Source organism: Haematomicrobium sanguinis DSM 21259 (assembly GCF_000688395.1).
Taxonomy (GTDB): domain Bacteria; phylum Actinomycetota; class Actinomycetes; order Actinomycetales; family Micrococcaceae; genus Haematomicrobium; species Haematomicrobium sanguinis.
The window spans coordinates 113,171-156,169 of record NZ_JIAG01000008.1 but is presented as its reverse complement, the minus strand read 5'-3'; the positions used below and the strand labels follow the sequence as shown (position 1 = coordinate 156,169).

Sequence of the window (42,999 nt, the reverse complement as noted above, 5' to 3'; positions counted from 1 at the left end):
ACACCCTATACATTCAGGTGCGGGTCACCACGTACGACAAGCGCCATGGCGGGGTTTCCCCATTCGGACATCCTGGGATCACAGGTCGGTTATCACCTCCCCCAGGCTTATCGCAGATTCCTACGTCCTTCTTCGGCTCCTAGTGCCAAGGCATCCACCGTGCGCCCTTAAAAACTTTCACCAAACGATGATCAACAAAGAACACACAAAGAAACACACAACCCCCAAAAAAAAAGGGATCCATGCTTACCTTTGCAAAATAAAAAATTAAGATGCTCGCGTCCACTATATAGTTCTCAAACAACAACCCCCACACCACACCCACCACACAACAGTGATAAGCGACCAGTGCCAGGGACACCAGAAACAACACCCCAAAAGGGCTCGTTGTTGTTTCATAACCCAACAGTGTGCCACCGCTTCACCTCGCCCCCAACGCATCAGCCGATTCCAACACCCCCGCAAAGAGGATGCGTACTACACGCCAACACACCAGAAACATGTGAGACAAAGAAATTTGTTGATATTCCACCCATGAGCGACCCACCACAACACGAACGGTTGTGAAGCAGGCCCTATAACCATGCACAACCCCACACGATTACCCGTGTAACCCGTGGGCTGTGATGTGCTCCTTAGAAAGGAGGTGATCCAGCCGCACCTTCCGGTACGGCTACCTTGTTACGACTTAGTCCCAATCGCCAGTCCCACCTTCGACGGCTCCCTCCCACAAGGGGTTAGGCCACCGGCTTCGGGTGTTACCAACTTTCGTGACTTGACGGGCGGTGTGTACAAGGCCCGGGAACGTATTCACCGCAGCGTTGCTGATCTGCGATTACTAGCGACTCCGACTTCATGGGGTCGAGTTGCAGACCCCAATCCGAACTGAGACCGACTTTTTGGGATTAGCTCCACCTCACAGTATCGCAACCCTTTGTATCGGCCATTGTAGCATGCTTGAAGCCCAAGACATAAGGGGCATGATGATTTGACGTCATCCCCACCTTCCTCCGAGTTGACCCCGGCAGTCTCCTATGAGTCCCCACCATCACGTGCTGGCAACATAGAACGAGGGTTGCGCTCGTTGCGGGACTTAACCCAACATCTCACGACACGAGCTGACGACAACCATGCACCACCTGTAAACCAGCCCCGAAGGGAAACCGCATCTCTGCGGCGGTCCGGTTCATGTCAAGCCTTGGTAAGGTTCTTCGCGTTGCATCGAATTAATCAGCATGCTCCGCCGCTTGTGCGGGCCCCCGTCAATTCCTTTGAGTTTTAGCCTTGCGGCCGTACTCCCCAGGCGGGGCACTTAATGCGTTAGCTACGGCGCGGAAAACGTGGAATGCTCCCCACACCTAGTGCCCAACGTTTACGGCATGGACTACCAGGGTATCTAATCCTGTTCGCTCCCCATGCTTTCGCTTCTCAGCGTCAGTAAATGCCCAGTAACCTGCCTTCGCCATCGGTGTTCTTCCTGATATCTGCGCATTCCACCGCTACACCAGGAATTCCAGTTACCCCTACATCACTCTAGCCTGCCCGTACCCACTGCAGACCCGGAGTTAAGCCCCGGGCTTTCACAGCAGACGCGACAAACCGCCTACAAGCTCTTTACGCCCAATAATTCCGGATAACGCTCGCACCCTACGTATTACCGCGGCTGCTGGCACGTAGTTAGCCGGTGCTTCTTCTGCCAGTACCCTCACCCGAAGGCTTGTTCCTGACTGAAAGAGGTTTACAACCCGAAGGCCGTCATCCCTCACGCGGCGTCGCTGCATCAGGCTTTCGCCCATTGTGCAATATTCCCCACTGCTGCCTCCCGTAGGAGTCTGGGCCGTGTCTCAGTCCCAGTGTGACCGGTCACCCTCTCAGGCCGGTTACCCGTCGAAGCCTTGGTAAGCCATTACCTCACCAACAAGCTGATAGGCCGCGAGCCCATCCAAAACCAAAAAATCTTTCCACCAAACACCATGCGATGAAAGGTCATATCCAGTATTAGACCCAGTTTCCCAGGCTTATCCCGAAAGTCTTGGGCAGGTTGCTCACGTGTTACTCACCCGTTCGCCACTAATCCACCAGAACAAGTTCCAGCTTCATCGTTCGACTTGCATGTGTTAAGCACGCCGCCAGCGTTCATCCTGAGCCAGGATCAAACTCTCCGTAAAAAAAATACAGAACCATAAGATTCCCAGCTGAACCACAACCACGCGACAGGGAAGCCCGCAGTCATGGCCAACCAATAAACAAAAATATTGGTATCAACAAACAAATGACACACTATTGAGATATCAAACAACAACCACACTCAACTATCTTCGAAGTTTCTTCGCTCTTCGTTCAGTGCTGTTCTAGCTTATTTCATTCAATTTCACCTTGTCAAATCGGCTATTCCTTCAAAAAGTTTCGCCATAATTGGACAATATGTAATTGAATTCACCCACACTAATATAGGCCTCAATTAATTGGATTCCTCCCGCCCCGAGGGCGTAGAGCATCGCAACCAAAATTGGCTTTGACTAGTAGGAGTGGTTTGCTTGGCTCATTGGGAGCAATCTCGGGCTGTAAGCCTCTCGATTTTGCTCACTCCGGCGCAAGCGACTCCATCTACTATACACACAGTTTGGGGCCCGCGCAACTCCAACGTTGCGCGGGCCCCTATCAACTTTGAGAAGCACGGCCACACGGCACTCGGCCGGTACTACTTCCCAATAACGGCGCGGAAGTTACCCTAGTCGTCCGCCACCGTCACGGCCGCCAAGTTGCGCTTGCCGCGCCGTAATAACGCATATTTCCCGTGGAGCAGTTCTGTGGTGTCGATCACCGCATCGGGGTCGGTGACCTTCACGTTGTTCACGTAGGCTCCGCCCTCCCCAATGGTGCGCCGCGCTTCCGAGTTGGACTTGGACAACCCGCTCGCCACAAACAACTCCACCACCCCAAGTCCAGAGGCCGGCGCAGAAACATTTTCCAGCTGCGCCGTGGCCGCCACCAGCGTGGGCTCATCCAAGGCCGTCAAGTCACCATTGCCGTAGAGCGCCTTAGACGCTTCGATCACACCCAACGCCGCCGCGTCCCCGTGCACCAGCGAGGTCACGGCAAAAGCAAGGGCCCGCTGCGCTTCGCGCGCATGCGGACGCTGGGCAACAGCCTCGTCAAAGTCAGCAATCTCGTCCCGGGTAAAGAAGGTGAACACCTTGAGCCGGTCGATCACATCTGCGTCCGCAACGTTGAGCCAGTACTGGTAGAACTCAAACGGCGAGGTCATCGTCGGGTTCAGCCAGATCGCGTTGCCCTCGCTCTTGCCGAGTTTCTTTCCGCTCGAATCCGTAATGAGCGGGGTACCCAGAGCGTGCACCGCCTTCCCCTCAACCTTGCGAATCAACTCGGTGCCGCTGGTCAGATTGCCCCACTGATCCGAACCGCCCAACTGCAGCGTGCAGCCGTACTGGCGGTAGAGCTCCAGGTAATCCAGCCCCTGAAGGATCTGGTAACTGAACTCCGCATAGGAAATACCCTCCTCCGAGTTCAGTCGCGAAGCCACGATCTCCTTCTTAATCATGGTTCCCACCCGGAAGTGCTTACCAATCTCACGCAAGAAGTCGATAGCCGAAAGCGGCGCAGTCCAATCCAGATTGTTGACCATGCGCGCAGCATGATCGCCGTTGAAGTCCAGAATCGGACGGATCTGCTCTTGCAAATCCCCCACCCAAGACGCCACCGTCTCCTTAGAATTGAGCACCCGCTCGCTCGTCATGCGCGGGTCGCCGATCAGACCGGTCGATCCGCCAACCAAAGCTAGCGGGTAGTGTCCGCCCAATTGCAAGCGCCGCACGGTCAAAAGAGCCACCAAATGGCCCAAGTGCAAGCTCGGCGCCGTCGGGTCAAAACCGCAATAGAGTGTCAGTCCCCCGTCGGCAATGGCCTTTTCCAAAGACTCGGCATCGGTGGACACATGAATGAGTCCACGCCACACGAGCTCCTGATAAAGATTCTCGAAAGACGGATCGTTGGATTGGGACGCGAGAATGTTCGCAGTCACGGCTGCGCTTGCTGTATCTGACACCCTTACAAAATACCAGCGGGCAGCTTGCCGCTAGCAATAATGCGCAAACGTTGCGTGGGCCTGGTCATCGCGACATACAGCGAACCCACCTTGCCGGCCCCGGTATCACGCAACTCTTCGGGATCGACGATCACAACGCCGTCGAACTCCAGACCCTTAGCGTCATGCGGCGCCAACACCACAATGTCTTGGCCGAAGCCGCCGGCCCCGTGCCCAACCCGGGAACCGTACTTCTTAGCGAGCGCCGCGTGCAGCGCGACAACCCGCTCCGGCGCGGCAATCACCGCGATCAAGCCGCCGTTGAGCACAGCGATTTCCTCATCCATCGCGTCCAGCAGCGCGGGCACCACCTCTGGGACCTGATCGACAATGACCGGCCAGCGTCCCTCGCGCACCGCCTGCGGGGGCGACACATCCACGCCGGCCGCCTCTGCCACGCGCACCGCCGCATCCATAATCTGCTCCGGCGTTCGGTAATTCACCGTCAACTCGTCCAACGTGAACCTCTCACCCACAAACGGTTCCAGCGCCTCGGCCCAGGACGTGGCGCCGGCCGGCGAGGACGTTTGGGCGATATCGCCCACAACGGTAAAGGACTTCAGCGGGTCGCGGCGCATCAACAGCCGCCACTGCATAGGCGAAAGTTCCTGCGCCTCATCCACCACAATGTGCCCAAACGCCCAGGTGCGGTCGCTCGCGGCGCGATCCGCCGCAGATATCTGCGACTCGGCTTGCTGATTGAACGCCACCAGCGTCTCCACATCGACCAGACCGTCCAGACCCTGCTCAGCCAAGAAACGGTTGCTATTCTCAATCGCGGCCTCGGCATTTTCCTCAGCATGCTTGCGCTCGCGTTCGGCCTCGGACTGATCCTTGCCCATTCCGGCATTGATATCGCCCAGCAATTCGGCGGCTTCGTCCAAAAGCGGCACATCGGACTCGGTCCACGGCGCATCCTCGGGCCGTTGCAAGAGCGCTTGCTCAGCCTCGCTCAGCAAACCCGCTGCGGCGGCGGCCAACCGGTGCGGTTTCTGGAAGAGATCGCGCACCAGTTTCTCGGGCGTGATCGGCATCCACGCCAGATTCAACGCCACCCGCACATCCTTCGAGGTGCGAACATCCTCGGCGACATAGGCGCGCTCGGCACTGTTGCCCGCCCCCGAGGACGCTTCAAGTTCTTCAATGACCTCATCTGTCAATTCCTTGATCAGGATCTTGACAAACGTCAGCCGGGCCTCATTGTGCGGTTTTCCGGTGGCCCGCGCCTTGTCCCGCGCGCGCTTGATCTGGGTCGGCGTCAAGAGCACCTTAGTCCCAGCAACGTTGAGCACCTGCCGCTCTTCCGGGATCCGCTCGCGATCGGCCACCGCGCGGGCAATCACCTCGGCCATGAGCGCTTGACCTTTAATACGCGCGACCTCGGGAGCGTCCTCGGCGGTGGCGTTCACGCCCGGGTACAGCTGCCCGACACTGGCCATCACCACACCGGTTTCGCCTAAGGACGGCAACACCCGTTCGATGTACTCCATGAAGAACGACGACGGTCCCACCAAAAGCACGCCAGCGGACTTTAAGCGGTCCCGGTGAGTATAGAGAAGGTAGGCGGCCCGGTGTAGCGCAACCGCGGTCTTGCCCGTGCCGGGCCCGCCTTGAACAACATGCACACCGGCCAGCGGGGCGCGAATAATCTTGTCCTGCTCGGCTTGAATGGTGCCCACAATGTCGGCCATGCGGCCGGTGCGTTTCGCATTAAGGGCCGCCAACAGCGCGCCTTCACCACGGACCGTCGTTTCGCCCGCTTCGTCCGCAAAGGTGAGGTCAAGGACCTCATCCTCTAAGCCCAAGACTTGGCGACGTTTGAGGATGAGGTGGCGTCGCCGTCGTACGCCTTGCGTATCAAAAGCCGTGGCCTGATAAAAGGTGCCGGCCTCGGGTGCGCGCCAATCCACCATGAGTTGGCGCATGTCCTCATCGGAGAGGCCAATGCGGCCAATGTAGCGACGCTCGCCGTCATCGAGGTCCAGGCGCCCAAAGACGAGCCGGTCATCCACGGCGTTGAGCTGGGCTAGCCGATCCTGGTACATCGCCGCAAAGGCATCGCGCTCGGAACGGTTTTGATAGGTTCCGCCCAGATTCTGTTTATTGACTTCTTTGAGTTGCGCACGCTTCTCCTCGCGCAACTCGTCGAGGCGCTGGTACAGGCCATCCACGTAGGTGCGTTCGCTCTCGAGTTCGCGATCGGCCGCGGAAGCCGGGCTGGAGGTCTGCAAATCCACTCATCTCCTGGTTAAGGAAAGCTGACCGTCCATTCTACAGCGATTGAGGTTAACGCGCGCGAAACTACAGGTTTTTCATGTCCTTGAGCGCCTCGGCCGTATCCGCGCGCGTTTGCTCGCGGGCGCGCAATTTTGCGTCTTCCCAGGCGCGCACCTGCGCTTGGAATTGGGCGGCGCGGGTTCGGGCGGCCAAAAAATGCCGCACCGAGAAGAACGCGATCGGAATGCCGATGAGAAGCGCCCACCATCCTAAAGTGCCCCTGAGCGCCACGAGGTTGTAGAGACCCAGCACAATGAAAAGCGCCCCGACAAGGAAGGAGAGGGCTGTGAAGAAATAGGTGACGACCGGCATTGTCACGAGTGGACCGCTTGGCTTCGGACGTCGCGGCATAGGCTGGCCGGGCCGCGGGCCGGGCTGCGGGCCGTGCTGCTGGTTGCGTTGCAGGCCGGGCTGCAGGTTGCGTTGCCGACCAGACTCGCGTCCCGCCTGCTGGTTGCCGCCGCTCATTTAATTGCTCAGCTCTGCCACCGCATCGGCGATGGGCACGTCGCCGGAAAGCACATCCAGGATCTGTTGGTTGCCCCGCCCCTCGGTGATCATGGCCGCGATAGTGCTCGCGACGTCTTCACGCGGGATGGTGCCGCGCCCAATATTGGGCACGCCGAGCCGGATTTCGCCGGTGCCTTGGTCATTCGTGAGGCCGCCCGGTCGCAGAATGGTCCACTGGAAGTCGCGTCGGAGCAAATCATCCTCGGCGGCGAGTTTGGCCACAAGGTACGCGTAAAAGACGTCATCGACGCCGTCCGGGCGCTTGCCGTCCCGCACGCCGTCCACGCCCATCGCGGAAATTTGAATAAACCGCGGCACGCCGACAAGTTCGGCGGCGTTTGCGAGCAAAACGGATGCCTGGTGGTCCACCGTGTCCTTGCGCTTCTCCCCCGAACCGGGGCCGGCACCGGCGGCGAATACGGCGACGTTCGCGTCCGCCAACACGCGGCCCACTTCGTCTTCACTCGCTTTTTCCAGGTCTAACACCGCCGGGGTCACGCCGATCGCCTCGAGCGCCTGCGCCTGGTCCGCCTTGCGGATAATGCCCACAACTTCGTGCCCCGCCTCGACGAGTTGGCGCCCTAAGAAGAGCGCGATCTGACCGTGTCCGCCCGCAATCACAATTTTCATATGTCCAGCCAAGCACGTATCACCGCGTTCATCAATGACCCCTGGCATTCCCGGTTCGCCGCGCCTCACCGCGATGTCCGATTCCCGCTAGCATCGCGGCTTCGGGGGTGCCACAGTGGAGCTATGGACTTTTGGCAGCGATACCGTGCGATCGACGCTCGCGACGAACGTTTTGACGGCCAATTCGTGACCGCGGTGCACACCACCGGCATTTACTGCCGCCCCTCGTGCCCGGCCCGCACGCCGAAACCGAGCAATGTCACGTTCTACCGCACCAGCGCCGCCGCCCACGAAGCCGGTTACCGGGCGTGCAAACGCTGCTTACCGGAAGCGGTGCCGGGAACACCCGAGTGGGATGTGCGCGGCGATATTGCCGCGCGGGCGATGCGCCTGATCAACACAGGGTTCGTGAACGAATACGGCGTCGACGGCCTCGCATCCGAGCTCGGCTACTCGTCGCGGCAACTTGGGCGTATCTTGCGAGCCGAACTCGGCGCTGGAGCGTTATCCCTGGCCCGGGCTCAGCGCGCGCAAACGGCACGCACACTCATCACGTCCACGGACATGTTGCTCGCCGATGTCGCGTTTGCCGCGGGGTTCAGTTCGGTGCGCCAATTTAACGACACGCTGCAAGAAATCTTCGACCTCAGTCCGAGCGAGATTCGGGCGCGAGCCGCCGAACGCCAACAAACTGAACGCCATAGTCGTGGTGGTTTGGGGCCTGGTCCCGCGAGTTCCATTGGCCCGGACGGCACCATATTAAGTACGACGGCGTGGCACCACCTTGGTCTGCGCCTCACCGTCCGCGCCCCTTACGATCGCGGAATATTTTCCTACCTCGCCGCGCGAAGTATTCCGGGAATCGAATGGAGCTCCCCCGAGATTCCAGATGCGGCATATGCGCGGTCGATGCGATTGCGCCATGGCGCGGCAATCTGGTGCGTTGCGCAACCCGAGGAGCGCGGCACCGCGCTGAATATGCCCCTCGAAGTATGGATCGAGAATCTCGCCGACTTGCCCGAACTCCTGGGAAATGTCCGCCGAATCCTCGATGCCGACGCTGATCCGACGGCCGTGGACGCACACTTGCGAGGGGTTCCCGGACTCGCCGAGCATGTGAACGCACACCCCGGAACCCGCGTTCCCGGTGCGGCGGATGGAACCGAGATTCTGATGCGCGCCATGATCGGTCAGCAGATTACGGTCAAGGCGGCGCTGAACCAACTGGCGGCATTATCGATGCTTGGCGACCGTGTGCCCGCTCTCCCTCACGAAAGCGTCGGGACCATCGATAGGCTGTTTCCCACCGCTCAAGCGATCGCCGAACACGGATTCGACATTCTGCGCGGCCCGTTGCGTCGCCGCGAAGCGATTGTCGGGGCGGCCGCTAAGATCGCCTCGGGCGAGCTGCATCTGAGCGTCGCCGATGATTACCGGTCACTGCGGGAAAAACTCCTGCCCCTGCCGGGCATTGGCGAGTGGACTGTCAAGTACGTCGCGATGCGCCTCACTGGAGATCCCGACATCTGCATGGACACCGACGTTGCCTTGAAAAACGGACTGCGGACGTTCAGCTCCGCTACTCCTACACAGTTCCTCGAAAAGGCGTCTCCTTGGCGAAGTTATGCACAGATTCACCTCTGGCGCCTCGCAGCGCCAGCACCTCGTGCTCCAATGGTCAGCACCACTCGTTCGTCAAGAAATGGAGAAAAGGAATGAACGCAGAGTATTTCACCTTGGGCACCCCCGACGGCCCATTCACGGTCATTGCCACCGAGGATGGCGAGGTTCTCGCCTCGGGTTGGACGGATTCGGTGAAGGAACTCGCATCCGGGATCCACTACACGCTGTCCCCGGTCGTGTTGACCGAAGGCGCACCGCGTGCAGAAATTCGGGATGCAGTCGACGCCTATTACGCCGGGGATTTGGACGCGGTCGCGGACATCCCGGTGCTGCAGAAATCGGGGCCGTTCCGCCAACACGCCTGGGATATTTTGCGCCAGGTTGGCGCCGGGGACACGATCAGTTACACGGAGTTTGCCGAGCGCAGCGGCAACCCGAAGGCGGTTCGGGCAGTTGCCAGTGCCTGCGCGAATAACTCGGCCGCGCTATTTGTGCCATGCCACCGGATTGTGCGCACCGACGGCACGCTTGGTGGATTCCGTTGGGGCTTGCCCATTAAGGAGCGCCTGTTGAAGCGGGAAGCCGAGATTCAAGCTGCCGGATGAAGCGCGCTAACTGGCGCGGGCGCGTAAAGACGATGAGCGGCTTGTCCGGCTGGGTTTCCCTGACGACGGCAAGTTTCTCGCGATAGCGGGGAATGACGTTCCACGCCCAGCGAATAATGTGCTCGTCATCCGTGAAGATACGGTGAAGCGGCGGCTCGACGTTGCCGTTCCACAGTTCTTGTCTTGTGACGCTCCGACGGATGGTGCGTTTAATGACTCGCGGCATGACAACCCATCGCGGGTAGTTCAGCCACAGCACCAGGTCCGCTGAGTCCAGGAGCCGCTCGCGAACCTGGGAGTACTGCCACTCGGTGGTCCATGCGCCGCGCGCCATGAAGGCGTCGACGTCGGATTCGAAACTGGGGCGCGGTTCCCATCCGGGCCCGTGGAAGAGAGCATCGATTTCCGTGTGCGGAATGTCTAAAATCTCGGCGAGGCGTGCCGCGAGAGTTGTCTTCCCGGACCCGGACGGCCCGGCAACAAGAATTCGACGTGCCGCGCCCACACCGTCGAGTCCAATATTGGCATAGGGCTCTTTAGCATTGGGTTGCCGAGCCGCAGAGGGCTTCTCGCCGGGAGGCCAAAGAACCGGCCTAGGCGTCATCGAGCTTCTTTTCGAGGTATGTCTTGAGGACTGCCGCCTCGTTGTCCGGCGTCTTTGCCGCATAGAGCAGGGTCAGATTCTCACCCTTCGAAGCCTGCTCCTTGGCTGTGGCAAGCAACCCCTGAACGATCTCCGTATTCGCGTCCAGCTCGGTTTTGTACTTCTCCGTGAACTCGGCAAATTTAGCCGGATCGTGGTCATACCACTTGCGCAGTTCGGTGCTCGGAGCGATGTCTTTGAGCCACTCGTTGAGATCGGCGCGTTCCTTGGACACCCCGCGCGGCCACAACCGATCGACCAGCACACGGTACCCGTCACTCGGTGCCGGGTCCTTATAGATCCGCTTCGTCTGAATCATGCTTTCACCCTACCCGCCCTGCCCAGCCCGACGCGTTTCGAGACGTACTGATTGCCTTCGATATAGAAACGGCGGGGCCAGTCGGCAGCCTTGGAAATGCCAATCCGGGTCGTCTGCACCACGTTCTCCCCAGCCTCTAATTCACCCATTTCCAGTCGCAGTGGACTCGTCCGCAGATCGTGCCCGCTCATCGCCATATCGATGCCCAAGGCTTGGGCCAGTTTCGCGGGGCCGTTCGTGATGTTCTTTCCGGTCATCCCGCGGCGCGACTCAAGCACCTCGGCCCCGATCACCGGCTCCACCGCACGCAAGAGCACCCCGGCGCCGCGGCCCTCGGTTTCCGCGACCACGTTCGCACAATAATGCATCCCATACGTGAAATAGGTGTACAGCCGTCCGCTCGGGCCAAACATCACCTTGTTGCGTTGCCGCTCTCCGCCAAAGGCGTGGCTTGCCGGGTCGCTTTCGTCATACGCTTCCGTCTCCACAATGCGCACGACCACCTCCCGACCGTCGAGTTCGCGATGGAGGGTGCAGCCCAAAAGCAATGGGGCGACCTCTTGGGCAGGGAGGTCAAGAAAGTCGGGGAACACCACGCCGCACTTAGCCGGCCGGCGTCGTCACGAGTGCATGCGTCCAGCTGCCGTCTGCTTGGCGCACATACTCCATGCGGGTGTGGTTGCGATCGAGCTTCGCCTGCAGGAATTCGAACTCGTCCGGTTCCAAGGCGTAGAGTTGCCAATCCGGATTCGGCTCGCCGGTGTAACTGGGCCGCCCCTCCCAATCGCGTTGTGATTCCTCGGCACTCAACTCCACCACGGTGCCGGTAATGCGCACTTGCCGCCCGGACTCGCGCCAGAAGAACAGCATTGACGCCCGCGCGTTTTCCGAAATTTCGATGCCCTTGCGTGAGGAACGGTGCGTCGAAAATTGGTACCCGCGCTCGTCCACATCTTTCACAATGAGTGTGCGTCCCACCGGAGTGCCGTCGGCCCGTGTTGTCATGAACGTCATCGCGCTCGGTTGGCGCGCGCCGGAGGCAATCGCCTCGTCCAGCCACTGCCGGAATAGTACGCCCGGGTCATCGGGTACCGTGTCCACATCGAGTTGCGGAAGCACATCCGGAAACGTGGGCAGTTGTCGAAGGACGTCCTTGAGGGTGCTCATGACTCCACCCTAACGCGCCGTCGCACCCGTGGCGTCTCCCCCAAGAATCTGTCCAACCACGCGGGCGATATTGGTATCTCGAAACTTAAAGCCGTGCTGTAGCAGCACGTCGGGAGCCGCGCGCTGCGAGGTGAACATCGTCTCCTCGGCGGACACCGGAAACGCCATCTCCCACACCCAGCGCGGCACGTGGAACCAGTGCGGCCGCCCGAGCGCCGAGGCAATCGCCTTGGTCAGTTCCCCCGAGGTCGACTCCACCGGTGCCGCCAGGTTGACCGGGCCGGAAATGTCCTCATTTTCCAGAATGAACCGCATCGCAGCCACTTCATCGCGCAAGCTAATCCACGGCCACACCGTATCCCCAGCGCCGAGCCGTCCGCCAAACCCCAGCCGAGATTGCAGGACTAGCGGGGTCATGACGCCGCCGGAGGCTAACACCAGCCCGGTCCGGCCAAACGCCACCCGGATCACGGCCCGAGCCGGTTCCGCCGCCGCTTCCCAGCGATGCACCACCTCGGCCAGGAACCCCGTTCCTTGCGGCGAGGACTCCGTCTGCACTTCATCCCCTCCGCCGTAGTAGGAGATCCCGGTACCGGTCAGGAAAACCCGTGGCGGGGAGTCCGCCCGGGCGATTGACTCGGCCAGGGTGCGTGTCGCATTGACGCGAGACTCCGCTATTTTCAGTTGGTAACCGCGTGTCCACGGCACCTTGGCGATCGGTGCGCCGCTCAAATTGACGATCGCGTCCGCCCATTCAACGGCGGCCGGATCGATTGCGCCCGTGGACGGATCCCAGCCAAAACGGGATGCCCCCGCGTGGTCTTCGGCTAAGGAGTGCGCCCCTCGAGGTTCGCCTCGCACCAGCGTCGCCACCTGGTGACCGGCGTCGTGAAGCTCTCGTTGCAGAGCAGAACCAATCAATCCGCTGGCCCCGGATATCAGTACCTTCATGCCACACTCACCTTCGACGTCGTTACTCGGTCCCCCATTGTTCTGGTGCCGGTGCGCGCCCGTGGTGCGCATCGCCGTCGTACCTTTCTTAGGTTAGCCCCCGTACATGATGTCTTCTACGGTGCGGGTGATTTCGGCGATCTTCGCGTAGGACTGGCCCTTGGTCATGACGGTGATCACGTAGTCGCCGCCGGGGTGGACCACGATTCCGGAGTCGTTGACGTAATCCCACAGGAAACCGACCTTGTCATAGACGGCGCCGGAGCTGCCGGTGGGGATGCCGTAGCGGAACGGGTGGCGCCCCAGGTTGGTGATGAGGCGGTCCTTGTTGGCGCCGGAGACCAGGGTGTCGTTGTACATGCCCACCATGAATTTGGTGAGGTCGTTGGCGCTGGTGACGGTGGCCGAGCCGTCGGTCGAGAACTTGGTGGCCCTGGAAAAGCCCTTGTCCCAAATGAATTTGTTGACGTTGTCGCGGCCAAATTCCCGCAGCCATTCCTCCGCGCACGGGTTAGTGGAATCCACGGTCATGCGGTCGAAGCAACCGGCGACATCGGTGCCCTGCCCGGGGACCTGATCGCCCCAGGACATTTTGCCCTTGTTGATTTGGTCAAAGAGGTAGAGGGCGACGAAGAGTTTGTAATCGCTGGCCGAGACGCGCGATTCGCTCCCGCGCGTACTCGCGGACCATTTTTCACCCTCGAGCTGTTGTAGCGAGACGGTGACGTTCATGTCCCGGCCGAGCGTGTCAACGTAGGCTTGCAGGCCTTTCTCGCTGTGCGTGAAGGTTTCGTTGTAGATCGCCGGGAGTTCGGTGACGGTCAGTTGCGCGCCGATGGTGAGCTTGGGGGCGTCTTTCAGAACGTTGTCGGAGATCGCTTGGACAAGTTGGTCGGTGGCGAGGATCGCGGCGGGTTCACCCTTCTCGCGTTTGGTTTCCTCGCCGTCCACCACGGTCACCACGTCCGCTTTGCCCTCGCTGGACAGCTCCTTGTTGAGCCCGTCGACGTAGGCGCGGATCGCGTCTTGGTTCGCGGTGAGGGCCGGTTTGTCGCCGCCCGTGTCCACGCTGATCCAGTCGGCAACCTGTTTCGGCTCGACCTTTATGGGCTCTTGTGCGCCTTCGATAACGGTGGGGCGCTTGACGATCGCGGCCGCCTCTTGTTGCACCTGGGAGAGCGCTTGGGCGGTGATTTGCGGTTGCTCTTCCGTTGCGTTGGCGTCGACGGCGGTGGTCCCGCCGAAAGCGATGGGCGTGTCCTCGAGTTGCTGGGCGAGAGCGGATGCGTCCACCTTTTGACCGGATTTTTCCGCGCTGACTGTGACGTCGGTGCCAGTGACCGTGAGTTTCGCGTCGGTGGGTGTGACGCTCAGCTCCTTTGCGGCGGCGGCAGTGCGCTCGGTGAGCCGTGCCGTGTCAAAGGTCGCGGTGAGGGCGGTGACCTGCGGGCGCTGAAATAGGATGGAGAAGGGGATGAACCGTTGCTCTTGCGGGTAGTCGCTGAGAGTTTTAAAGGTGGCGTCGGGGTCTACGGTGGCACCAAAATTCTCCAGCGAATCCGAGGTCGATTTGCCCATGGGCGCCTCGATCGAGATGGTGGCGCTGTCCGCCGCTTGTTGTGTGCGTTGAGTGATCTCGCTGTAGCTTTGCCAGCCCACACTCTCGCCATTAATCTCGGCGAAAGGTAGCGCCTGCTCCTTCGGGTAGAGCAATTGCAACGTGATCACGGTGCCAAGGATGAGCACGAGCGCGCCCACAATGCTCCACACCCATATTTTGGTGCGGCGCTTCTTGGTGCGCGCAGGCTCCTTCGGCTTTTCGCCCGCAAACGGCTCCAACAATGTGGTCATGAATGGCACACTCCTTGACGTTCCTCGACAAGGGTATTGAAGGTTTTCGGCGATCGGTTACCGGCGCGCACGCGTGTAATGGATTTGTGATGTGGGTTAGGCCTGCCAGGTGAGCGCGTTGAGCTGGTCTTTCAGGGCCGCCATTTGACGTTCGACGGCGTGTGGTGCCGTTCCGCCTTGTGCGTTGCGTGAATCGAGGGAACCTTGGGTGGAAAGAACCGTGCGCACCTCGGGGGTGAGGTGCGGGGAAATGTTCTGGTAGTCCTCATCGGTGAGGTCCCACAGTTCGACGTTTTTGCTTTCGGCGAGCTTGACCGCCTCCCCGGCCAGTTCGTGGGCTTGGCGGAATGGGACCTTCTGGCGGACGAGCCACTCGGCAATATCGGTGGCCAGCGCAAACCCTTGCGGGGCGAGTTCTGCCATCCGCACGGTGTTAAAGGTGAGGGTGGCGATCATGCCGTGCACTGCTGGAAGGAGGACTTCCAGCGTGTCAATCGCGTCAAAGATCGGTTCCTTGTCTTCTTGAAGGTCGCGGTTGTAGGCGAGCGGCTGGGCTTTCAGGGTGGCGAGCAGGCCGGTGAGATCCCCGATGAGTCTCCCGGCCTTGCCGCGGGCGAGTTCGGCGACATCGGGGTTCTTTTTTTGCGGCATGATCGAGGAGCCGGTGGAGAACGCGTCATCGAGGGTGACAAAGGAGAACTCTTTGGTGGCCCAGATAATGATTTCCTCGCTGATCCGCGAAATGTCGACGCCGATCATGGCGGCCACCCACGCGAATTCGGCGTACACATCACGCGCGGCGGTGCCGTCGATGGAGTTCCAGGTTGCCGAGTCGAAGCCGAGTTCTTCGGCGACGGCGTTCGGGTCTAGCCCTAAAGAACTGCCCGCGAGGGCACCGGAGCCGTAGGGTGAGACCGCGGCGCGCGTGTCCCAATCCTCCAGTCTTTGCAGGTCCCGGGTGAGCGCCCAAGCGTGAGCGAGCAAATGGTGGGAAAGCAGGACCGGTTGGGCGTGTTGGAGGTGGGTGCGCCCGGGCATGGGGGCACCCAGGTGTTCGTGGGCTTGGGCGACGAGCGCGTCAATGGTCTTGCGCACCTCGCTGGCGATGATTCGTGCGTGTTCGCGCAGGTACATGCGCCCGAGGGTTGCGATCTGGTCGTTGCGGGAGCGCCCGGCGCGCAGTTTCCCGCCGAGCTCGGAGCCGGCGCGTTCAATGAGCCCGCGCTCCAGGGCTCCGTGCACGTCCTCATCGGTTTCGGCGGCGATGAACGCCCCGGATTCCACGTCGGCGGCAAGTTGATCGAGGGCTTCGAGCATGCCTTGGAGTTCGGCGTCATCGAGAAGCCCGGCACGGTGTAGCACCCGGGCGTGCGCGCGGGATCCGGCAATGTCATGCAGGGCGAGCCGCCAATCAAAGTGCGTCGACTTGCTGAGCGCGGCCAGCGCATCGGCGGGGCCGCCGCTAAAACGGCCACCCCAGAGCGAGCCCTCGTTGGTTCCGGTGTTTTTAGTACCCCCGGGCGAGGTGAGTGGGGCGCTGTGGTGCGGGGCGTCGTCGTGCGTCATGGTAAAAAACTCTCTCCCTTAAAAATCGACTGTGCAGAACACGCACGCGACACGCCGTGCAAGTGTGCATTATCTGCACAGTCGATTTCGAGTGTGCGGTTACGTGACCGGGTTGCGCTCGTCGCGTTCGGTCGCGACCTTGGAGGACAGCCCGAAAATGTCGATGAAACCGCGGGCCGAGGACTGGTCGAAGCTGTCGCCGGTGTCATAGGTGGCGAGGTTGAAATCGTACAATCCGGTGTCGGAGCGGCGGCCCTGAACCGTGGCGCGGCCGCCGTGCAGTTCCAGGCGAATATCGCCGTTGACCCACTTTTGCGTGTCGTCGATGAAGGTGTCCAGTGAGCGCTTGAGCGGGGAGAACCACTGGCCGTCGTAGACGAGTTCGGTCCAGCGCTGGCCCACGGTTTTCTTGAACCGGGCGAGTTCGCGCTCCACGGTCACGTTTTCCAGTTCCTTGTGCGCGGCGATGAGGGCCATCGCGCCGGGTGCCTCATAGATTTCGCGGCTCTTAATGCCCACCAGCCGGTCCTCGACAATGTCGATCCGGCCCACGCCCTGCGCGCCGGCGCGGCGGTTGAGCTCTTGAATGGCCTGCAATGGGGTGACCTCTTGGCCATCGAGCGCCACCGGGATGCCCTCTTTAAAGGTAATGGTCACCACGTCCGGCGCAGGCGAGTTTTCTGGAGAGTCGGTGTAATCGTAAACGTCTTTGGTGGGCCCGTTCCAAATGTCCTCCAAGAACCCGGTTTCCACCGCACGCCCCCACACGTTTTGGTCAATCGAGAACGGGTTCTTTTTGGTGGTCTCAATGGGCAGGTTGTTCGCTTCTGCGTAGTCGATCGCCTTGTCCCGGGTGAGCGCTAGGTCACGCACCGGGGCAATGCACTTCAAGTCCGGTCCGAGCGTCTGGATGCCGACTTCAAAGCGCACTTGGTCGTTGCCCTTCCCGGTGCACCCGTGCGCCACGGTGGTGGCACCGAACTCGCGGGCCGCTTTGACCAAGTGTTTGACGATCACCGGGCGTGATACCGCGGACACTAGCGGGTAGGCGTCCATGTATAGTGCATTCGCCTTAAGCGCCGGCATGCAGTATTCGCTAGCGAACTCGTCACGCGCATCCGCCACATACGCCTCGACGGCACCGCAGTCCAGGGCGCGCTGACGCACCGTTTCCAGCGACTCGCCGCCCTGCCCCACGTCCACGGCCACCGCCACAACCTCGGCACCGGTAGCCTCGCCGATCCACCCGATCGCGACCGAGGTGTCCAGCCCGCCCGAATATGCAAGCACAATTCTTTCTGCCATGAGTTTTGTCCTTAATTCTCTGTTGTTGAATGATTATCGGAGGCCCACGCGATAAACCGCGCGGCCACTTTTGCGCCGCCGTCCGCATCGCGGGTGATCACCATAATGGTGTCGTCCCCGGCGATGGTGCCAATAATGTCGGGTAGCCGGGAATGGTCAATGGCGAGCGCCAAATAATTTGCGGCCCCCGGCGGCGTGCGCAACACCACCAGGTTCGCGCTCGCCTCGGCGGACACCAACACCTCGCCGCAGAGGCGGATCAGCCGGGCGTCCAGCAATTCTTGATTGATTCCGTTTTGTGGGGACCGGTCGCCACCCTCGGCCGGAACCGCGTACACGAGCACCCCATTTTCGCCGCGCATCCGCACCGCGCCGACCTCGACAAGGTCCCGGGAGAGCGTCGCCTGCGTGACCTGCACTCCCTTTTCGGCCAGCTGTTCGGCAAGCTCGGCCTGCGAACGCACCTGACCGGTCGTCAAAATGGCGCGGATGAGCTGCTGCCGGGCGGTCTTGCTGGTGGCGGTAATCGCTTCCGAACTCACGCCCCCTCCTGCATGCGCTTGGTCTCGGCGAGAAGCCACACGAGGAGCGCCTTCTGCGCGTGCAACCGGTTCTCGGCCTCGTCCCACACCGCCGATTGCTCACCGTCAATGACGTCCGCCTCGATCTCAAAGCCACGGTAGGCGGGCAGGCAATGAAGCACGACGGCGTCTTCCGCACCGAGTGCCAACACCTCCTTGGTCACGGCAAACGGTTGGAAAATCGCGGTGCGCTCGGCCTTTTCATCCTCCTGGCCCATGGAGACCCACGTGTCGGTGGCAATGACATCGGCGCCGGTCGCCGCGAGTTTCACGTCATTGGTGACCAGGACGCTGCCGCCGGTCTCGTCGGCGCGCTCTTCGGCGTCCCGAATCACCGATTCGTCCGGTTGGTGACCTTCGGGGGCACAGATGCGCACGTGCATTCCCGCGGTGACTCCGCCGAGCAAGTAGGAGTTCGCCATATTGTTGGCGCCGTCGCCAAAGTACGCGAGTGTCAAGCCTTGAGTATCGCCCTTGTATTCGCGGATGGTCTGCAGGTCCGCAAGGATCTGGCAGGGGTGGTAGTCATCCGAGAGCGCATTGATCACCGGTACCGAGGAATTGGCCGCCATCTCTTCCAAACCTGCCTGGGCAAAGGTGCGCCATACGATCGCCGCAACCTGGCGCTCCAGGACCTTCGCGGTGTCTGCAATCGACTCCTTGTGCCCCAGTTGCGACTCCCCTGCCCCAATAATGAGCGGGTTGCCGCCAAGATCGGCGATGCCGGTCGCAAAAGACACCCGGGTGCGGGTCGAGGTCTTGTCAAAGATGACCGCAACGGTCTTGCGACCGCGCCCTTTTCCGGCGAGGGCCTGTGACTTGTAGGGGTCGATCTTGAGTTCATCGGCCAGATCCAGGACTTCGCGTTGCTCGTCCGGGGTGAGGTCCGTGTCGACAAGGAAGTGACGCACGGCAGGGAAACCGTCGGTATCGTGTTCTTCGGGGACGGGAAATTCACTCATGCGTTTTCTCCTTGGCTGGCGGTGGTGCTGACCTCGGCCAGCAGGGAATCAAAGGCGTCGATAAAGGTTTGGGCGTCGCGCGAGGAGAGGTTGAGCGGGGGCGCCACCCGGATGGTGTCCTCGCGCGCGGCATTGATAATGAACCCCTCTTCCAGCGCCGCGGCGGCCAGTTCCTTCGCAACGGGTTTTTCCAGGGTGATACCGATCAACAGGCCAAAGGCACGAACCTCGGCCACCCCCTTGAGCTCTTCGATCGAGCGAGCAATGTGAGCGCCCAAGTCCCGCGCGTGTTCAAGCAGACCTTCGCGTTCAATGATGGTGAGCGTGCCGAGGGCGGCCGCGGCCGCGACCGGGTTCCCGCCAAACGTGGTGCCGTGGCTGCCCGGGGCCAGAATCTGGGAGACTGATTGCCCAATACAGATCATCGCGCCAATCGGGAATCCGCCGCCCAAGCCTTTCGCCAGGGTGATGACATCGGGGAGATCCTCCGGCGCGAACACCGCGGGCGGTTCGGCGCCGTCCATAAACCGCTCCGGGTAAGCCAACCAATTGCCGGTCCTGCCCGCACCGGTTTGCACCTCGTCCACGATCAACAAAGCACCCCGGTCCCGGGTGACGCTCCGTGCCGAACGCAAGAACGCGCCGTCGAGCTTCACTACCCCAGCCTCACCCTGGATGGGCTCGAGGATGAGCGCCGCGCAGCGCTCATCCACCTCGCGTTCCAGGGCCGCAGCATCATTCGGGTCGATGTGCACCACGGGGCCCGGAAGCGGTTCAAAGGGGGCGCGGAAGGCCTCTTTCGCGGTGACCGAGAGTGCGCCGAGCGTGCGGCCGTGGAAGCCGCCGGTGAGCGCGACGATCTTGGTGCGCTTTGGATCCTGTGCGTTGCCGAAGGCGCGCGCGAGTTTGAGCGCCGCCTCATTCGCTTCGGTGCCGGAGTTGGTGAAGAACACCGTGGAGCCCTCCGGCGCGTTGGCGAGAGTCAGGAGCTTTTCGGCGAGCGCAATTTGTCCCGGGCTCGTGAAAAGGTTGGAGATGTGCCCTAAGGTGGCGAGCTGGCTCGTGATGATGGAGGAGAGCGCGGGGTGCGCGTGGCCGAGCGCGTTCACCGCGATTCCGGCGAGCAGGTCGAGGTATTCCTTGCCGTCCGCGTCCCAGACGCGGGAGCCGTAGCCGCGCACCAGAACACGTTGCGGGGTGCCGAAGACGTTGGTGAGTGCGCCCTGGTAGCGGGCGAGGAGTTCTTGGTTGCCGCCGGGGGTAGCGCCCGGGTTGGCGGGGTCGAGGTCGGCGGTGAGGCCGAGGCTGACGATTTCACTCATGGGTGCCTCCGGTGCGGTGAGTGTCGGTGCCGGCCGGGACCACTTGGGTGCCGATGCCGGCGTTGGTGAAGGTTTCCAGGAGGACGGAGTGCGGAAGGCGCCCGTCCACAATCGCGGCGCGCGGAACGCCGTTGTCCACGGCCTCCAGGCACGCCGACATTTTGGGGATCATCCCGGAAACTAGGCCGGGGATCATGGTGCGCAGTTCATCCGCGCCGATGCTGGAAATAAGCGAGTTTTTGTCCGGCCACGCGGCGTAGAGGCCCTCGACGTCGGTGAGCATCAGCAGGCGTTCGGCGCCGAGGGCGATGGCGACGGCGGCCGCAGCGGTGTCCGCGTTGACGTTCAGCACCGATTCCGGGACGCCGATTTCCGGGGCGACGGTGGAAATCACGGGGATGCGGCCGGCGTCCAAGAGGTCGAGGATCGCTCCCGGGTTCACGCCCGTCACTTCCCCAACCTGGCCGACGTCAATCCTTACGCCGTCCACCGTGGCGTGCGTGCGGGTGGCTTGAAGCAGGCCGCCGTCTTCGCCGGAGAGTCCCACCGCGTAGGCGCCGTGCGCGTTGATGAGTCCCACCAATTCCCGGGACACTTGGCCCGTCAGCACCATGCGAACCACATCCATGGTTTCCTGTGTGGTGACGCGCAGGCCCCCGCGGAACTCGCTTTCAATGCCGAGCTTGGTGAGCATCGCGTTGATTTGCGGGCCGCCGCCGTGCACCACGACCGGCTTGATGCCCACATGGTGCAAAAACACGACGTCTTCGGCGAAGGCGCGGCGCAAGTCATCATTGATCATGGCGTTGCCGCCGTATTTGATGACCATGGTCGAGCCGGCAAACTGTTGAATCCACGGAAGCGCTTCAACGAGGGTTTCGGCCTGCAGGTGCGCGCGCTTCAGGGTTTCGGCGGCGAGATTGCGCGGCTCGGCGGTGCCGCTGGTGGCGCTGGCGGGGTTCGCCCCGGTCTGACTTGTGGACATACAGAGAATATACATCCGCACGCATATTTATTCAAACGGGCTTGCGGGCCAGCGCCGCGCTTTCCTCGTCGGTGAATAATCGCGAGCGAATCAAGAACCGTTTCCCCAGCGGCGCCTCGACGCTGAATCCGCTCCCGCGGCCATCCACCACGTCAATGGTCAAATGCGTGTGCTTCCAGTATTCGAACTGCGAGGCAGACATGTAGACCGGAACCTCGTCCCCCAGCCCGGGCACCTCGAGCGATCCCAGCAACACGTCCGAGGCGCCCACCCGGAACATCCCCACCGGATAGCACATGGGCGAGCTTCCGTCGCAGCAGCCGCCGGATTGGTGAAACATGAGCGGGCCGTGCGTGGCGGCCAGGTCCCGCAGCAGCTCGGCCGCTGCGGGACTGACATCCACCCGATGCACCATCGAGGCCACGGCCTAGAAGAACCCCAGCTCTTGGTCCGAGTAGCTCACCAGCATGTTCTTGGTCTGCTGATAATGGTCCAGCATCATCTTGTGGTTTTCGCGGCCGATACCGGACTGTTTGTATCCGCCAAAGGCAGCGTGCGCCGGGTAGGCGTGATACGTGTTGCACCACACCCGTCCCGCTTCAATGGCGCGGCCCGCATGGTAGAGCGTGTTGTTATCGCGCGTCCACACCCCTGCGCCGAGACCGTACAGCGTGTCATTGGCGATGGAGATCGCGTCATCATAGTCCCGGAAGCTGGTCAGCGAGAGCACCGGCCCGAAGATTTCCTCCTGGAACAGCCGCATCGAATTGTTGCCGCGGAATACGGTGGGTTGCACGTAATACCCCTCGGCAAGGTCGCCGTCGAGTTCGGCGCGGCCACCGCCAATGAGCACCTCGGCGCCTTCTTGGCGGCCAATGTCGATATAGGAGAGAATCTTTTCGAGTTGGTCGTTGGAGGCCTGCGCGCCAACCTGGGTGTCGGTATCCAACGGGTTGCCCTGCTTCATGGCCTTGACCCGCTCCAGCGCATCCCCCACAAACTGGTCAAAGATCGACTCTTGCACCAGCGCCCGGCTCGGACACGTGCACACCTCGCCCTGGTTGAGCGCGAAGAGCGCGAAACCTTCCAGTGCTTTGGAGTAGTAGTCATCTTGGGCCAGGGCCACGTCGGCAAAGAAAATGTTGGGACTCTTGCCGCCAAGTTCCAGGGTGACCGGGATCAGGTTCTCGCTCGCATATTGCATGACGAGCCGTCCCGTGGTGGTTTCACCGGTGAATGCGACTTTGCGGATCCGCGGATGCGACGCCAGCGGCGCGCCCGCTTCAATGCCGAAGCCGTTGACAATGTTCACCACGCCCGGCGGAATCAGATCCGCGATAAGTTCCATCAGCACGTGGATCGAGGCCGGTGTCTGCTCGGCGGGTTTCAACACCACGCAGTTTCCGGCCGCGAGCGCCGGGGCGAGCTTCCAGGTGGCCATCAGCAGCGGGAAGTTCCACGGAATGATCTGGGCCACCACGCCCAGCGGTTCGTGGAAATGGTAGGCAACAGTCTCCTCGTCCAGTTGCGAGATGCCGCCCTCTTGCGCCCGGATCGCCGAGGCGAAATACCGGAAGTGGTCTGCCGCAAGTGGCAAGTCTGCGGCAAGCGCCTCTCGAATGGGTTTGCCGTTGTCCCACACCTCGGCGACCGCCAGGTCATCGATATTCGCTTCGATGCGGTCGGCAATTTTTAGCAGGATATTGGCGCGCTCGGTCGGCGACGTCTTAGACCAGGACGCGAAGGCACCCCATGCCGCGTCCACCGCCTTGTCGACGTCCTCGGCATTTCCGCGGGCGATCGTCGTGAAAACCTTCCCGTTGACCGGGCTAATATCCTCGAAGTACTCGCCGGAACTCGGCGGCACCCACTGGCCGCCAATGAAATTGTCGTAGCGATCCTTGAAGTTGAACGGTGCCGTGCTCTGTTCCGGCGCTGCATAAACGGTCATCACATCTCCTTTGAATATGACCCTCGCTGACAAGGCCAGCCTAGGAGCCCAAAGGTTGCAACTTATTGCACGCGCCCGGCTGTGAAGTACGACGGCGTGTTCCCGGCTATTCGAGCTCGGCTTCGGCTTGTTCGGCGCGCACCACGAGCGCGGCTCGGCGCGGGGATCGGGAATCGAGCGCGCCAAGAGCCGCGCGGTACAGGGGTAAATCGTGGCTCGAGCCGTGCGTGAGCGCAAAGCTCGCGAGAATGTCGGAGCCGGCATCTAGCATGGCTTCACGAACCGTATTTTCGATCTCTTGCCGCAGCGCTTCAACTCCTGGAGCCCGGGATCCGGGAAGTAGCGGGCCGCGGTAGAGGTCGAGAACACGCTCGTACTCACCGCGATCGATCGCGGTGAGAAGTTCATGAACGTCCGTGTCCCAGGGGGAAAGGAGTCGATACGGTCGAGATTCAAGGCGAGTATCGCCGTCGTACGCGGTAAGGATGGCGCGCAACCGGGTGACCTCGGCGCGGATGGTGAGCGGGCTTGCGCCCGGCCCGTACACCGCTTCGGCGAGCTCTTCGGCGCTCTGCCCGCTCGCGTGGTGGCTGAGGAGGAAGGCAATGTCGCTGTGCCTGGCCGACAACGTAAGGTTGCCGTGGGCTGCGGTGAGTGTCGCGGTGTCCTGCCCGAGCACGGCGAGCCGAACTCCTGCGGACTGCGGGTGGCTGAGCCGATGCAGCAAGAGGTGCGCCTCGATCGCTTCCACGGTGGCGCCGAGGCGGCCGAGTGCATGCGGGGCGACCGCCGTGGCACCGCCGGTGATGTCGAGGAATCCCAGCATGGCGCCGGTTTGCGGATCGTGGATCGGGGCGGCGGTGCAGCTCCAGGCCTGAACTTGCGGGTTGAAGTGTTCGGCGGCGTGGATTTGGATGCCGTGGTCGAGCGCGAGGGCCGTTCCGGGTGCGCTCGTGCCGACGGCGCGCTCTGACCAGTCGGCGCCTTCCAGGAAGTTCATGTTTTCGGCGCGGGCGCGTAGCGTGCGGTCGCCCTCGAGCCAGAGGATGCGGCCCGCGGCGTCGCCCATGGCGACGAGCAATCCGGCGTCCTCGATGCCGTCGAGGAGGAGTTTTTTCACGACCGGAAGCGCGGTGGCTAGCGGGTGCGCCGAGCGATAGGCGGCCAGCGCCTGGTCGTCGAGGTCAATCGTGGCACGCGCCCGCTCCGGGGTGCCCAGGTAGGTTCGCGAGCGCAACCAGGACTGATCGACGAGCGCACGCGGTTGCCCGATGCGTTCGAGGTCGGCCAAATAGGGGCTTTGCGCCATTGCTCACCGCCGGAAGGGATTGGATGTGATCTAGGTTACCAATCCCGGCTGTGAGCGCGGCCGGAATCGTCTAGGAGGAATATGCCGAATTCTCGTGCACGTAGGCGTGGGTGAGGTCATTCGTGAGGATCGTCGCGAGGTGCTCCCCCGCGTGCAAATCGATGACGACGCTCACATCGCGCGGCCCCAGATCGACCAGTTCGCGATCCTCCCCGATGCCGCCGGCGCGGCACACCATGACGTCATTGATCGTGACGTCGATCAGGTTGGGATCGAACTCGGCGCCGGTGGTTCCTACGGCGGAGAGGACTCGGCCCCAGTTGGGGTCCTTGCCAAAGATCGCGGTCTTGAACAGGTTGGAGCGGGCCACCGCACGGCTGGCCTCTTCGGCTTGCGCTTCGGTGGCGGCGTTCAAGGTAGTGATGGCGATGGTGTGGTCGGCGCCTTCGGCGTCGGCAATAAGCTGCTCGGCGAGGTCTTGGCACAACTCGCGCAACTCCTCGGTAAACGGCTCTGGATTCGCCTCGATACCGGAAGCGCCGCTCGCCATGGCGATGACGGTGTCATTGGTGGACATGCAACCGTCCGAGTCGGCCCGATTGAAGCTCGTACGGCAGGCTTCGCGGAGGGCGCGGTCCAGTTCGGTCGGGGAGAGGGAAGCGTCGGTGGTGATGACCACGAGCATTGTTGCCAGTCCGGGCGCAAGCATCCCGGCGCCCTTGGCCATGCCGCCAATGATGTAACCGTCCGGAGACATGTACTCATTGGTTTTGGGGATCGTGTCCGTGGTCATGATCGCTTCGGCCGCGTCGCCTCCCCCGGTTTCGCTCAGCTCAAGGATTGCGTCTTGGACTCCGGGAATGAGGTGGTTCATCGGCAAGTGCACGCCGATGAGACCGGTGGAGCACACCAGCACGTCGCCCGGGGAGATCCCGAGCGCGGCGGCCGCGGCTTCGGCGGTCGTGTGCGTGTTCTGAAAGCCTTGCGCCCCCGTGCACGCGTTCGCGCCGCCGGAATTGAGCACGACGGCATCGGCGCGACCGTCGGTAATGACTTGACGGGACCACTGCACGGGGGCGGCGGCGACCTTGTTTGAGGTGAACACCGCGGCAGCGGAATATTCCGGGCCGTTGTTGACCACCACTGCGACGTCCCTATCCCCGCTTGACTTGAGCCCCGCGACGACACCGGACGCGGTAAAGCCCTGGGGCGCGGTCACTCCTACGTTCTCGCTCACGGCGCCATTCCTTCCATGTCCAAGCCCGAGGTTTCCGCCAGGCCCAGCGCAATATTCATGGACTGCACGGCTCCCCCGGCCGTCCCTTTGGTGAGATTATCGATGGCCGCAACCACAATGACCCGCCCTGCGTGCTCGTCAAAGGCGAGCTGCACGATCGCGTGATTGGAACCTTGTACTGCCTTGGTGTGCGGCCATTGACCGTCGGCCAAGAGGTGAACGTAAGGCTCGTCGTCGTACATCTTTTCCCAGGCCTCGCGCAACTGCTGCGCGTCAACTCCCGGCTTGACCCGCGCGGTCGCGGTGGTCAGGATGCCGCGGCTCATCGGCGCGAGCGTGGGCGTGAAGGAAATGGTGACGGGCTCGCCCGCGGTGCGGCTGAGGCCCTGCTCGATCTCGGGGGTGTGCCGGTGCGAGCCGCCGACCCCGTACGGGCTCATACCGCCCATGACTTCCGAGCCGAGCAAGTGCGGCTTGAGCGCTTTGCCCGCGCCGGAGGTGCCGGATGCGGCCACGATGACGACGTCCTCGGGTTCTAAAAGTCCGGCCGCGAAGCCCGGCGCGAGGGCGAGTTGCGCGCTGGTCGGGTAGCAACCGGGGACCGCGATGCGATTGGTATTCTTGAGCGCTTCGCGGGCACCGGGCAGCTCGGGGAGCCCATAAGGCCAGGTTCCGGCGTGCTCGCTCTGGTAAAACTTTTCCCACTGCGCGGGCTCTTCAAGGCGGAAATCCGCACCGGCGTCGATGATGAGGGTATCCTCGGGGAGTTGTTCGGCGAGCGCCGCGCTCGCGCCGTGCGGGAGCGCGAGGAAAACCACGTCATGTCCCGCAAGGTTCGCGGCCGTGGTGTCCTCAAGGATGCGATCGCGCAGCGAGTGCAGGTGGGGTTGAATGTCGCCAAGACGGCTGCCCGCGTTGGAGTGCGCGGTGATCGCGCCGATTTCGACGTTCGGGTGGCGGGCGAGAAGCCGCAGCAGTTCCCCGCCGGCATAGCCACTCGCGCCCGCGACGGCTACGGTAAAGGTGTGGTCCCCAGTGCTCATGCCAACCAGCATACAGCAGTTTTATGCAACCCTGCACATATTTATTCATCCCGCTCTCTTTCGACTGTGCAAGACACGCGCGCGACACGCCGCTAAGGCGTGCATTTTCTGCACAATGGATTTCGAGTGCGCACCGCATCCGCTGATTTACCGGTTTGTGACGGAATGGAATATTTATGCGCCGGTGTCGGCATGCTGGGATGCCTTGGTGGTGCGGCGCGCGTGGGCCGCGTGGTTCCCGGACGTGATGCTCGACGGCGATGCCCCCTGGCGAGCGCAAGTCGCCGATTCCTTTGGCCTGCTGGTGCGCGCGCCGTACGGCGCGACGATCCGAGTGCGGTTGAAGGTTGTCGCCGTGACACCAGGGTCCGAATTGGTGCTGGTGAGCCGCGGCGATCTGGCAGGGTATGCGATTGTGCGGTTTGATGCGGGCGAGAGCGGTGGGCAAACACGTAGCACCGTGGAAATCACCTGGCACGTGGCGGCAAACTCGTGGGCCTTACGCTGGGGAAGCGCCCTAGGCTTGCGCCCCGTATTCGCTTGGGCGCACGGCCGCGTCATGGCGCGAGCGCTCGCGGCGGTTCGCAGAGAATTGGAGGCAGGCCGATGAACAGTGGTGATCGTGTCGAGGTGAACGGCAGCGATGGCACGCGCCTCAGTGTTCGACGCTGGGGAGCGGGCCCGGCCGTGCTGTTGTTGCACGGGCTCGCTGGCTCAGGGGAGGAGATGATTCTTCTCGCCGACAAGCTCGCAGCGAAAGGACGCACCGCCCTGGTTCCAGACCTGCGCGGACACGGCCTGAGTGAGCAGGTCCCCGTGGATGTCAGCGTGGACGCACTCGTCGAGGACGTGTGGCGCGTTGCAGATCGCTTAGTGCCCGGTGTGCGCGTGTCGCTCGTCGGGCAGTCTCTGGGCGGATTGATTGCGATGGTTGCCGCGGCTATCGCGCCCTCGCGTGTCGGCACATTGGCGCTCATGGAAACCGTGCCCGCGGGCCAGCCCGATTCCGATTTTGCGCACGAAATTCAATCCTATTTCGCGTCATGGCCGCTTCCGTTTGCCAGTCGCGCCGAAGCATCCGAGTTCCTTGGCGATTCCGCCATCGCCCGGTCCTGGGTCGAGGGGCTGGCGAAGCACTCCGATGGATATCGTCCGCGCTTCGACGCCCTCACGATGGGGCGCCTCGCGCGCGAAATCGTGCCGACCCGCTGGGAAGAATGGTCCAGGGTGCACGCTCCCACGCTGGCGATCTTCGGCGAACGCGGCATGTTTACGCCCTCGCAGATTCAGCGGCTCGCCGACACACGCCCGGAAACCACGTGCATGTCGGTGCGCGACGCCGGGCATGACGTGCACCTCGATCAACCCGAGGCTCTGTTCCACCTGCTCGACGCCTTCCTCCCGCGCCAAGAGGGGGAGGGTTCGCCTGCTTAAGCACGACGGCGGGAGGTTGCCTCATGAAGGCAACCTCCCGCCGTCGTTGATCACCAGGGCGCACCCGAAACCAGCCGTGCCCTTTTTTGAATCGGAGGGGTTGCGCTTGTTCGAATATGTGTTCTAATTTAATGCATGCGATGGGACACTATCGAAACGCAGGATGCACAGGAGGGCAGCCAGGCCGCGCTGTTTCCGGCCTCGGACGCCCTCCTAGCACCGCCCACGCCGGATTTTCATGGCATCACTTTTCACGAAGTCGCCGCGAAATCCGTGCTGAATCGCGTGCCGACGAGCTCGAAGGTGCCGTTCCCGTGGACGATCAATCCCTATCGCGGGTGCTCGCATGCGTGCGTCTACTGCTTTGCCCGCAACACTCACACCTATTTGGATTTTGATGCCGGCAACGACTTCAATACTCAAGTTGTGGTGAAGGTCAATACCGTCGAGGTCCTGCAGCGCGAACTCGCGAAACCGTCCTGGGGCCGTGAGGTGGTAGCGATGGGCACCAACACTGATCCATATCAGCGCGCCGAGGGACGGTACAAGATCATGCCGGGCGTGATTCGCGCGCTGGCGGATTCGGGGACACCGTTCTCGATCCTGACCAAGGGGACACTGCTTGCGCGGGATCTGCCGTTGATTAAGGAAGCAGCGTCGCGCGTGAATGTCAGTATCGGAATGTCGTTGGCGCTCACCGACGGAGAACTGCAGAGCACGTTGGAACCGGGAACGCCCTCCCCCAAGGCGCGGCTCGCGCTCCTGGAGCGGCTCAGCGAAGCGGGAGTCACATGCAATGTCATGGCGATGCCGATTTTGCCGTGGCTGACCGATAGCGAAGAAGCGCTCACCGATTTGTTGACCAGGCTCAAGAACGCCGGTGCCAACAGCGTCACCGTGGGCACCTTGCATCTGCGGCCCGGCGCGCGGGAATGGTTTTTCGAGTGGCTCGGGCGCGAACGCGCGGACCTCGTTCCGCACTACCGGAAGCTATATGGCAAAAGCAGTTACGCGCCCAAGGACTATCGGACCTGGCTTTCGCATCGCGTGCGCACCATCAAGCGGCGCATTGGTTTTGCAGGTTCTCCCTCCCCCACAGGCGCGAATCCGAGCGGGTGGCGGATGCTCGATGGCATGCCCGCCCCAAGTGCTCCCGCCGCGGCGGACGAACGCGAGTCGGCAGCGGCGGCGACCGTGCCGTTGTTTTAGTTCCGTTTCGGGTTCTACTTATTGAGCCCCTGCACCGTACGGACCAACTTGTACACTTCAATGCATGGAAAGCCCGGCGCCCGAACCATCCAAGGACCTTCGCGCTGCCATGCGCGACTCCATCTACGACCAACTCCTCACAATGGTGCTGTCGGGAAAATACCCGCCAGGAAGCCGCCTGAGCGTCGACACCCTTGCTCGCGACCTCAAGGTATCCCCTACCCCGGTCCGTGAAGCGTTGCTTCAATTGCAATCCACCGGCTTGGTGGAACACGTCGCGCTCAAAGGATTCCGGGTCACCCACCCCATTGACCGCGACGAGATTGATGAACTCTTCGCGGCGCGCGCGATTATCGAGACAAACGCCGCGGGACTTGCATTTGACCACCGAGACGAACTCATTCCCAAACTGCGGGCCCAACACGCCAACCACATGAGCGTCGCAGCGGAACTGCTGTCCCACGCCACCGACCAGGCCGTCACCGAAAACCCCGACTTCATCCGATACTTCGATGCCGATTGGGGCTTCCACCGGGTAATTGTCGAAGCGACCGGCAATAGATTCCTCACCGACATGGCCTCGAAAACCAGCACTCACGCCGTACGGCTACGGCAAAGCGTTTCCCATGGCGTTGACGACGTCAATCAAGCCATTGCCGAGCACTCTCGGATCCTGAGCGAATTCACCAGCGGGGATCGCGATTCGACGGTCAAGGCCATGCAAGAACACATCGAAGCGGTTCACAAACGCTCCGTCGCCGACGCCTCGTAAGGCAGGCCACTTCTCCGCCACAACGGCAGCTCGCACATTTTCCTATAGGAAATTTTAGAAAATCCCTTGGCCTCCGCCCGTCATGCGCGTATAGTCGACATAATCCAATAGGATTCTGCGCAGAACGCAGTTAGCTTTCGCCGCCAACGTAGTCGAGGGAGATTCTCATGCGGTTCAAATCAGTCGGAGCAATCGTCGCTTCCGCCGCGCTCGTCGCCACCTTGAGCGCATGCTCACAAAATTCTGGGGGTGGGTCCGCAGGGGGCTACAAACCCAGCGGAAACATCACCATGCTCGTCCCGTTCGGTGCCGGTGGCGGTAGCGATATTTCGGGTCGTGCTATTGCCGACGGCCTAGAATCTGTCACCGGCTTGCGTTTCACCACCACCAATGTGGAGGGCGGCTCTGGCGCCGTTGGTTACGCACAGTTCCAAGCCCAAAAGGGAAACGACACGTACCTTTTGCCAGCGGAAACCGCCATGCTTGCCTTGCCGATTTCGCAACCAGATGTGACGTTCACCTACGAGGACTTCACCCCCATCATGAAATTGGGAGATGACGCGAGCGTCATGGTAGTCAAACAAGATTCGCCGTATAACTCCTGCAAGGAAGTGGTAGACGCTTCAAAGAACAAACGCGTCGTGGCCGGGGTTTCCGGCGCTATCAGCAACGACGCCGTGCTCGCCAGCCTCCTGGAAAAGAACGCCGGAGCCAAGCTCGACCGGGTTCCCTTTGAATCCGGAGGTGAGGTTGTGGCAGCGCTTTTGGGCGGCAAGGTTGACGTGATTTTCAACAGCCCGAGCGAAGTCATGGGCCAGATCGAAGCCAAGCAGGTGAAACCGCTTTGCGTGTTCTCCGAGGAACGATTCACCTATGACGCGCTCAAAGACGTTCCCACCGCACCGGAACAAGGCATCGATGTCACCTACGCTCAGTTCCGTTCGTTCATTGCTCCAGGCGGAATCAGCGAGGAATCCAAGCAGTACTGGATCGATGCCGCCAAAAAGTTTGCCGAGTCGGACGCGTACAAGTCCTACATCGAAGACAACATGATGCAACCCGACGCGGCCTACGGCGACGACTTTTCCGCCTACCTGAAGACGACAAACGATGAACTCAAGAAGGCGCTCGCCAAGTGACGCCTTCTGCTCTGCGCCGAGGGCGGCTGGTCTTTGATCTTGTCGCCCTCGCCATCGGCGCCGCCGCCATCATTTCCGGGTTCGGATACCGAGTTGTCCTCGACAACGGGCAGATCGGCCCTGGGTTCATGCCGCTCTTAGCGGGGGTTCTCATCGTGGTCTTCGCCCTCATCGATGGCGTCCGAGAGTACACCGGCAACCCCCTTGACTCCCCCATCGACAACCAGATCGACGCGGAGCTTGAACAGGTTGCCGCCGAACGCGCGGAAGCCATGGACGCGAGCGGAAACGCAGATGACGGATCCTCAAGAGACGAGGGGGACATAAGCGCTGGCGCAACCGGAGCTGCACGGAAGTTCGTTCTGGTTGTCGCGGTGATGTTCGTGGCTCTCCTGCTCACACCCGTGCTTGGCATGATCCCGGCGTTCTTTCTCATGCTGCTGGCAATCACCCTCGGGGTGGAACGCCTCAAGATTCTCACCGCAGCGCTCGTGAGCATTCTCGCGACCGCGGCGATCTACGGCATATTCGTGATGCTCCTTGGCATCCGCCTTCCCATCGGCATCTTCGGAATTTAGGTCCCACATGTTAGACAATTTGATCCTGGGTTTCCAGACGGCGCTCACGCCGGAAAACCTGCTGTGGTGTCTGATCGGCGTGGTCCTCGGCACCGTCATTGGACTCATGCCGGGCCTTGGCTCGACCACCGGCGTCGCCATCTTGATCCCGCTGACCCTCACCATGGAGCCGGTCACCGCGCTCATCATGCTGGCGGGCATCTATTACGGGGCGCAATACGGAAGCTCTATCACCTCCATTTTGATTGCCACGCCCGGCGACTCGTCAAGTGTGGTCACGGTCATCGACGGCTACCAGTTAGCGCGAAAGGGCAAGGCCGGGGTTGCACTCGCGGTATCCGCCATATCTTCCTTTGGCGCAGCCATCATTTCGCTCATCGGCTTGATGTTGCTGGCACCGCTTTTCGCACAGTTTGCGCTTAATTTCGGTCCCGTGGAAAACCTCGCCGTCATGACCCTGGGCCTGCTCACCGTGGCAAGCTTTGCCGGGGCCCAGCTTTCTAAGGCGCTTGTCATGACGGGAATTGGGCTCCTTGTCTCCACCGTGGGTGTGGCCGCGGTATTTTCGGACGCGCGCTACACCTTCGGTTCGATGAACCTGCTCTCCGGAATCCCGTTCATCGAAGTTATGATCGGCCTCTTCGCCATTAGCGAGGTGCTTTACCAGTTGCGCCGCGGCAACCCGAAACCTATCCGCACCCGTTTCCGCGACATGATCATTTCCCGCTCCGATATGAAGCGCATCCCCGGTCCTACCGCGCGCGGCGGACTCGTCGGTTTCATTCTGGGCGCGCTCCCCGGTGCCGGCGCCACGCTCGCCACGTTTATGGCCTACGGCTTTGAAAAGCGTGTGAGCAAAAACCGCGACCAAATGGGCAAGGGCGCGATCGAAGGCGTCGCCTCGCCCGAGGCTGCCAACAACTCTGCCGCTAACGCGTCGCTGGTGCCCACTCTGGCACTCGGTATCCCCGGTGGCGGCACCACCGCCGTCCTCCTTGGCGCATTTACGATTTATGGCTTGCAACCGGGACCGCTTCTCTTTGATAAGCAACCGGCTCTCGTCTGGGGTCTTTTGGTTTCTTTCTTCATTGGAAACCTGATTCTGCTAGTGCTCAACTTGCCGCTCGCTCCGGTTTTCGCAATGTTGCTGCGGATTCGATACACCATCTTGTATCCGATCATCCTGCTGACCAGCCTGGTCGGCGCGTTCGCAGTGTCCGGCACCATGTTCGGAGTGTGGGTCGCCCTGATAGCCGGAGTTATTGGCTATGTTTTCAAAGTCCTGGATCTTCCGGTGGCACCGCTCGTGCTTGGACTGGTCCTTGGTCCGCTCTTCGAGAAGGCGCTGGTACAGACCTCAGCGCTCGGCGACGGCAACTTCGGTGTCATCTTCTCCAGTCCCATTGCCCTCATCATTTTCGCCATCGCTGCGCTCTTCTTGATTGCGCCGGTGATTTTCAACCGTCGGGCAAAGCGCAAGGCAACCAGAGTTCAGCAACCCCAACAACCATCAGCCGTAAACACGTCCACCGGCAGTGACAACGGCAGCAACAACAGTGAAGGCGACAGACCATGAGCCACTCCCCCGAAACCTGGCCCATCGCCGCAGCGCTCTTGCAATTTCCGGGAACCGCACCCGATGGCACCCCGACTCAGGAGGCAAGCGCACAGACGTGGCGTCATACCTTTCGCCAAGTCGCCGCGGTCGGCTTCACGAACGTAGACCTGACTGATTCGTGGGTCCGGCCGGGCGATCTCACCGGCAACCGCCTGCAAGAACTCAAGGACGCCGCAACCGCGGAGCGTCTCGAAGTCCCGGTCCTTTCGATCGTTCGCAAGAGTGTGATTGACCCGAAGTCCGGCAAAGACAACCTCGCCTACGTGCACCGCAGTATCGACACGGCCGGCACGCTCGGGTTTACCACCTTATCGCTCGGGCTCCACCAGCAACTCACCGCTGAGCAACACAAGCGGCTCTGGTTCTGGACTGCTCCAGGCAATGGGGATCCCGAAGATGACAAGGAAACGTGGGACCTTGCGGTCACCCGTTTCCGCGAGATCGGTGAGCACGCCGCCGAGGAGGGCCTGCAGGTCTCGTTAGAAATGTACGAGGACACCTACCTCGGCACGGCCGCCAGCGCGGTACGCCTCATCGAAGACATTGGCCTTGACAACGTTGGCCTCAACCCTGACATCGGCAACCTGGTGCGCCTGCACCGCAGCATCGAAGACTGGCGCGCCATTCTCGACGCCACCCTCCCCTACACCAACTATTGGCAGGTTAAGAATTACTTCCGCGACGAGAACCCGGACACGGGCACCATCACCTCTATGCCTGCACCGCTCGAACTCGGGTTCATCAATTACCGCGACGCCCTGAACCGCGCACTGGAACTCGGCTTCAACGGCGTCTTGTGTTGCGAACACTATGGCGGCGACGGGCTTGGCGTGAGTGCTCTAAACCAGCGCTACTTGCGCGAACTCCTCGCCCAGTCCCCGGCTATGGCCAAGGAGGAGCGCCCGTGACCTGGCTCAAAGATGACCCGGAAACCTTTATGGATGAGTTTCTCACCGGCTTCGCGGCGGCTCATCGCGGCAGCGTTGCCCCCGTTCCCGGTTCCGGAGTACGACGGCGATACTTGCCTCAATCACCGCAGGTCGCCGTGATCACCGGTGGCGGAAGCGGCCATTACCCCGCTTTCGCGGGCGTGGTGGGTGACGGTCTTGCCCACGCGGCCGTGTGCGGCAACATTTTTGCTTCGCCGTCCGCGGCACAGGTTGAATCGGTGGTGAAGGCAAGCTCAATGGGCCGAGGAGTGCTTCTGAGTTTCGGCAATTACGCCGGGGACGTGCTGCATTTTGGTCTCGCCGAGCGCCAACTCCGCGCTCAAGGGTTCGACGTACGCACCGTTCTTGTCACCGATGACGTCGCTAGCGCGCCGATCGAGCAACGTGAGCTGCGGCGCGGAATCGCCGGTGACCTCGTCGTGTTCAAAATCGCCGGCGCCGCGTCCGCACGCGGGGACTCGCTCGATGAGGTGGAACGTCTGGCGCGGCGTGCAAACGCCAGAACCGTCAGCATGGGTGTCGCTTTTCACGGCTGCACACTTCCGGGCGCAACCGAGCCGCTGTTCGAAGTACCTCCCGGGATGATGAGCGTTGGCATGGGTATTCACGGCGAGCCGGGAATCAGCGAAGCTCCGTTACCTGGCGCCAGTGAACTTGCAGAAACTCTCGTGGACGCCCTGATTGCCGAGAAGCCTCACGACTCGGGCAATAGGGTGGCTGTGCTCGTCAATGGGCTAGGGAGCGTGCCTTATGAGGAAATCTTTGCAGTCTACGGACACGTCGCGAAACTCCTAGAGAAAATGGGGCTGGACATTGTTGGCGGCCAGAGCGGTGAGCTCGTCACAAGTCTGGATATGGCGGGAATGTCGCTGACGATCACCTGGCTTGATGAGGAGTTGGAACCACTGTGGCTCGCACCGGCTGACGCCCCCGCGTTCGTGCGCATGGCGAGTACACGGGGTTCAGGCCCCGAGGCACTGCAAGCCCAAGAGACCCCACTAACAGAGACTGAAAATGGCACCGCCTTTTCCTACCCGAATTCGCATTCCGAACTCGCCAAAGAAACTACCGAAATCCTGAATTCCGCCAGAGTTCTGGCCGAAGAACGCTACCGCGATTGGGGTCAGCTCGATTCTTTTGCTGGCGACGGCGATCACGGCATTGGGATGCGTCGCGGAATTCAGGCGGCGTCGAGCAATCAGGACCCGCAATCCATCGGCGCGGCCGAGATTCTGGCTCACGCTGGCCGGGCCTTTGCCGATGCGGCCGGCGGCACGTCTGGCGCCATTTGGGGCATCATCCTCGGCTCCCTTGCCGACACGCTGGGAAACACCGAAAAGCCAGGGCCGCTCACCATTCGGGACGCGGTCCAGCGCGCCTATGACGATGTGCGGGAACTTGGCGGTGCGCGGCCCGGCGACAAGACGATCGTCGATGCCCTGCATGCGCTCAATGAGGCACTTCGCGAGGGCGTGGATGCTGAGGATCCGGCGTCGGTGCAGGCGTGGCTTGCCAATGCCGTCCAGGTCACCGCCCAGGCCGCACAGGATACGGCCAACCTCCTCCCGCAACGCGGACGCGCCCGTCCGCTGGCCGAGAAAAGCAAGGGACACCCGGACCCGGGTGCAACATCATTCGCGGAAATCACGGGCATAGTTTTGCCCGCATTGGTGCGGCCCGCGCAACAAGCCGGGCACACGCCGTCGTAATTCATCAAATGGAAAGGTGAGAGAACATGGAACCCTGGAAGATAGTTATTGGCGCGGATGATGCCGCGTATGAATATAAGGAGCGAATTCTTGCCGACCTGCGTGCGGACGAGCGTGTGGGCGAGGTGATTGACCTGGGCGTCGGCGCGGATGAGCACACAGCTTATCCGCACATAGGACACGATGCGGCAACGATGGTCGCGAACGGGGAAGCGGATAGGGCGTTGCTTTTGTGCGGAACCGGGATGGGAATGGCCATTGCCGCCAATAAGGTGCCGGGCGTGCGGGCGAGTACGGCGCATGATTCGTTCTCGGTCCAACGACTTGTACTGAGCAATGACGCACAGGTGTTGTGCCTGGGCCAACGCGTGATTGGCGTGGAATTGGCGCGCACGCTGGTGGACGAATGGCTCAACTATCGATTTGACCCTAGTTCGCCATCTGCCGAGAAGGTTGCCGCGATCAGCAGCTATGAGGAGAGCGCATGAACACGAATACGACCCCGCGGCCGCGCATTGCGGTGACGCTCGGAGACCCGGCCGGAATTGGGCCCGAACTCGCAGCGAAGGTACTCGCCGATCCAGCCACGGCGGCGCAGGCGGATATCTATGTGTTGGCGGATCGGAGCGAGGTCGACGCCGCTGCCGCTGCTGCCGGAGTGAGTATTGCCACGGCGAGTGAGCCCGACTCTTCGCACGTAGCGGTGCTGGATGATGCGAGCGCACCGGCAACGCCGATCCAGTTGCGGGAGGTCTCGCAAGCGGCCGGTGAACGGGTGATGCACCAGTTGCGGCGGGCCATGGAGTTGGCAAATGCGGGAGCGATCGACGCGGTGCTGTTTGCACCGTTGAACAAGACGAGCCTGAAGCTTGGCGGCATGGCGTCCGAGGACGAATTGCGCTGGTTCGCCGAGGAACTGAATTACTCGGGAACGACCAGCGAACTCAATATTTTGCCAGGACTAGTGACCGCGCGGGTGACTTCGCACATTCCACTCAGCGAGGTTGCTGCTCGCATTAGCCCGGAGTCGGTGTTGGCGGCGATTCGGCTATTGAACTCGTTTTTGCGCGACTCGGGAGTAGCGGCGCCGCGTTTGGCGGTCTGTGCGCTGAACCCGCATGCCGGTGAGAACGGGAACTTTGGGCGTGAGGAGATCGATCAGATTGCACCGGGGATTGAGTTGGCTGTCGCCGAAGGTATCGATGCGTCCGGTCCCTTTCCCTCAGACACGGTGTTTCTTGCAGCCAAGCGCGGCGACTTTGACGGTGTGGTCACGATGTATCACGACCAAGGTCAGATCGCGATGAAACTCATTGGATTTGACGCGGGCGTCACCATCCAGGGCGGCCTGCCGGTAGTGATTGCGACGCCCGCGCACGGTACCGCTTTCGACATTGTCGGCAAGGGTATTGCCGACACCGGGGCGATCCAACACGCCTTCGCTCTGGCGGTTGCGGTGGGCGCGCGGCGGCGGGCTTCCGTCGAGTCTGTCGCGGATTCGGCAGATGAACGGTAGTGCCACCGTCATAGGGGTGAGCACCAAGGCGTATTTGAGCGCCCCGATTTACCGCGAGTGGTTGAAGTGCGTCGTCTCGGCCGTGCATGATTCTGTTTTTGCTGGCACGGTTTTTGTTGCTCCCGGCCATCCTTTCTTGGTGGAAACCGTAGCCGCATGCGCCCCGGCTGGTATCGCCGTGTGCGCTCAAGACGTCAGCCGCTTCCCCACCGGTGGCTATACCGGGGAAGTCAGCGCCGCGCTACTTGCCGAGCTTGGCGTGTCCATGGTGGAGTTGGGTCACGCCGAACGGCGCCAACTCTTCGGCGAGACCGACGCTGTGGTGGCGGAAAAGGTGGCGCGCACCCTTGAGTCAGGGCTTGTCCCGTTGCTGTGCATCGGGGAGGAGTCCCACATGTCGGCGCGCGCCGCAGCGGCCGAGTGCGTGCGACAGGTGCGGGCGGCAGGGTTGGGCCCCGACACTGTTCAACCGTCTCCGTTGACGCCGTTACCTAGCCTGGTGCTGGCGTACGAGCCCGTCTGGGCCATCGGCGCACAAGAACCCGCACCGGATGAGCACGTGCGTGAGGTCGTGGACGGGATTCGTGCCGAACTCGGCGAGGTCACGGTCATCTATGCCGGAAGCGCGGGCCCGGGCCTGTTTTCGCGGGTCTGCCCGCCGGCGAACGGCCTCTTCTTGGGGCGCTTTGCGCACCGGGTGCGTGATTTTGAAACGGTGTTGCGGGAGGCCGCTGTATAGGGACCTTGTGGGTCTGAAGTGGCGCGAATTGAGACCCATAACAGTTATGGGTCTCGGGCTCTTGCTCTTTAGACCCCGTGCCCGCGCTTGATGAGCTTTGCCAAGGCGTCGGACACCGTGCGAATGAACTCCTCCGGATGGTGTACCACTAGAGCGTAGGTCACCCTCAGAACCGGAATCCCTTCCACCATGGCGACATTGTTTCGGCGGCGGTCCTCGTCATACCCAGCCTTCGTGTCGTGACTCTCGCGACCGTCGAATTCAATGCCGAGGATGCCGTCCACCATGGCGTCAACCCTGCCCAGGCCACGGACACCCACCTGGATCTGCACGTGAAACCCGGCCTCCTCCAGCAAGTACCTTCCCACCGTCTCCAATATGGATTCACTAAAGGGGTTGATACGCTCCACCAGAGCACGCTCTCGGACACGCCCGGACTTTGCCACCGCCGTTCGCAGTTCGGTCAGACTAATCTTTCCTTGAACCACGGCAGACTCTGCGATGACCAGGGCCCGAAGCTCCGGTAGACATCGGATTGCGCTCACCACAATGTCTAAGACCCGGTTGGCAAAGCGACGCTTGTGCGAGACAACCTTCACAACAGGCTCACCCATGTGGATTATCGTCTCCGGGAGGGAAGCAGTCCGCCGATAGCTCGCGTGCAGGGCCGACGGGCCCTTCAATACCCACAAGCCGATGGCCCGCGCGGCGGTTTCGCACGTGGAGTCGTAGCCTTGCGAGCGCAGCTGCGCCCAGTGCGGCACAGCTCGAGGGGTGCAATAGACTCCACGAAATGGCCGGAGCAATACTTTCTGGTCCACCATGGCGCTCAGCACACTTCGTGACACGCCCGCTTCAAGTAGCTCGGTGGTACGTGCGACGCCCCAATGAGCAAACAGAGTGGATTTCACAATTTCGTCCATCAGCTCAGAATGCGCGTTTTATCGAGGTGACGCGAGGACGAAAGCGCTGCCTGTGGATAACTCTGGGGTCTAGGGTAGGGCGGGCTTAGACCCATAACAGTTATGGGTCTACATGCTGGCCGGAACAGACCCCTCACTCGCGATGGGACGCACCCCGCGCTAACCCCCGACACAAAGTGCGCGAGGCGTCCCCCGCGGCTACCATGAGAATCGGAGATCACACGCCGCACTCGAAGAAGGTCGCATCTGCATGCCACAAGCCATTGTCGCCGATGAACCCGGCGGACCGGACGTCCTGAAAATTCAGGAAGTGCCCGCCCCGAACCCCGGCCCACATCAGCTACTGGTCAAGATTGCGGCCACCGGCGTCAACTTCATTGAGATCTATCAACGCTCCGGTGTCTACCCGGTTCCCTTCCCGTTCACGCCAGGAGCCGAAATGGCCGGCACCGTCGAAGCGATCGGCGCCGAGGTCACAGACTTCGCGCCCGGCGACCGGATCGCCACCGCGGGCGGCACCAAGACCTACGCGGACTACGCCCTCGTCGACGCCGACAAGGCGATTACGGTCCCCGAGAGCTTGGATCTGGAAACCGCCGCCGCGCTCCCCCTTCAGGGCATGACTGCCCACTATTTGTGCAACTCAACCTACCCCGCGACGCCGGGCGAAACAGCGCTGGTCCACGCGGGGGCAGGCGGAGTGGGTCTGCTCTTGACGCAAATGCTCAAGACCAAGGGCGTCACCGTGTTCACCACCGTCTCCACCGAAGAAAAGGCACAGCTGAGCCGCGAAGCCGGCGCCGATGACGTCTTCGACTACCAAGACTTCGCCGAGAAAACCCGCGCCGCCACCGACGGCCGCGGCGTCAACGTCGTCTATGACGGCGTCGGCAAAACCACGTTTCAAGGCAGCCTGGACTCGCTCTCCCGCCGCGGCATGCTGGTTGTGTACGGGGGCGCTTCCGGTCAGGTAGAGCCCTTCAACATCCAGGAGCTCAACTCCCACGGTTCGCTCTTCCTGACCAGGCCCACCCTGGTGGACTACATTGCGACCCCGGAAGAACTCCGTTGGCGCGCCACCGACGTCTTCACCGCCGCAGCAAACGGCACCCTGAAGGTCAGAATCGGCGAAAAATATCCGCTCAAGGACGCGGGCCAAGCCCAAGCGGACCTCGCATCTCGCAAAACCACCGGCAAACTCATCCTGCTCCCCGGCGAACCGCAAGGCTAGGCGTGAGCTACCCCGCACAACTTCCCGGCGCCGCCCGCGCCCCGCAAGCGCGCACCCTTATCGACATCCTGCATGAAACCGCCCAACAGCACCCGGATAGCCCCGCCCTTGATGACGGGGAACAGCCGCTCAGCTACAGCGAGCTGATCGACGTCGTCAAAGCGAAGGGCCGCGAACTCCACGAACGCGGCCTCGGCGCCGGCGATAAGATCGGCGTCCGCATCCAATCCGGCACCCGCGAACTCTACGTCACCATCCTCGCCATCATATACATTGGCGCCGCCTACGTCCCGGTGGACGCCGATGACCCACAAGAGCGCGCCGACCTCGTCTTCACCGAAGCCGGGGCGCGCGGCATTTGCGAGACCGGCAACGCCATCACCCTCACCGACCCCGCCAACACACCGGCGCCGCACCCGAACCCGCGGCAACCCACGCCGCAGGACGATTGCTGGGTCATCTTCACCTCCGGTTCCACCGGCACCCCCAAGGGCGTCGCCGTCACGCACCGCTCGGCCGCTGCCTTCGTGGACGCCGAAGCCAGGATCTTCCTCCAAGACGACCCGCTCACCAACACCGACCGAGTGCTCGCGGGGCTCTCCGTCGCCTTTGACGCCTCCTGCGAAGAGATGTGGCTCGCTTGGCGGCACGGCGCTTGCCTCGTCCCCGCACCCCGATCCCTTGTCAGATCCGGCGTGGACCTTGGCCCCTGGCTTATCCGCCGCGGCATCACCGCCGTCTCCACCGTCCCGACCCTCGCCGCGCTCTGGCCCGCCGAATCCTTAGAACAGGTGCGCCTGCTCATTTTCGGCGGCGAAGCCTGCCCACCCGAACTCGCCGAGCGCCTGGCCACCGAGGACCGCGAAGTCTGGAACACGTACGGCCCTACCGAAGCCACCGTTGTCGCCTGCGCCGCGCCGCTGACCGGCAACGGCCCGGTGAGAATCGGTCTCCCGCTGGACGGCTGGGACCTCGCCGTCGTGGACAAGGAAGGCATCCCGGTCGCCGAGGGCGAAAACGGCGAACTCATTATCGGCGGCGTCGGCCTCGCCCGCTACCTCGACCCGGCAAAGGACGCCGAAAAGTACGCGCCGATGCCGACCCTCGGTTGGGAGCGCGCCTACCGCTCCGGCGACATCGTCACCTGGGATCCGGCCGGACTGATTTTCATCGGCCGCGCGGACGAACAGGTCAAACTCGGCGGCCGCCGCATCGAACTCGGCGAGGTCGACGCCGCCCTCCAATCCCTCCCCGGCGTGCACGGCGCGGCCGCCGCGGTCAAGAAAACCCCGGCCGGCTCCGACGTGCTGGTCGGCTACCTCGTCCCCGAAACCGGTGACCTCGACCTCGCCCGCGCCCGCAAACTGCTCAGCCGCGAGCTCCCCGCCGCGCTCATCCCGCTCCTCACTCTCACGGACACACTACCCACCAAAACCAGCGGCAAGGTAGACCGCTCGGCGCTCCCGTGGCCGCTTCAACAGATGAACGACGGCGATGACTCGCCTTTGCGCCTCGACCCGCCGGATGCGTGGATCGCCGAGCGATGGTCACAGGTGTTGGGTGCGCCCCTAACCAGCTTGGATGCGGACTTTTTCGCCGCCGGCGGCGGCTCCTTGAGCGCCGCCCAGTTGGTGTCCGCGCTCCGCGAGCGCTACCCCAACATCACCGTGGCAGACATCTACTCCCGGCCCCGCGTCGGCTCGCTTATCGAGGCCATCCGCCAGGAGTATCCGGACACCACCACGCACATGGCCGAACCGCGCACCGTAAATAAGGCCAGCACCAAGTCCGAATTCTTCCGCACCGTCATTGGCGCTCCGCTGCTGATTCTGGTCGGCATGCGCTGGCTCACCTACACCATGGCGGCGAGCAACCTGCTCTCGGCCTGGGGTTTTGTCCCCGGCGCGCCGACGGTGTCTTGGTGGTGGGTGCTCGCTTCCTGGCTGATCTTCGTCTCACCGCCCGGCCGCATGCTCATTGCCGTGATTGCGGCCAAGATTCTCCTGAAGGACGTGCAACCGGGCAGCTACCCGCGCTCCGGCCGGGTGCACTTGCGGCTTTGGCTTGCCGAACATATTGCCGATATGACCAACGCCGTCAGCCTTGCCAGCGCACCGCTCGTTCCGTATTACGCACGTGCTCTCGGGGCAAAGATCGGTAAAAACGTGGACCTGCACTCGGTGCCCCCGGTGACCGGGATGCTACGCCTGGGGTCCGGTTGTGCGATCGAGCCCGAAGT

General features: G+C 62.1%; 38 protein-coding genes, 2 rRNA genes and 1 pseudogene (1 of these 41 running past the window's edge). 16 read left to right on the top strand and 25 right to left on the bottom strand.

What is annotated here, in order from left to right:
• The 6 genes from O148_RS0108855 to O148_RS0108830 all read right to left on the bottom strand — a co-directional run.
• Positions 1-181: ribosomal RNA gene (locus O148_RS0108855) — 23S ribosomal RNA — on the bottom strand; the annotation flags it as partial.
• Between the two features lie 458 nt (positions 182-639).
• Positions 640-2,168 (bottom strand): 16S ribosomal RNA (locus tag O148_RS0108850).
• A gap of 563 nt (positions 2,169-2,731) precedes the next feature.
• A complete protein-coding gene (gene tyrS, locus O148_RS0108845; protein WP_240470837.1) occupies positions 2,732-4,066 on the bottom strand; it encodes a tyrosine--tRNA ligase in 1,335 nt (444 codons plus the stop codon).
• A 2-nt stretch (positions 4,067-4,068) separates the two neighbouring features.
• Complete coding sequence (locus tag O148_RS0108840; RefSeq protein WP_240470836.1) at positions 4,069-6,342, bottom strand: HelD family protein; 2,274 nt, start codon at positions 6,340-6,342, stop codon at positions 4,069-4,071.
• 64 nt (positions 6,343-6,406) lie between these two features.
• Positions 6,407-6,850 carry a DUF308 domain-containing protein gene (locus O148_RS0108835; RefSeq protein ID WP_026530620.1) on the bottom strand — a complete coding sequence of 148 codons (444 nt, stop codon included), beginning with the start codon at positions 6,848-6,850 and terminating at the stop codon, positions 6,407-6,409.
• A complete protein-coding gene (locus O148_RS0108830) occupies positions 6,851-7,522 on the bottom strand; it encodes an SDR family oxidoreductase (protein ID WP_026530619.1) in 672 nt (223 codons plus the stop codon).
• A 123-nt stretch (positions 7,523-7,645) separates the two neighbouring features.
• Between O148_RS0108830 and O148_RS0108825 the strand changes: the two genes are divergently transcribed.
• Positions 7,646-9,241, top strand: a complete 1,596-nt coding sequence (locus O148_RS0108825; RefSeq protein WP_026530618.1) for a DNA-3-methyladenine glycosylase 2 family protein — start codon at positions 7,646-7,648, stop codon at positions 9,239-9,241.
• Positions 9,238-9,750, top strand: a complete 513-nt coding sequence (locus tag O148_RS0108820) for a methylated-DNA--[protein]-cysteine S-methyltransferase (RefSeq protein ID WP_026530617.1) — start codon at positions 9,238-9,240, stop codon at positions 9,748-9,750. The genes O148_RS0108825 and O148_RS0108820 overlap by 4 nt, the downstream gene beginning before the upstream one ends.
• Here the strand turns inward: O148_RS0108820 and O148_RS0108815 are convergent.
• From O148_RS0108815 to argC, 17 genes are all read right to left on the bottom strand, one after another.
• Entirely contained in the window at positions 9,701-10,354 is a 654-nt protein-coding gene (locus O148_RS0108815; RefSeq protein ID WP_240470835.1) for a P-loop NTPase family protein, read from the bottom strand. The genes O148_RS0108820 and O148_RS0108815 overlap by 50 nt on opposite strands.
• Complete coding sequence (locus O148_RS0108810) at positions 10,344-10,712, bottom strand: DUF488 domain-containing protein (protein ID WP_026530615.1); 369 nt, start codon at positions 10,710-10,712, stop codon at positions 10,344-10,346. Before O148_RS0108810 ends, O148_RS0108815 begins: the two co-directional genes overlap by 11 nt.
• The gene (locus tag O148_RS15805; protein ID WP_051620040.1) at positions 10,709-11,308 is read right to left on the bottom strand and encodes a DNA-3-methyladenine glycosylase; all 600 of its coding nucleotides are present in this window, start codon (positions 11,306-11,308) and stop codon (positions 10,709-10,711) included. The genes O148_RS0108810 and O148_RS15805 overlap by 4 nt, the downstream gene beginning before the upstream one ends.
• 7 nt (positions 11,309-11,315) lie before the next feature.
• Positions 11,316-11,879 (bottom strand): pyridoxine/pyridoxamine 5'-phosphate oxidase, encoded by a 564-nt coding sequence (locus O148_RS0108800; RefSeq protein ID WP_026530614.1) that lies wholly within the window; start codon positions 11,877-11,879, stop codon positions 11,316-11,318.
• Positions 11,880-11,888: 9 nt separating this feature from the next.
• Entirely contained in the window at positions 11,889-12,830 is a 942-nt protein-coding gene (locus tag O148_RS0108795; RefSeq protein WP_026530613.1) for a TIGR01777 family oxidoreductase, read from the bottom strand.
• A 93-nt stretch (positions 12,831-12,923) separates the two neighbouring features.
• Positions 12,924-14,681 (bottom strand): serine hydrolase, encoded by a 1,758-nt coding sequence (locus O148_RS0108790; RefSeq protein WP_026530612.1) that lies wholly within the window; start codon positions 14,679-14,681, stop codon positions 12,924-12,926.
• Between the two features lie 96 nt (positions 14,682-14,777).
• Complete coding sequence (gene argH, locus O148_RS15800; RefSeq protein WP_051620038.1) at positions 14,778-16,247, bottom strand: argininosuccinate lyase; 1,470 nt, start codon at positions 16,245-16,247, stop codon at positions 14,778-14,780.
• A 99-nt stretch (positions 16,248-16,346) separates the two neighbouring features.
• Entirely contained in the window at positions 16,347-17,552 is a 1,206-nt protein-coding gene (locus O148_RS0108780) for an argininosuccinate synthase (protein ID WP_026530611.1), read from the bottom strand.
• 11 nt (positions 17,553-17,563) lie between these two features.
• Positions 17,564-18,094: an arginine repressor gene (locus O148_RS0108775; protein ID WP_026530610.1), complete on the bottom strand. Its 531-nt coding sequence runs from the start codon at positions 18,092-18,094 to the stop codon at positions 17,564-17,566.
• A complete protein-coding gene (argF, locus tag O148_RS0108770; protein ID WP_051620037.1) occupies positions 18,091-19,095 on the bottom strand; it encodes an ornithine carbamoyltransferase in 1,005 nt (334 codons plus the stop codon). Before argF ends, O148_RS0108775 begins: the two co-directional genes overlap by 4 nt.
• A complete protein-coding gene (locus O148_RS15795) occupies positions 19,092-20,417 on the bottom strand; it encodes an acetylornithine transaminase (protein WP_075204334.1) in 1,326 nt (441 codons plus the stop codon). The genes argF and O148_RS15795 overlap by 4 nt, the downstream gene beginning before the upstream one ends.
• Positions 20,410-21,402, bottom strand: coding sequence for an acetylglutamate kinase (gene argB / locus O148_RS0108760; RefSeq protein WP_084157226.1), 993 nt, complete (start codon positions 21,400-21,402; stop codon positions 20,410-20,412). The genes O148_RS15795 and argB overlap by 8 nt, the downstream gene beginning before the upstream one ends.
• A 31-nt stretch (positions 21,403-21,433) precedes the next feature.
• Entirely contained in the window at positions 21,434-21,817 is a 384-nt protein-coding gene (locus tag O148_RS0108755) for a DUF779 domain-containing protein (protein ID WP_026530607.1), read from the bottom strand.
• Positions 21,818-21,829: 12 nt separating this feature from the next.
• Positions 21,830-23,353 (bottom strand): acetaldehyde dehydrogenase ExaC, encoded by a 1,524-nt coding sequence (gene exaC, locus O148_RS0108750; protein ID WP_026530606.1) that lies wholly within the window; start codon positions 23,351-23,353, stop codon positions 21,830-21,832.
• A gap of 106 nt (positions 23,354-23,459) precedes the next feature.
• A complete protein-coding gene (locus O148_RS15790) occupies positions 23,460-24,662 on the bottom strand; it encodes a sigma-54-dependent transcriptional regulator family protein (protein WP_051620036.1) in 1,203 nt (400 codons plus the stop codon).
• A gap of 70 nt (positions 24,663-24,732) precedes the next feature.
• The gene (gene argJ, locus O148_RS0108740; RefSeq protein ID WP_026530605.1) at positions 24,733-25,899 is read right to left on the bottom strand and encodes a bifunctional glutamate N-acetyltransferase/amino-acid acetyltransferase ArgJ; all 1,167 of its coding nucleotides are present in this window, start codon (positions 25,897-25,899) and stop codon (positions 24,733-24,735) included.
• Entirely contained in the window at positions 25,896-26,942 is a 1,047-nt protein-coding gene (argC, locus tag O148_RS0108735) for an N-acetyl-gamma-glutamyl-phosphate reductase (protein ID WP_035745617.1), read from the bottom strand. The genes argJ and argC overlap by 4 nt, the downstream gene beginning before the upstream one ends.
• A 115-nt stretch (positions 26,943-27,057) precedes the next feature.
• Between argC and O148_RS17090 the strand changes: the two genes are divergently transcribed.
• The 12 genes from O148_RS17090 (at position 27,058) to O148_RS15760 (ending at position 38,606) form a co-directional block, all read left to right on the top strand.
• Positions 27,058-27,552, top strand: coding sequence for an SRPBCC family protein (locus tag O148_RS17090; protein ID WP_051620035.1), 495 nt, complete (start codon positions 27,058-27,060; stop codon positions 27,550-27,552).
• Positions 27,549-28,376 (top strand): alpha/beta fold hydrolase, encoded by an 828-nt coding sequence (locus O148_RS0108725; RefSeq protein WP_035745556.1) that lies wholly within the window; start codon positions 27,549-27,551, stop codon positions 28,374-28,376. Before O148_RS17090 ends, O148_RS0108725 begins: the two co-directional genes overlap by 4 nt.
• A 135-nt stretch (positions 28,377-28,511) precedes the next feature.
• On the top strand, positions 28,512-29,585 hold the full coding sequence (locus tag O148_RS15780; protein ID WP_051620034.1) for an Rv2578c family radical SAM protein: 1,074 nt from the start codon (positions 28,512-28,514) through the stop codon (positions 29,583-29,585).
• Between the two features lie 64 nt (positions 29,586-29,649).
• Positions 29,650-30,357, top strand: coding sequence for a GntR family transcriptional regulator (locus O148_RS0108715; RefSeq protein WP_051620033.1), 708 nt, complete (start codon positions 29,650-29,652; stop codon positions 30,355-30,357).
• A 167-nt stretch (positions 30,358-30,524) separates the two neighbouring features.
• Entirely contained in the window at positions 30,525-31,496 is a 972-nt protein-coding gene (locus O148_RS0108710; protein WP_026530601.1) for a tripartite tricarboxylate transporter substrate binding protein, read from the top strand.
• Entirely contained in the window at positions 31,493-32,074 is a 582-nt protein-coding gene (locus O148_RS0108705; protein WP_026530600.1) for a tripartite tricarboxylate transporter TctB family protein, read from the top strand. Before O148_RS0108710 ends, O148_RS0108705 begins: the two co-directional genes overlap by 4 nt.
• A gap of 7 nt (positions 32,075-32,081) precedes the next feature.
• Complete coding sequence (locus O148_RS15775) at positions 32,082-33,650, top strand: tripartite tricarboxylate transporter permease (protein WP_075204333.1); 1,569 nt, start codon at positions 32,082-32,084, stop codon at positions 33,648-33,650.
• Complete coding sequence (locus O148_RS15770; protein WP_051620032.1) at positions 33,647-34,600, top strand: sugar phosphate isomerase/epimerase family protein; 954 nt, start codon at positions 33,647-33,649, stop codon at positions 34,598-34,600. The genes O148_RS15775 and O148_RS15770 overlap by 4 nt, the downstream gene beginning before the upstream one ends.
• Entirely contained in the window at positions 34,597-36,351 is a 1,755-nt protein-coding gene (locus O148_RS15765; RefSeq protein WP_051620031.1) for a dihydroxyacetone kinase family protein, read from the top strand. Before O148_RS15770 ends, O148_RS15765 begins: the two co-directional genes overlap by 4 nt.
• A gap of 26 nt (positions 36,352-36,377) precedes the next feature.
• Positions 36,378-36,839 (top strand): ribose-5-phosphate isomerase, encoded by a 462-nt coding sequence (locus O148_RS0108685; protein WP_026530599.1) that lies wholly within the window; start codon positions 36,378-36,380, stop codon positions 36,837-36,839.
• A complete protein-coding gene (locus O148_RS0108680; RefSeq protein ID WP_026530598.1) occupies positions 36,836-37,867 on the top strand; it encodes a 4-hydroxythreonine-4-phosphate dehydrogenase PdxA in 1,032 nt (343 codons plus the stop codon). Before O148_RS0108685 ends, O148_RS0108680 begins: the two co-directional genes overlap by 4 nt.
• Before the next feature lie 16 nt (positions 37,868-37,883).
• Entirely contained in the window at positions 37,884-38,606 is a 723-nt protein-coding gene (locus O148_RS15760; protein WP_169737522.1) for a triose-phosphate isomerase family protein, read from the top strand.
• A gap of 68 nt (positions 38,607-38,674) precedes the next feature.
• On the opposite strand, the gene O148_RS18120 is transcribed toward O148_RS15760, so the two are convergent.
• The gene (locus O148_RS18120) at positions 38,675-39,220 is read right to left on the bottom strand and encodes a hypothetical protein (protein WP_240470834.1); all 546 of its coding nucleotides are present in this window, start codon (positions 39,218-39,220) and stop codon (positions 38,675-38,677) included.
• A 171-nt stretch (positions 39,221-39,391) separates the two neighbouring features.
• Positions 39,392-39,529: pseudogene (locus O148_RS18250) on the bottom strand (type IV toxin-antitoxin system AbiEi family antitoxin domain-containing protein); the annotation flags it as partial.
• Positions 39,530-39,779: 250 nt separating this feature from the next.
• Between O148_RS18250 and O148_RS0108665 the strand changes: the two are divergent.
• Both O148_RS0108665 and O148_RS15755 read left to right on the top strand, forming a co-directional pair.
• Positions 39,780-40,760: a quinone oxidoreductase family protein gene (locus O148_RS0108665; RefSeq protein ID WP_026530596.1), complete on the top strand. Its 981-nt coding sequence runs from the start codon at positions 39,780-39,782 to the stop codon at positions 40,758-40,760.
• Positions 40,761-40,762: 2 nt separating this feature from the next.
• Positions 40,763-42,999, top strand: partial view of a Pls/PosA family non-ribosomal peptide synthetase gene (locus O148_RS15755; protein ID WP_051620030.1) — the 5' portion only. 1,705 nt of this gene lie beyond the right edge of the window; the window shows 2,237 of its 3,942 coding nt (coding positions 1-2,237); its start codon is at positions 40,763-40,765; the stop codon falls past the right edge of the window.

Coding starts and splice junctions, on each gene's coding strand:
- O148_RS0108835 (WP_026530620.1), bottom strand. CDS start 6,850: ATGAGCGGCGGCAACCAGCAGGCGGGACGCGAGTCTGGTCGGCAACGC.
- O148_RS0108830 (WP_026530619.1), bottom strand. CDS start 7,522: ATGAAAATTGTGATTGCGGGCGGACACGGTCAGATCGCGCTCTTCTTA.
- O148_RS0108825 (WP_026530618.1), top strand. CDS start 7,646: ATGGACTTTTGGCAGCGATACCGTGCGATCGACGCTCGCGACGAACGT.
- O148_RS0108820 (WP_026530617.1), top strand. CDS start 9,238: ATGAACGCAGAGTATTTCACCTTGGGCACCCCCGACGGCCCATTCACG.
- O148_RS0108815 (WP_240470835.1), bottom strand. CDS start 10,354: ATGACGCCTAGGCCGGTTCTTTGGCCTCCCGGCGAGAAGCCCTCTGCG.
- O148_RS0108810 (WP_026530615.1), bottom strand. CDS start 10,712: ATGATTCAGACGAAGCGGATCTATAAGGACCCGGCACCGAGTGACGGG.
- O148_RS0108800 (WP_026530614.1), bottom strand. CDS start 11,879: ATGAGCACCCTCAAGGACGTCCTTCGACAACTGCCCACGTTTCCGGAT.
- O148_RS0108795 (WP_026530613.1), bottom strand. CDS start 12,830: ATGAAGGTACTGATATCCGGGGCCAGCGGATTGATTGGTTCTGCTCTG.
- O148_RS0108790 (WP_026530612.1), bottom strand. CDS start 14,681: ATGACCACATTGTTGGAGCCGTTTGCGGGCGAAAAGCCGAAGGAGCCT.
- argH (WP_051620038.1), bottom strand. CDS start 16,247: ATGACGCACGACGACGCCCCGCACCACAGCGCCCCACTCACCTCGCCC.
- O148_RS0108780 (WP_026530611.1), bottom strand. CDS start 17,552: ATGGCAGAAAGAATTGTGCTTGCATATTCGGGCGGGCTGGACACCTCG.
- argF (WP_051620037.1), bottom strand. CDS start 19,095: ATGAGTGAATTTCCCGTCCCCGAAGAACACGATACCGACGGTTTCCCT.
- O148_RS15795 (WP_075204334.1), bottom strand. CDS start 20,417: ATGAGTGAAATCGTCAGCCTCGGCCTCACCGCCGACCTCGACCCCGCC.
- argB (WP_084157226.1), bottom strand. CDS start 21,402: ATGTCCACAAGTCAGACCGGGGCGAACCCCGCCAGCGCCACCAGCGGC.
- O148_RS0108755 (WP_026530607.1), bottom strand. CDS start 21,817: ATGGTGCATCGGGTGGATGTCAGTCCCGCAGCGGCCGAGCTGCTGCGG.
- exaC (WP_026530606.1), bottom strand. CDS start 23,353: ATGACCGTTTATGCAGCGCCGGAACAGAGCACGGCACCGTTCAACTTC.
- O148_RS15790 (WP_051620036.1), bottom strand. CDS start 24,662: ATGGCGCAAAGCCCCTATTTGGCCGACCTCGAACGCATCGGGCAACCG.
- argC (WP_035745617.1), bottom strand. CDS start 26,942: ATGAGCACTGGGGACCACACCTTTACCGTAGCCGTCGCGGGCGCGAGT.
- O148_RS17090 (WP_051620035.1), top strand. CDS start 27,058: ATGGATTTCGAGTGCGCACCGCATCCGCTGATTTACCGGTTTGTGACG.
- O148_RS0108725 (WP_035745556.1), top strand. CDS start 27,549: ATGAACAGTGGTGATCGTGTCGAGGTGAACGGCAGCGATGGCACGCGC.
- O148_RS15780 (WP_051620034.1), top strand. CDS start 28,512: ATGCGATGGGACACTATCGAAACGCAGGATGCACAGGAGGGCAGCCAG.
- O148_RS0108715 (WP_051620033.1), top strand. CDS start 29,650: ATGGAAAGCCCGGCGCCCGAACCATCCAAGGACCTTCGCGCTGCCATG.
- O148_RS0108710 (WP_026530601.1), top strand. CDS start 30,525: ATGCGGTTCAAATCAGTCGGAGCAATCGTCGCTTCCGCCGCGCTCGTC.
- O148_RS15775 (WP_075204333.1), top strand. CDS start 32,082: ATGTTAGACAATTTGATCCTGGGTTTCCAGACGGCGCTCACGCCGGAA.
- O148_RS15770 (WP_051620032.1), top strand. CDS start 33,647: ATGAGCCACTCCCCCGAAACCTGGCCCATCGCCGCAGCGCTCTTGCAA.
- O148_RS0108685 (WP_026530599.1), top strand. CDS start 36,378: ATGGAACCCTGGAAGATAGTTATTGGCGCGGATGATGCCGCGTATGAA.
- O148_RS0108680 (WP_026530598.1), top strand. CDS start 36,836: ATGAACACGAATACGACCCCGCGGCCGCGCATTGCGGTGACGCTCGGA.
- O148_RS18120 (WP_240470834.1), bottom strand. CDS start 39,220: ATGGGTGAGCCTGTTGTGAAGGTTGTCTCGCACAAGCGTCGCTTTGCC.
- O148_RS0108665 (WP_026530596.1), top strand. CDS start 39,780: ATGCCACAAGCCATTGTCGCCGATGAACCCGGCGGACCGGACGTCCTG.